The sequence below is a fragment of the Bacillus sanguinis genome, from assembly GCF_018332475.1.
In the GTDB taxonomy this organism is placed as follows: Bacteria; Bacillota; Bacilli; order Bacillales; family Bacillaceae_G; genus Bacillus_A; species Bacillus_A sanguinis.
In genome coordinates this window covers 1-43,337 of record NZ_BOQB01000204.1, presented here as the reverse complement: position 1 = coordinate 43,337, position 43,337 = coordinate 1, and the positions used below count along the sequence as shown (strand labels likewise).

The following is a 43,337-nucleotide window of genomic DNA, read 5'->3' as shown; positions in this document are numbered from 1 at the left end:
GAATGTCAATAGTTTTACAAGCCTCTATTCATTTCCACTATGATTTGTTCGATATTTTGTAACATCATCATAGTGTTTAATATGTTAGGATGTCTATAAGTATTTTTTACTATAACTATGACTTTTTCTGTTCTGTTTCTAAAAAAATAGATTTACACTTTAAAATTCCCCATTGTACGTATATGAATACTTTATATTATGACCTTTAGAAAGCATACTCTGAATGGTTCATTATACTACAATAGTTATGAAAATATAATAAATAACATAAGTTAAATAAATTGTATAAAGAAGGTGTAACAATGAAAAATAAAATTAATTTACAAATGCAAAATATAAGCTTTGTTTTAATAATTGCTTTAGCAGTATGGTTAAAAACATATCTTATTACAAGATTCAGTTTTGATTTAAAAATTGAGTCTTCTACACAAGAGCTTATTTTATTTATTAGCCCACTCGCTACATCATTAGCTTTTGTCGGATTAGCATTATTTGCAACCGGTGAAAAGCGAAATTATATAGCGCTATGTATTAATTTTTTATTAACAATCGTACTTGTTGGAAATGTAATGTTTTATGATTTTTATAGCGATTTCGTTACGTTACCAGTACTTGGGCAAACATCAAACTTTGGTCAATTAGGCGGAAGTATTTTAGAAATATTGAACTATAAAATTATACTCGCTTTCGTAGACATTATTTTCTTCTTTATTTTGTTAAAGAAGAAGGCACTAGTCTTCCAAACAGGACGTGTAACTCATCCGGCACGCTTGTTATATTTTCTTTTAACGATCGGTGTTTTTTTTGCAAATCTACATCTTGCAGAAAAAGAACGACCTGAACTATTAACGAGATCATTTGACCGAGTCATGCTTGTTAAAAATTTAGGGCTATACACTCATCAAGTATATGATTTAACACTGCAAGTAAAAGCAGGATCACAAAAAGCACTTGCCGATAGTAGTAAATTACAAGAAACGGAAAACTACGTAAAGGCAAACCAAAGTGAGCCAAACCCTAATATGTTTGGTACAGCAAAAGGAAAAAACGTAATTGTCGTTACTCTTGAATCCTTGCAAACCTTCTTAATAGGCGCATCAGTTAACGGTCAAGAAGTTACGCCATTCTTGAATGAATTCATAAATGAAAGCTATTACTTTGATAACTTTTTCCACCAAACTGGGCAAGGAAAAACATCCGATTCTGAATTTCTAATCGATACGTCGTTGTATCCATTAAATCGAGGAGCTGTATTTTTCACGCACGGTAACAATGATTATACTGCGACTCCGGAAATTTTACGTCAGCAAGGCTATTTCACTTCTGTATTCCATGCGAATAACGCAACATTTTGGAATCGTAATATCATGTACTCTGCTCTTGGTTATGATCGTTACTATAACGAACTTGATTACAAAATTACGCCCGAAACACATTTAAATTGGGGATTAAAAGATATTGAATACTTCGATCAATCAGTAGATATATTAAAAACTGTTGATCAACCATTTTACGCTCGTTTCCTTACGTTAACGAACCATTATCCATTTACTTATGATGAAGATACAAAATTCATTGAACCATATAACTCTGGTAATGGCGTATTTGATCGTTATATCGTAACAGCACGTTACTTAGACGAATCCATTAAAAAATTTATTGAGCGTTTAAAAGCCGAAGGAATATATGATGATTCTATTATTGTGTTGTATGGTGATCATTATGGTATTTCTGAAAAACATAATCGTGCAATGGCACAGTTTTTAGAAAAAGATCAAATAACAGAATTTGATACTTTAAATTTACAACGCACACCTTTATATATTCATATGCCTGGACAAACAAAAGGTCAAACGATTTCAAAGCCTACGGGACAAATCGATATGAAACCTACGATTCTAAATTTATTAGGAATTGATACTACAAACGATATCCGTTTTGGTCATGATATGTTTTCAGATGAATATACCGGTTTTGTCGTTTTACGTGATGGTAGCTTTATTACAGACAAGTATGCATATACAAACAATACTTTCTATGACCGCATAACTGGTGAAATTGTAGATTTACCAAAAAAAGAAGCACAAGCACTCATTAACCGTGCACAAAATGAATTACGAATGTCTGACAAAATTATTGAAGGCGATTTATTACGTTTCTCAGAAAGTAATAAAATGAAAACTGGCGAAGTACAAACTAAAATTAAAGAAACTGAAAAATAATTTAAATACGAAAAGGGAGCAACTCATTACAGTTGCTCCCTTTTACTCTCTTATAACATATAATGCAATGTCATATAAAAACCTCATATATTTTACTTTTACTCTACGCTTGTTTCTAAAGTTACATCTGTATAGGTATGATCATCACCAATATTTAAAATTACTTCACATTGACGTAATCTCAATTCAAAGAGCTTGATAGAATCATGGTAGATTTCAGGATTTGATTTCATTTTATGTAACATCTTTTGTTTTTCTTGTATTTCTACATGAGTGTTTTCTACAGCTTGTTTCAAGGAGTTAAATGGATTCCTAAAGAATATATGAATGTCCCTCTCTTGCGTGTTTTCAAATAGCTCAAATTGCAAGAAAAATTTCTTCATAATAGAAGTTGTTACCTCAGTATAATCTTCATTTTCTACATACTGTTTATATTTGTTATATAGCATACCTTTGTTTTTAGGAAGAACTCCAAATAATTTACCAGCACTTTTCAGTAAAAATTGTGCTGGTGTAAATCGACGTAAAATATTTACTTCATCCATTTGTATTCTAGTCGTCATTCTGTCAGCATCTCTGCGCCAGTCATCAAGCACTTTAAAATCACATGCTAACTGGATTCGATTTTCTCCAAATAAAGAATTAAGTCCTTCACTCAGTTCTTCAAGATATGATTGACTTTGAAGGAGCTCATTATTAGAAGTTTCAATCCAATTTTGCATAGAAAGAGCAAGTTTAGGTAATACCGTTTGTTCTAAGTATTTATGCACCCTCTCATTCATTGCTTTATTTAGTTCCGTATCCATGTGCCCAAAATCACTTTCTTCACTAATTAAATCCGAACAACTCTGTAATATCTTCGGAATATTTCCAGTAAGATCGTTCGTAATTTCCGTTTTCATGGTGCGATATGACTGTGTAATAAAATGAATTTTTTCCTTCTCAAAAGCAGTAAGATTATTAATACTACCATTTAGTTTCACTAGCATATCTTCATTCCAATTAATCGCATCCACTAAATTATTTTCTTTCTCAACGCGTTTATCCAAAAGATATGTAATTGTTTTTCGAATGAAGAACAATAGCTTTTCAGTACGTTCTACATCTATATTTTTATGTTTAAAGTTAAAATGAATAAACTCAGTTAATTCATTTAATTGTTGACTACTTGTATATAGCGAAGAGTAAGGGAAAATTCTCGCTTGCGGGAAATATGTGTTTATTCTCTCTTGCGTATCATATAATACTCTTTTCACTTCTGCTTCACTATATATGTTATCGATTTTATTTAATAAGAAATGAATTTGTAAATTTGGTGTATGTTCTTGAATGCTTAGTAGAATGTCACGTTCTTTGTCAGTAAAAGGTGAATCCGCATTCAATACGAATAGTAGTTCGTCTGCAGAGTTTAAATATTCGAATATCTCATCTCTAGTGTCGTTATTCCTATTAAAGCCAGGTGTAACTACAAATGTAAGTTTATTTTCACTTAAAAATTTGCATGGTAATTTAAATTCAACACATGCCCTATCTCTATATGTTTGATGATGTTGAGACATCATATTATGGTAATCAGAGATATCTTCCGTTGTTGTAATTGCAGAGTCTGTTATGGCGTTAATTTCTGTATGAACATCATCTTTTAAAACTACTACATTTGAAATTGATTTTTCTACTATATTTTCTCCTAATATAGAGTTAATAAATGTAGTTTTTCCGTTCCCTGAAGTTCCTGTTACTAAAATGCGGTTTGTGCTTAAATCTGCGAGTTCGCCAACTAACCATCTAAATCGGTGACCCATTTCTATATTATGCTCTTGTGCCCACTCTGTAATAGATTCAAATAGATGCAAACTATACTCTAAGCCATTCACATGATTAATAGAATATAACAACAGGTTTTCCGCATGTTTTATATTTGCTGAATCTATTTTAGAAGGGAAAATCTCATCCCATGCCATTACAGCTGCTGATGGGAATACAGCATAAGATGGATTGACTACCTTTAACCAATTTGTTAACAAGTTTGGAATGATGTCGTGCAATTGTTTAAGCATATATTGACCTTGAATTAATTCAAAGTACGTTTCTTCATAAAGAGAAGAAATTTTGTCCCATATATCGGAAGAATGTATTTCAATATGTAAGAAAAATTCATTTATTGTGTTAAGCCATAATAAGTAATTTTGTTCATTTTTATAACTGTTCCAAAGTGATGAAACCATTTGCGTAAATTGTACTTGATCTACATTATTTAATGTAACTAATACTTCATAGAAATAATCTGGTGCAATATGTTTAGTCAATCTTTTATCGATATATCCTTTTAAAACCTCAAACCACGGATAAGATTCTGTTCGAATTAACTCATTCACAGCAAGCTCTACTGCACTATCAAAATCTTGCTGCTCCTCATAAAAGGAACGGGCAATTTTTGTGACATTTGGATAATCCGGATTTAAAGAAACTGCTTCTTTAATAACAGCGAAAGCAGAGTCAACATTATTTTGCTCTATGTAAAGAGAAAGTAATTGTAGTCTAATTTCTGTCATCAATATTATATTATCAGTAGTAATAGAAGTATAAACATTTTCAGCAACTTGTAATTGATTAAGCTCGAAATAAGCATCCGCAATATTTTTTTGTGCCCATGGTGCTAATTCATTATTAACTTTCTCCCATTTAAAAATAGCTGCTTCAAAATCTTGATGCTGATAATAAAATTCACCTTGTGCAAAACGAATGTAAGATCCATCAGAAATCTCATTTCTTTCTTCGTTTACATAAACTTCTCCAAGCACGTCAAGAGGTGGTTTTGTTCCATTCTCCATTAGAAATGTTTCATAATACATCTTTTTTATTAATTGTTTTTCTACTCTCATCTTTTCCCCCACTATATCTTGAAAATACATTTTTAAGATATGTCAATACTTTTTGTATGTATGCTTTTTATCTTAACAAAGAATATCTTTCGGAAAATTTCATTTTCCTTTCATTTTTCAAGTAAGATTGAATTTTTATGAGAAAAGTTTCAGTTTTTTTTCAATTTCCTTTCAGTTATGAAACAGCATTAAATGTTCCTAATAACCTAATAACACTATAATCTCCCGCATTATATTATCAGGAAAACCCTATATAAACCATATTATAAAAACAATTTATAACGAATATATATGCAATATTCTCTTCACGAATAAATGAAATAAATCATGATCATATATTTCTCACATTGTTTTCCTTTGAAATATTTCAGTAGGTACGTAATTAAATTCCATTAACCTCTATAAATAACTAGTCCAAAAAAAATCTATATGCATATCATGTTATAGTAAAGAATTCAGGAAATCCTAAAAGGAGGCATTTTCATGTTTGAAGATAAATCTAAAATAAACTATCCATATGAATTTACTGAAACTACAACAATCCCGCTAAAAAACCCCATCAATAAAAATTTCAAAAACGGTTCTGGTACACATACTTTCCCAATAAAAAAACACTATAAAGAACAGGTGTTATATACGGAAAAAATTAATAATAATAAAAATAAATAAGCGTATAGTTATGTTTTTAGTAATGTATAAATATTTTTATACAATTCATGTACTTTTAAAAAGTGCTGATATACAGCGCTTTTTTATACATAGATAATAGAAGAACAAAAAAGTATGGATATTTTCCACACTTTTTTGTTCTTTACTATTTATAAATGGAGTACGTCCATGTTTATTTCACCTAATAGTACTTTAATGGGCCTTCTAGAAGTCATTGGATTGAATTTATATCCCTTCCAATCCCTACTTTTTATAGGCATTATTGCTCTATTATATATATTTAAAAATTTACCAAACGTTGTTTCAAGGCTACTTAGTTCTCATAAAATATTTTTTGTTTCCGTTGGAATGGATAGGTTTTAATCTCATCTGTATCTAAATTTTCATGAAATAAATGAATGGCTATAATTTGTCTACAATCGTAGGTGTGATAATAATATGTTCCGGACTCCATACACATTACGCTTGTATAAATGGTATTATCTAATACACCTTCTTCTGTTATTACTCCGCCTTTAGGAACCTCGCAATTTGATAAGATATGAAATAGGGCCGATACTCCCTCTTCTTCACTATCTATACCTTGAATGTTTTGTTTGCCATATGCAGCCCGCACAAACCTTGATGGCGGGGTGAAATCCCCTGGAAGTCCCATTGAACCTGAGCCCTGACCAAAAGCACTTAATGATAAGTTACTCCACTCAATTGGCGCGAATGGCTGCGATTTAAGGCCTATATATTGTCTTAAATTTTGTAAATGCCAATTAAACTCCGGACTATTCGTCATCACTCCTAGTGGGTTATCATACAATTTTAATCCTTCACTTGTCGGCTCCATTACAATGCAATCTCCCCATTTATCCGCTAAAATCCAATGTAGTGGTGGCGTAAGTCCTAAATCCGGTAACGGTATATCCAAAAAGGTAAGGCTATCTACAGATTTCTGTAACTCTTTGACAGAATTGAATTGTGTCAGACTCCAAGTTACAAAATCAAATGGAGCCAAATTCGTTTTGTTGTCATCTATGCTTTGACTATAAGTAGCGAATCCTGGAAAATAGAGTGTTGCACATGTCATACCAGCTTCATTTACTCCGTCCGCCATAATGATCCTTCCTTGATGATTAATACCCATTCCGACCGTAGCATGTTTCGTATCAATGATTTCACCCGTTATATTATTCCACTGGTAATGTCGAGGAATGATTATTACTTCTTGATTCATATCTAATGTGAAGTCCATCGTTCTTGCAAAAAGATGCTGACCGTTTTTTGTCTGTAATGTCAAACTCGTACACATAAAAAACACCCCATTTTATGGTTTTATCTACAATTTACATAATTCCGATAAGTCTGTAAATTAAAAATCTCTTTCCTTACAAAAAAATGAGAAAGCACATATAAATTAAAAATATGAAACTATGGATTCACATAATTTTTCTATACTTGGCTAGGATGAAGAATTTTTTTAAAAAGCTCTTAAACTACATGCAAACAAAAAAAGAAGCGACTTATTTCATCGCTTCTTTTTTATGAAATCATATCAAAAATGACAGTATCCCTACATAACCCTCTTAAACATCTTCTCCAACTCATAAGTAGAATGGTGCACAAGAATCGGTCTTCCGTGCGGACATGTGTATGGGTTTGTTGTTGTACGTAGTTCTTCCAGTAAAGCAAATATTTGATCGTTCGTTAAATATTGATTTGCTTTAATGGACGCTTTACAGCTCATCATAATGGCTGCTTCTTCACGTAATTTTTTAATATCAACTTTTTTTAGTTTGACGACTTGCTCCATCATTTCGTCGATAATTTCTGTTTCTTGCCCTTTCGGGAACCACGTTGGATGCGAGCGGACGATAAAGGATTGATGGCCGAATTGCTCCAAGAATAGTCCAACTTTTTTCAGTTCTTCTAGTTGCTCCTCGACACGTAAAAATTCAGTAAGAGACAAGTCAATACGGTACGGTACAAGTAGTTCTTGTACTTCTTGCGCTACCCTTCCTACTTTATCACGGAAGTATTCATAATTAATACGTTCCTGTGCGGCATGTTGGTCAATCATATATAAGCCGTTATCATTTTGAGCAAAAATATATGTTCCATGCATTTGTCCAATTGGATAAAGTGGTGGCAAGTCATTACCGTTCATTTCAATCTCTTCTATTTCCTGAACTTCTTCTTCCAATTCCTCTAATTCAAAATCTTCATCGTTACTGTTCCACAATTTCTCTTCTCGAATCGGTTCTTCCATTATCGATTTAGTAGATGGTTGCCAACTTTGTTCTTCTCTTACGAGTGACTGTGGCGGTTGCCATTCTTGCTTCGGCGGTTGCCACAGTTGTGCTGGCTGTTTCACAGCCAGTGGCTCTTCTCGTTTTTCATCCATGCCCGTCGGTAAAACGATGTCCGGCATAGATGGTTCTTTCGGTTTCGCATGCTCAAACTGGAACTGTTCTTGCACACTTTCATCTTTTTCTTTTTTCTTTGTTGTTACACCTGCATCTGGGATGAGCTGTATTTTTTTAAATGCTGCTTGCAATGTTTCTTCGATAAGCTTTAGCAATTCTTGTTCTTTACTAAAACGAACTTCTAATTTCGCAGGATGTACATTAACGTCAACAAGCATTGGATCCATTTCAATCGATAAGAAGCCGATTGGGTATCGTCCGACTGGCAATAATGTATGGTATCCTTGCTGAATAGCTTTCATTAATACGAAATTCCGAACGTAACGGCCATTTACGATCGTTGACATATAATTACGAGATGCTCTCGTTACTTCTGGTAATGTTACATAACCTTTAATGGTAAAATCTAAAGATTCAGCTTCAATTGGAATAAGCTTCTTCGCAACTTGAATGCTGTAAATCGATGCAAGTACTTGTCTTACATCACCATTTCCTGATGTGTGAAGCAATTTCTTTTCATTATGAAACAGCTTTAAAGATACTTCTGGATGTGACATTGCAATACGATACACGATATCTGTAATATTCCCAAGCTCTGTATGAATAGTTTTCATATATTTAAGACGCGCTGGTGTATTAAAGAATAAGTTTTGTACCGTAATATCTGTTCCTTTTCGGCTCGCCGTTTTTTCCTGCTTTATAATGTCTCCACCTTTAATCATAAGGTGTGTACCAGGTGCATCACCTGTGCTAGTGATTAATTCTAATTCACTAACTGAGGCAATACTCGGCAATGCCTCACCGCGGAAACCGAGTGTTCTTATGCGAAACAAATCATTTTCATCTTTAATTTTGCTCGTCGCATGTCGTTCAAAAGCGACGATACAATCTTCTTCTGGAATGCCATCCCCATTATCAATGATGCGAATTTTTGATAAACCAGCTTCTTCTAAGTGGATTTCAATAGATGTACTATTCGCATCGATAGAATTTTCCACAAGTTCTTTTACGACTGAGGCAGGGCGCTCTACTACTTCCCCTGCCGCAATTAAGTTAGAGAGTTGGTCATCGAGTTTGCGAATTTTCCCCATCTACTTACTCATCCTTTCTTTAACTTTTTCTGTAAGCGATACAGCTCGTTCATCGCTTCTAAAGGTGTCATATCAAGTAAATCAATTTTTTTAATTTGCGTCAGCACTGCCGTTTCTTTTGCATCTAGAACGGGCTTGTCTTGTTTTTTCGAAGACTGTTCTCCGCCAAAGAATGATAGTTGTGATTCTTCTTCAGTCTCTACTTTCGTTTCTTGTATCTCTGCTGGTTCTTCTTTTACAACTACAGGCTCTGGAATTACTTCTTGCGCTTTCACTTCTACACGCTTTGGAATAATAATTTCTTCCTGTCCCTCAAGCTGTGCTAACACTTCTTTCGCACGAGCGATTAAGCTATCTGGAAGCTCCGCAAGTTGCGCAACGTGAATTCCGTAACTTTTATCAGCTGCACCGTCTTGAATTTTATGAAGGAATACTACTTTTCCGTTCTCTTCAATAGCTGAAACGTGTACATTCTTCAGTTGATCTAAACTTTCTTCTAGCACCGTCAATTCATGATAATGCGTAGAGAATAACGTTTTCGCACCAATTTGGTCATGAATATGTTCAATAATTGCTTGTGCAAGGGCCATACCATCATACGTAGATGTACCGCGTCCAATTTCATCAAATAAAATTAAACTTCTTTCTGATGCGTTTGCAATGGCATTTTTCGCTTCTAGCATTTCGACCATAAATGTACTTTGACCTGAAATTAAATCATCCGCTGCACCAATTCTCGTAAAGATTTGATCAAATACAGGTAATACTGCTTCAGTTGCTGGTACGAAACAACCGATTTGCGACATAACAGTTACAAGTGCTAATTGTCTCATATACGTACTTTTACCCGACATGTTCGGTCCTGTAATTAAAAAGACATCCATCTTCTCTGGCATAATACAGTCATTCGGTACATACAATTTCCCGTTCAATACTTTTTCAACGACAGGATGACGACCATCTTTAATAAAGATTTCACGCTTCGTTGTTAGTACAGGTTTTACAAACTGTTCTTCTTCACTAACTGTCGCGAAACTTTGCAGTACGTCTAATTCACTAATTACTTTCGCTAAATGTTGTAATTTCGGAATAAATACTTTTACTTCTTCACGAAGCGCTGTAAATAAATCGTATTCTAGTTGTACAATTTTTTCTTCTGCTTCTAAGATTAACGTTTCTTTTTCTTTTAGCTCATCTGTAATGAAACGTTCCGCATTAGCAAGCGTTTGTTTACGCTCATAGCGGCCTTCTGGTAATGCTGCAAGGTTCGCCTTCGTTACTTCAATGTAGTAACCGAAAATACGATTGTATCCGATTTTTAACGATTTAACTCCTGTAATATCACGCTCTCGTTTTTCAAGCTCAGCGATCCACGTTTTTCCGTTTTTACTAACGTAACGATATTGATCAAGCTTATCATTATAACCGTCTTTAATAATATCTCCATCTTTAATAGAAAGCGGTGGGTTTTCTTGAATACTTCTTCCTAGTAATTCAGTTAAGCTCTCACATGGATCTGCCCCTTGAATTAACCTTGCTGCATAAGCATTATCTAACAGACTAATCGCTTCTAAAATAGCTGGTACTTGAAGTAATGATCGTCTTAACTGTAATAAGTCCCGTGCATTCACATTACCAAATGCAACTTTCCCTGCTAAACGTTCTAGATCATATACTTCTTTTAACTTTTCTTTTAAATCTTCACGTAAGAAGTAATCATTTACAAACGTTTCAACCATTTCTAAACGCTCTTCAACTTTTTCTTTCTGAATAAGTGGACGTTCCATCCACTGTTTTAACATACGACCACCCATAGCTGTTTTCGTTTTATCTAATAGCCATAATAATGATCCTGTTTTTTCTTTCGTTCGAAGGGTTTCTGTCAGCTCTAAATTTCGCTTTGAATGCACATCAATTTTCATAAACTGGTTCGTATAATAAATTTCAACTGGTTGCAAGTGATCTAACGAACGTTTTTGTGTTCTTATGACATAGTTAAATAAGCGACCAATTGCTTTAATTAACTTTGCTTGTGAAACATTTTTCACAAGATGTTCTAACCCTTCTGGAATAGTTGTTGCATCTTCATACGAAATCGTCATTTTTAATGTTTCAGTTAATTTATTTAATTCATCTTTCGAAAATGTAGAATCTACAACAATTTCTTTTGAACCAGTTGCATACAATTCTAATAAAATATCTTCTACTGAGCCTGTTAACAACGTTACTGTATTTTGTCCAGTCGTTAAATCATTACAAGCTAAAGCATATGATCCATCTTCAAAATGTGTTAATGCTGCTAAGAAGTTATTTTCTTTCTCATCAATCGTACGCCCTTCCATCATCGTTCCTGGCGTAATGAGTTGTACGACTTCACGGCGCACTACACCTTTAGCTGTTTTTGGGTCTTCTACTTGCTCACAAACCGCTACTTTATAGCCTTTTTCAACAAGTTGTTCAATATAGTTTTTAGCCGCATGATGCGGTACACCGCACATCGGTATACGATCACTACTACCACCATCTCGGCTCGTTAATGTAATTTCAAGTTCATGAGCTGCTTTAATCGCATCTTCAAAGAACATTTCATAAAAATCACCTAATCGGAAAAATAAAAAGGCATCTTGATAGTCTGCCTTAACCTTTAAATATTGCTGTATCATAGGGGTATATTGAGTCATACTTTTCCTCCATAATTCTTACATAGTAATCAATTTTCATATATGTCACACTTCACGGACATCCATATCTCCTATTTCAGGAGTCTTTCTTCATTATAGCACATTTCATAAGGAGTCATGTTCATTCAAGCACTACTTATGTAAAGTAAAAAGCTAGGAAGAACTTCTCCCTAGCTTTCTATTACTCTTCTTCAGCATCAACGATAAAGTTCGGATCTAATTCTTCAAACTCATCATCTTCGATTTGGAAATCCTCGTCTGATTCTACACAACCTTCAGGGTTAACACTTACACAAATTTTCGTTTCTCCAACTACTTCTGTTACAAATTCACGTTCTACAGTTACAACAATTTTATTACCATTTGGTGATACAAGAGCTTCTAAACAATTTGGTGGCTGAATAACACGAGCAATAATTTCTAAATCATCACCAGAAAAGTTTTTATCACGATACCCAATACTTACTTCATCCGTGTAGTTCACACGTTCTGTTACAACTTCTGTCTTTGTATTACCATCAAATGAATACCAAGTGTTCACATCATAGAAACCTTCAATTTCTACATGCTTTCCATTCTTTCTTGCTTCGTACGAGTGGTTAATTACCCAGCACCCTAAAATACTTGTTGGCTCATTATTCGATTCACATGTATGCGTTGACTTTGTATACTTACGTCCTTTTCCAACCACTGCTTTTGTAATAATCTCTCTAAATTCGGACATTCGTAACCCTCCTCAATCACTATTCACTTAATCATATGCGTGACAATAGCGGAATGTGTCATTCTTTTTTCGAGAAGAACTTACGTTTAACCCACTAAAAAAAGAGATGTCAATTCGACATCTCTTTAACAACCACAATTCCCTTTTTTACTTTCTACCTCTGCGCCCGTTTCACCCTTCAATACATCGCCATTAGTTGAAATTAATATTTCATCTGTAACGTTGTTAGAAATCGTACTGGCAACTAACTGTAGTAAGTCATTTACATATGTTTGTGAAGATTTAAATTCTTGTACAACTGGGATACTATCTATTTTATCTTGCAGGGCATCAATTTCAGCTTCTACTTTTTTCAAAGCTTCCCATTTCCCGTAATGCTGCAAGTTTACTGCTTGCTTTTGCAGTGCTTTAATTTCATCAATTGCACGCTTTACATTTTCATTTTTATGAATTTGCGCCTCTGCTTTCTTAAAGAAATCGACTTCTTCTGTTTCAGAGATCATTTTTGCTAATTCTTTTGCTTGCTCAACAATTTCATCTTTCGTATATGCTTTCATCTATTATTCCACCTCAATCGGCTCTTCAACTAGTTCTCCGTTAAGAGACCAAGTTTTTGCGTCCGTTACTTTTACTTTCACAAGCTGACCAATTAAAGATTTTGGAGCAACGAAGTTTACAAGTTTATTCGTACGAGTATAACCTGCAAGTACTTCCGCGTTATTTTTACTTTCCCCATCAACTAGCACTTCTACAATTTGACCTTTATAACCATCATTCTTTTCAATTGCCAATTTATTTACTAATGCATTTAAGCGTTGTAGACGTTCTTTCTTTACTTCCATCGGTACATTATCTTTCATTTTTGCAGCTGGTGTACCTTCGCGCGGAGAATAAATAAAGGTAAAGGCAGTATCAAATCCTACTTCACGATATAACGACATCGTTTCTTCAAATTGCTCGTCTGTTTCATTTGGGAAACCGACGATAATATCAGTTGTGAATACCGCGTTTGGAATTGCTTCTTTAATTTTTCTTACAAGCTCTAAATAATGCTCGCGCGAATATTTCCGCGCCATAATTTTTAACATATCTGTGCTTCCAGATTGAACTGGTAAGTGAATATGTTCTACTAAGTTTCCACCTTTTCCAAGCACTTCAATTAAGTGATCATCGAAATCACGTGGATGGCTCGTTGTAAAACGAATACGGGCAATATCAACTTTACGGAGTTCGTCCATTAAATCGCCAAGACCGTATTCTATATCTTCAAAGTCTTTACCGTATGCATTTACGTTCTGCCCAAGTAACGTAATTTCTTTATAACCATTCGCAGCTAAATGACGGATCTCTTGGATAATGTCTTCTGGACGTCTGCTTCGCTCTTTTCCGCGTGTATAAGGTACGATACAATATGTACAGAACTTATCACAGCCATACATAATATTTACCCAAGCTTTAATATCACCACGGCGTACTTTCGGAAGGTTTTCAATTACATCTCCTTCTTTTGACCAAACTTCAACTACCGTCTCCTTTGAGAACATTGCATCTTTTAGAATGTACGGTAATCTATGAATATTATGTGTTCCAAACACCATATCTACATGCTGATTTTTTTGCATAATTTTATTTACAACAGATTCTTCTTGCGACATACAACCACATACACCAATTAAAAGGTCCGGATTTCTCCGTTTTAATGACTTTAAATGACCTAGTTCACCGAACACTTTATTTTCAGCATTTTCACGAATGGCACAAGTATTTAATAGTACTACATCTGCTTCTTCAGTTGAAAAAGTTGGTTCATATCCAAGTGCAGTGAAAATACCAGCCATTACTTCTGTATCATGCTCATTCATTTGACAACCATATGTACGAATATAAAACTTTCTTCCTGTACCAAATTCGCGAAACTCTTCAGGTAAGCCAAAATCCCGTTCAATTTTAACTTCTTCTTTCCCTCGTTTTTTCGCGTCTTTTAAGGAAGGTGGTTGGTATACACTTTCAAAGTATTTACTATAATCTTTCTCTTCTTTTTTCGTAGAGGAATTTGCTTGTTGACTTGCTAATCGTTGTTGCTCGTTCATCGGTAATCTCCTTTCACCCTTAACTATACACACTCTATAGTCCATTTTAATGCGCTTAGACTCACTTCAAAAATGGTTAGATAGCTTGAGAGATAACTTGTCCTTTGAAACTTGAGTAGTCAATCTAATCATTCATAAAAATGAAGTCTTCCCCACACACAAATAGACATTCCCTTTTAACATTTCTTTTTGTCCTACCCAAAAGCATATTGCTTTATTCCTATACACATTACCATAGTATGAAGTGTTTCGCCAATTTTTACAAAGAAGAAGGCTTATCCTATTATTACATTTCCTAGTTAATGAACATGCAATTTTCATACAACGATTTATATATTATTTTACCATTCTGAATTTTCTAAGTAAATAAGACTACCTTATATTTTTACTCATTAAAAAAGGTTGCCAAATGGCAACCTCCTCTTCTTACATTACATAAATTCAGCAACAAGCTCATCAAACATTTTCTGATCCATATTTAAATCAGATTGCACTAAAGGCTTCTCACTATAGCCTTTTACTAGTTCTTGGTATGAAGGTTGTGCTGTATTTTGATATATTAAACCTGTTACCAATCCGTTATTTTCCATTAACGTTTGCATAGCCATCATGCGATTCGACGGATCGTATCCCTCTACTGTACTTAGTTTTGTTAAATTCTCTTTAAACCAATCGTAAGTATTTACTTTATTGTAAGTAACACATGGGCTGAATACGTTAATTAATGAAAATCCTTTATGGTTAATACCAGCTTCAATAATTTGGGTTAATTCTTTTAAATCACTTGAAAAGCTTTGCGCCACAAATGTTGCACCAGCTGTTAAAGCCATTTCCATAACATTTAGTGACGGTTCAATTGAACCTTGTGGCGTACTTTTCGTTTTAAATCCAGCTTCACTACGTGGTGAAGTTTGCCCTTTTGTTAATCCGTAAATTTGGTTATCCATTACGATGTACGTAATGTCAATGTTACGACGAATAGAATGGATTGTATGTCCCATACCAATCGCAAATCCATCACCGTCACCACCTGATGCGATAACTGTTAAATCACGGTTTGCCATTTTTACACCTTGTGCAATTGGAAGGGCACGACCATGAATACTATGCACACCATATGAATTAATATAACCTGAAATACGACCTGAACAGCCGATACCAGAAATAACAGCAAGTTCATCTGGATTTAAGCCAACGTTAGCTGCCGCACGTTGAATTGCAGCTTGCACCGAGAAGTCTCCGCAACCTGGGCACCAGTTTGGTTTTACACTGTTACGAAAGTCCTTAAATGTTGCCATTTAATACAACCCCTTTTTTGCATTCGTTGTAAATCTCTTTCGGCAAGAATGGGTTCCCATCATATTTTAAAAGACTAGAAATTTTCTCGCCGTTACCAAGATTCATTTTCATAATGTTAGCAAGCTGACCTGTTGCGTTGTTTTCTACCACTACAACACGCTTCGCATTTTTCACAAGTGGATCGATTTCAGCTGTTGGGAACGGGTGAATTAAACGCACATGAGCATGGTTTACTTTCATACCCTCTTGTTCTAAACGCTCCATTGCTTCTTCGATTGCACCACGAGTTGAGTTAAACCCAACAAGCAATACGTCCGCTTCTTCATGCTTAACATTTTTATAGACAGGGGTATTAAACTTCAAGTTCTCCATTTTACGGAAACGTTTGTCCATTTGATCTTTACGGTTTATTGCTGATTCAGATGGTTTACCAGTTTCATCATGTTCTACACCTGTAACATGGTGAACACCATTTTTCATACCAGGTAAAACACGTGGTGAAACGCCATCTTCTGTTACTTCATAACGCTTGAAGTATGCTTTATTTTCACGTTCTGGTAATTCCGCTTCTAAATCCAACTTACCGCGACGAATTTCCACTTTATCTAACGTAAGCGGTTCTACCGTTTGTTTTCCTAAAGAAAGTTGTAAATCAGTTAAGAAAATAACAGGTACTTGATATTCTTCAGCTAAGTTAAACGCTTCTACAATATCATAGAAAGCTTCTTCAACTGTACTTGGCGCCATTACGATTTTTGGAATCTCACCGTGCGTACCGTAAATCATCGCCATTAAATCCGACTGCTCTTGTTTCGTTGGTAATCCTGTACTTGGACCACCACGTTGTGTATCAACAATTACTAATGGTGTCTCTGTAATACCCGCTAAACCAATCGCTTCCATCATTAAAGATAGACCTGGACCAGCAGATGCAGTTAATGTACGAACACCAGCATAGTTTGCACCGATTGCCATTGTACAAGCTGCAATTTCATCCTCAGTTTGGATTACTGTCCCGCCAACTTTTGGCAATTTTTTAATTAAGTATTCCATAATTTCAGATGCAGGTGTAATTGGATATGCAGACATAAAGCGAGCACCACCAGCTACCGCACCAAATGCGATTGCATCGTTTCCAATCATAAACATGCGTTTCTTACCATCAGCTTTTTCAAGCTGCATCATGTTTACTTTCTCACCTAGCAATTCTTTCATATATTGAGAGCCACGTTTAATTGCGTCCATATTCTTTTGAACAACTTGCTCTCCTTTACGACCAAAGATCTCTTCAACAACATCTAAATAAGCTGTTTCATCTAATCCTAATACCGCGCTTGATGCCCCAACAGCAACCATGTTTTTCATTAATGATGTGCCTAATTCTGAAGCAATATCTGTAAACGGTATCACATATAGATTTACATCTGTATTATCAGGTATTGTTGGATTAAATTTCGCATCCGCAACTACAATTCCACCTGGACGTAGTTCGTGGAAGTTAAAATCAATAGTTTCTTGATCAAAAGCAATTAAAATATCTAAATCATCTGAGATCGCACGTACTTCTGTTGTACTTACGCGAATTTTATTATTTGTATGGCCGCCTTTAATACGTGATGAGAAGTGGCGGTAACCGTATAGGTAATATCCTAATCGGTTTAATGCAATACAGAAGATTTCTCCTGTACTTTCAATTCCTTCACCTTGTTGGCCTCCAACTTTCCATGAAAGTTGACTAATCATCTCCTACACCCCTTTTGGCTGCATTCATTGTAGTGTATTTTTTTACAGTAATAGTTTAGCATTTTTTATACAAATAAACTACAACGGACGCAAATTATGCCTCTTCTGATTTCCCTGAATCTTTAGTATAAAGCTATTTTGTTTTTCATTCTAGTATTAGGTCTTAAAAAAAGCAATAATATCAAATGAATTAATTCTAATTTTTCTGGATTTTTAAAACAAAAATCTTAAAAGCCGATATGTTCAACAAAATTATCATATAAAAATCGCTCTACAGTAGATGTAGCATAGTGTTTACAAAGCTCATTCATTACATTTTCATAATCTCGATACGCTGATACATTTACAACTGTTTCTACTATCCCATCAAAATCCGAACCAAACCCTATATTGTTCTCTCCACCTAATGAACAAATATATTCGATATGTCTCATTATATCTGCTACATTTGCTTGCTTTTCATTTGTTAGGAACTGTGGTACAAAAGTGACACCGATCATGCCATTTCGCTTTATAAGAGCTTTAAGTTGTTCATCGTTTAAATTACGTGGGTGCTGACAAAGTTTCATACAATTTGAGTGGGAAGCAATAGGATTTTTTGCAATTTCTATCACATCCCAAAAACTTCTTTCATTCAAATGAGACACATCAGTCCATACATGTAACGCATTCAGTTCTTGTACAACATGTTTACCAGAAGTCGTTAAACCTGCCCCACGTGTCTCTAGCGCACCATCAGCTAATAGATTGGCATAATTCCATGTTAGTCCAAAAGAACGTACTCCTAGGCGATACAACAACCGTAATTTCATTGCATCTTTTCCAATTGCTTCGCATCCTTCTAGTGTTAATATCGCTCCAATCTCGTCCTGTTTTAACATGTTAATATCATCTTTTGTCTGAATAAACTTCATACCTGGCAGGGATAAAATTTCATTATAAAAAATATCTACCATTTGCAATGCTACTTCAAATCGGTTTTCATATGCCACTGTTTCTGGCACATATATAGCAAAACATTGTATACTTCCTTTTCTTCTCTTTAACTGTTCAAATGTAATATGTAATTGCGGATCATGTTTAAAATCCTTTTTCCCTTGTGCACTCCATAACTGAAGAAGCACATCACAATGAGCATCAAAAATTTTCATTTTCATTCCTCCATTATAAAAACAACCTGTTTGCATACTGCAAACAGGTTGTTTAAAACTTAACGAGGTTCTACAATTAATTTTATTGCTGTACGTTCTTCCCCATCAATCATAATATCCGTAAACGCTGGGATACAAATCAGGTCCAAACCACTAGGCGCTACAAATCCTCTTGCAATTGCTACTGCCTTTACCGCTTGGTTCAATGCACCTGCACCAATGGCTTGAATTTCTGCTGTTCCGCGTTCGCGAATAACACCTGCAAGTGCACCAGCTACAGAATTAGGGACCGACGTTGCTTTAACTTTTAATATTTCCATTCCGCGTTTCCTCCTCGTTTCTATAAAAAGTATTAGCAATTATTTCACTTTAACTTATATTCACGAGGAATGACACGTATTCCTGCTAAATTTCTGTAATTTTTCTAAAAAATTAAAAAATAATAACTTTTCTAATTTTTACCTTAAAATTACTCAAAAAATGGTTGATCATCATTAATTAAGATACGCTGAATTTTCTTAGCTTTTCCTGTATTAGGGTCCACATCAATTAGCACTGCACTTAATTGTGTTCTACCATTTGTCACTTCAAATCGTACTGGTAAGTTTGTTAAAAACTTCTTCAATACCGCTTCTCGATCCATACCTAAAATTCCATCGTACGGTCCTGTCATACCAACATCTGTGATATATGCCGTTCCACTTGGTAAAATACGATTATCTGCTGTCGGAACATGCGTATGTGTACCTACTACCGCTGTAGCACGACCATCTACATACCAACCTAACGCTTGTTTTTCACTTGTAGTTTCCGCATGGAAATCAACAAAGATAATATTCGTACGTTTTTTTGCAATGTTAATTAATTCATCCACTTTACGGAATGGACAATCGATTGGAGGAAGGAATGTACGTCCTTGTAAGTTAATAACTGCAACTTCTGTTCCATTACAATTTACAAAGATAAGCCCTTTTCCTGGAGTTCCTTCTGGGAAGTTAGCTGGTCTTGCAAGATATTTTGCATCATCAATAAATTCAAATACTTCACGGTTATCCCAAGCATGGTTTCCAAGTGTAACTGCTTGTGCTCCGCATTCTAAAAAGTTTCGATATATTTTTTCTGTGATTCCACGTCCACCTGCTGCATTTTCTCCATTAATAATGGTTACTGTAGGTGTATATTTTTTCTTTAATGCCGGTACGTATTGTTGAATCATACCTCTACCAGGAGATCCTACTACATCCCCAACAAATAATATTCTCATATGTCTTACCCTTCCTATGTACTACATTTTTTATTACTATAGCTTCAAGTGATTTTCTTACAATATATGTATTATAAGTTTGTTTCACTTGTATGCTAATTTCCTTTATTTTAACCAATTCCAACACAAAAAAATAAAGTGGTGTTTCACCACTTTATTTTGCGTATTCCACTGCACGTGTTTCACGAATAACAGTTACTTTAATATGTCCTGGATAGTCCAGTTCATTTTCAATACGTTTTCGAATATCACGAGCTAAACGATGAGCTTCTAAATCATCAATTGTATCTGGTTTTACCAGAATACGAACTTCTCTTCCTGCTTGAATCGCGAAAGATTTTTCTACGCCTTCATAAGACTCTGAAATCTCTTCTAACTTTTCAAGACGACGAATATAGTTCTCAAGTGTTTCACTACGAGCTCCAGGTCTTGCAGCTGATAATGCATCTGCTGCTGCAACTAAAACTGCAATGATAGAAGTTGGTTCTGTGTCCCCATGGTGAGATGCAATACTGTTTATAACTACAGGGTGCTCTTTATACTTCGTTGCGAGTTCGACACCAATTTCAACGTGGCTACCTTCTACTTCATGATCAATCGCTTTACCGATATCATGTAATAGACCAGCACGTCTTGCTAGTTTTTCATCCTCACCAAGCTCCGCTGCCATAAGTCCAGTTAAATATGCAACTTCCATAGAGTGTTTTAAGACGTTTTGTCCATAACTTGTACGGTATTTTAAACGACCTAAAATCTTAATTAAATCTGGATGTAATCCGTGAACACCCACTTCAAACGTTGTTTGCTCTCCGACTTCGCGAATATACTCGTCCACTTCACGTCTTGATTTTTCGACCATCTCTTCAATACGCGCTGGGTGAATACGTCCGTCCTGTACTAGTTTATCAAGAGCGATACGAGCTGTTTCACGACGAATTGGGTCGAATCCAGAAAGGATAACCGCTTCTGGTGTATCATCTATAATTAGGTCAATACCCGTTAACGTTTCTAACGTACGAATATTTCGACCTTCACGTCCGATAATACGTCCCTTCATTTCGTCATTTGGAAGATTTACAACCGAAACGGTTGTTTCAGCAACATGATCAGCTGCACATCTTTGCATTGCAAGAGATAAGATTTCTTTTGCTTTCTTATCCGCTTCTTCTTTCGCACGAACTTCACTTTCTTTTACCATCACGGCAATTTCATGAGAAACTTCACTTTCTACTTTACCAAGAATAATTGCTTTCGCTTGTTCGCGTGTCAGATTGGAAATGCGCTCTAATTCTGTTTGTTGCTTTTGAACTAACTCTCCCACTTTGCTTTCCAACTCTTCAATCTGTTGTTGTCTCGCTACAAGAGAATCCTCTTTCTTTTCTAACTGTTGCTCGCGTTTGTCGAGCGTTTCGTCTTTACGATCAAGGTTCTCTTCTTTTTGCATTAAACGATTTTCTTGTTTTTGTAATTCGCTTCTACGGTCACGAATTTCTAATTCAGCTTCTGTACGAAGTGTATGAATTTCATCCTTTGCTTCTAAAAGCGCTTCTTTCTTAAGTGCTTCAGCCTCACGATTCGCTTCGTCTAGAATACGTTTCGCTTCATTAGCTGCACCGTTAATCTTCGCTTCAGCAATAGACTTTCGAACAAAAAAGCCAACAACTGCACCGACTGTTGCAAGCAAAATGGAGATGAGTATCCAAACTGTACTACTCATGATTTCACCTCCCCTTGCTATGAATGAAAAAAGACTGTCGGCATGTACATTGAATACCAACATACAGCAAAGACCGTCGTCCCACTTTTTTAAGGGACTTTCTTCATTTCACAATTAAAATGTCATATTATTATTTCGGCAAGATTTAAGTCTTACTCCGAATATTACTTCTCTTCTTGAGAAGAGTGTTTCGTATATAAGAAAAAATATACATTCTCATTGTATCTATCGCAATTTTCATTGTCAAGCGTTGTCTACTTTTACTTTCTTTACCTTCAGGCCTAATTCATATATGAATGTAAAAAGCAGATAGCATATTATCCTGGAAAACCTTAGTAAATTCCAGTTTATTCATATAAAACATGCATATATTCCTCTTTATACATAGCCTTTTAAGCAGATTAAATATTTTCCCTTCAACGATATACAACGCTTTCATAATAATTAAAAATAAAAGACACGGGACCGTGTCTTTTATTTTTTAATCTTGAAGAGTTGAATCTTCCGTGTCTTCCACACCAGAGTCTTCACCAATTCCGTGATGGTCACGAACGAAGAAAGCAATTTCCTCTCTTAAATCCGTATTCTCTTTTAGGAATTGCTTCGAATTTTCACGACCTTGCCCTAAACGCTCTTCATTATAAGAGTACCAAGCACCACTCTTTTGAACGATATCAAGCTCAGAAGCCATATCTAAGATTTCACCTTCTCTTGAAATACCTTCTCCGTACATAATATCAACTTCAGCAACACGGAATGGTGGTGCCACTTTATTTTTAACTACTTTTACTTTCGTTTTATTACCAACGATGTCATTACCTTGCTTTAATTGCTCCGCACGACGTACTTCAAGACGGACAGTTGAATAGAATTTCAACGCGCGACCACCTGGAGTTGTTTCTGGGTTCCCGAACATAACCCCAACTTTTTCACGAATTTGGTTAATAAAGATTGCGATTGTTTTCGATTTATTAATTGCACCTGAAAGTTTACGAAGTGCTTGAGACATTAAACGAGCTTGTAAACCTACGTGTGAGTCACCCATGTCTCCTTCGATCTCAGCTTTCGGTACAAGAGCTGCTACAGAGTCAATTACGATAATATCAACCGCGCCACTTCGTACAAGTGCTTCTGCGATTTCTAAACCTTGCTCCCCTGTATCAGGTTGTGATAATAGTAATTCATCTATGTTAACGCCTAATTTTTGTGCATATACAGGATCCATCGCATGCTCCGCATCAATGAACGCTGCTTGTCCGCCTTGACGCTGTACTTCAGCGATTGCGTGTAATGAAACTGTTGTTTTACCTGAACTTTCTGGTCCATAAATTTCGATAATACGGCCACGTGGGTATCCGCCTACCCCTAGTGCCACATCAAGTGCTAAAGAACCACTTGAAATTGTAGAAACTCTACGCTCCGCTTGTTCTCCTAATTTCATAATTGAACCTTTACCGAATTGCTTCTCTATTTGTTTTAACGCCATATCTAACGCTGCTTGACGATCACTCATTCAAAATTCCTCCTTAACTGAATTGCTAATCTTATTATACCTATTTTTAATTCAATTTGCCAACAAAAATCGAACATTTATTCGTTTTTTTTATTTTCCATTAAACAAAGCTGAATTTTAACGTAAAAAAAAAGCTAGAAGAGACTCATATCTCTTCTAGCTTTTTATACAAATGATAAAATCCATATTTCACCGAACGTTCCCTAATTTGTTGACGACTTCCACTTAAATTAAGAGGAAAGACTACAGTTGGTTCATCCTTAATCGCTAATCCAACGAATACTGTTCCCGGCTCCTTATGCTCTGAAGCATCCGGTCCTGCTACCCCAGTGAAACTAATTCCGATATCCGCTTTTAATAAGCCCTTAACATTTTCAGCAAGATAACGAGCACATTCTTTACTAACTGCACCGTCAGTAGATAACACTCCTTCAGGAACATGCAAAACATGTTGCTTCACATCATTATGATAACAAATCACACCGCCTTTAAATACTGAAGACACACCAGCGCTTTCTGTTACTTGATTGCCGAAGAGACCACCGGTTAAACTTTCTGCACATGCTAAAGTTAATCCTTTTTTCTTCAATAACTCTATTGCCTTTTCATGCAGAAACTCTTGATCATACCCGTAAAAAAATTCTCCTACTCTTTCTAAAACCAAATCTTCCATATGCTGGATGAGTTTCGCCGCTTCATCAGCATTTTGATGTTTGGCAGTTAAACGTAGTGTCACTTCTCCATCATTCGCAAGGGGGGCGATTGTCGGGTTCGTTTGTCCATCAATTAAATCTTGCACTTTCACTTCTAATTGAGACTCTCCAATCCCGAAGAATCGAAGCACACGAGAATAAATGTTTTCTCCTGTTGTAAAGTTACGTAAAAAAGGCTCTACATAACTTATATACATCGGCTTCATCTCTTTCGGTGGTCCTGGTAATAAAATATAAACTTTCCCGTTCTTATTTAACCCCATACCAGGTGCCATACCATGATCATTCGCAAATACAGTTGCTCCATTCAAAACGAGCGCCTGCTTTTTATTATTCTCTGTGAACTCGCGACCTGTACGCTTAAAATAATCGCTTATCGATGCTAATGCCTTTTCATCATACACAAGCTCTTCACCCAAACAAGAAGATATCGTTTCTTTCGTCAAATCATCTTTTGTCGGGCCTAATCCACCTGTGAAAATAAGCATGTCAGCACGTTCTTCCGCAACTTCAATCGCCTGCTGTAATCGCTTGTTATTATCTCCAACTACAGTATGGTAGTACACATTAATTCCAATTGAAGCTAACTTTTCAGATAAAAACTGGGCATTTGTATTTGCAATTTGTCCAAGTAATAATTCAGTTCCAACCGCAATAATTTCAGCATTCATCCCAATTCCCCCATAAACTTCTATTTTGAGTTTACAAAAGCAGCTCTATTTTTCCAAAAATAATCCCACCCTGAAATCACAGTAAAGAATAATGCAATCCATATAAAGATATCAGCAACTGGGATATGGATTAAATTTAAAGGTACATCGTGTAATAAATACGCTGCAATCGCAATAATTTGTGTCCACGTCTTAATTTTTCCTAACTGATTTGCTGCCACTACTTCTCCTGTTCCAGCAAGTACAAGACGTAAACCTGTTACTGCAAACTCACGGCTTATAATTACAATAACAATCCAAGCAGGTACGTATTGCATCTCAACTAACGTGATAAGTGCTGCTGAAACAAGTAATTTATCAGCTAACGGGTCAAGAAACTTCCCTAAATTCGTTACAAGATTATACTTTCTTGCGTAATATCCATCAATCCAATCTGTAGCCGAAGCAACAATAAAAATAAGTGCCCCCACTAAATGTTGAATTGGTAAATCAACATCACCAATTGTGTATGAGCCCCAATCAAATGGTGCTAACATAATTACCATAAAAATTGGAATTAAGAAGATTCTAGATATTGTAATTTTATTTGGTAAATTCACAGCTATTCCTCCATCATATCAAAAACATTTGTTCATTGAAAAAAGTCATCGAAGCGATGACTGTTATTGTGCTGGTTGCTCTATCCCTTGGTTTTTTATCACCAATCTTTGGTGAAGTTCTTTTTCTGGATCCAACGGATAAGCGACCACTTGGCCATTCAGTTTAACTTCAACATTCGTTGCATTTCCAATATTAAGTCGCACTTCTTTTACTGTTGATACATCATGTTTTTCTATTTGGCCCTCTTGTACTGTAGTGTTTAGAATTTCATTCCCCGCGTCATCTTTAACATCTACATAACTCGCACCTTTACCCGATAATTCCAGTTCTAATGTTTTATTGTTATGAATTTCCAAAGTAGATACTTTACCAGTTGTACCAACTACTTTCACTTCTTGTTGTCCAGTCGGCTGTGCTGGTTGTTCCTCTTTCTTCGGTTCTTCTTTCTTTGGTTCTTCTTTCTTTGGTTCCTCTTTTTTCGGCTCTTCCGCTTTCACTTCATCTTTCTTTGTATCTAACGGAGAGTTTTCCGCTTTTTTAACTTCAATTTTCTCACTTTGAGCATTCGGAACTTTCTCATCACCTTTTCCAGTTAACGCTTGGAAAACAAACCAAATTACCACTCCAAATGCGATTACTAACAGCGCAATCAAGATTTTCGGCATATGATCTGCAATTGGCCATGATGAAGATTTTTGCATTGTTTCTTGCGTTTTTTGTCCTGTTGACACTTGCGGAACGTCACGTTTTTCAGATTGTGGTATCGTACTCTGATATTCTACAAGTAGTTCCTCTCCATTTAATCCAACCGCATCTGCGTATTGTTTAATGAATGCGCGCGCATAAAAAGCTCCTGGCAATACATCATAATTGCCTTCCTCAATCGCTACTAAATGGCGTTTTTGAATTTTTGTAATCTCATGCAGCTGATCAATAGACAAGCCTTTCGTTCCTCTTGCTTCTTTCAGCTTTTGTCCTAATTCTGTCACTACTAACACCTCAATATTTCTTTAAAAGTCAAACATAGAGAAATTATTTTGCGTACCTTGCTCAATTTCATCTACTAAATTATATTGAATTTCTTCATCATAATCGTTACGCAACTCGATAATATAATCAAAATCATCCAATGTGTATTCTGACTGACTCACAAATACGTCAGGATGTTCCACAACTTTCGTTGCAGGCAACCTCATAATTTCACGAACAAGCTGCCAATGCCTTTCGTTAGCACGCTTTGTTGACACGATTCCATCTAAGATGAAAATATTGTCGTCGCTATACTCATCCTCAATCAATTGACTACGAACAGTTTGCTTAATAAGAGTAGATGATACAAATAACCATCTTTTATTTGCACAAACACTTGCGGCAACAATGGATTCTGTTTTTCCGACACGAGGCATTCCTCGTATCCCGATTAGTTTATGACCTTCTTTTTTCATTATTTCAGCCATAAAGTCTACAAGTAATCCTAATTCATCACGCACAAAACGAAATGTTTTCTTATCATCTGCATCTCGTTGTATGTACCTACCATGTCTAACCGCTAGCTTATCTCTTAGCTTTGGCGGACGATATTTCGTTACCGTTATGTTATCCATCGTATTTAAAATTGATTCAAGTCTAGAGATTTGCTCTTGATTATCACACATAAGAAGTAATCCACGTCGTGCATTATCTACACCATTAATTGTGACAATATTAATGCCGAGCATACCGATTAACGAAGAAACGTCACCAAGCAAGCCAGGTCGGTTTTTATGTATTTCATATTCAAAATACCATTCAATCATCCAAGATCACTCCCCTTGCTTACTTTACACCTACGTACTATATTATATGATTTCACCTTAATAGGGAAGCTAAATGTATAATCTATCCCGCGTTATTATTATACAAAAAAAATAGAGAGGAGAATCTCCTCTCTATTTTTTACTTATGTTGTACAAACTTTACCATTAAGTTTGCAATTGTATGTTGCTCTTGTTCATCAGCAACCTTCCAAAGCTCAGACAATAATTTCTCTTGATCGTTGCGCGCTTCTACTTCATTTGCTAAATAATCACCAACACGAAATGCCATATCTGATACAGCACCACTATTAAGCCCTTTTCCTTCTGCTTGTTCTAAACGTTCTCCTAAAAAGCTCTTCCACTGATCAAAATTATCTAAAACTGACATGTTTAAGCACCTCACTATTTAGTAATAGAATCATGCTTAATTTGTACAGTTTTTTATTTTTTATGTAAGAATTTTTTAGCAATGCCAACCACCATTCACTCCGATAATTTGTCCAGTTATGTAAGATGCACCTGGCGATACGAGGAATGACACTGTTTTCGCTACTTCTTCTGGTAGTCCCAACCTGCCTAACGGAATCTCTTCAGCAATTTCATTCTTATCCTCTTCTGAAAATACATGTAACATTTCTGTTTCAATTGCACCTGGTGCCACCGCGTTAACTCTTAATCCACTTAATGAAACTTCTTTTGCTAAAGCTTTCACATATGAATTTTGTGCACCTTTTACCATTGAGTAAAGCACTTCACATGATGCGCCAATTTGGCCCCATATAGACGAAACAAGTATAATATTACCACTTCTCCGCTGAATCATAGATGGCAGTGCCATTGATAATAGTTTATAGATGCTCTTCACTTGAAGTTCTACCATATCATTCAATTCATCATTCGTTACATCTGTTACGAGGCCAAATATACTCTTCCCAGCTGCATATACGATAACATCAAGAGGCTGTTCAATTTGTTCCCACAATTGCTCTGCTCCATCAGCAGAAGCTAAATTGGCTTGAACGGGAATCACTTCACCCCATTCTTTCTGCAACTCATTCACTTTCTCTTCACCGTTATTATAATGCACATATACTGTATATCCATCTTGAATTAATTGTTTTGAAATAGCAGAGCCAATCCCTCCGCTTCCTCCAGTTACTAATGCATACTTTTTCATATAATTCCTCTCTTATCTCAACAAAATCTTTTTCCTACAAATAAATAATACCCTCATCTTACAATTTATCAATGATAAGATGAGGGTATTATTATGAAACCTTTTATTTTTTCGGTAAAACTTGACAAACACTCATTTTCTCTTCTGATAATAATAATTTGGCTACATCTTGTAAATCTTGAACAGTTAGGCTTTCTAATACGGTCAATGCTTCAAACAGACTAGATTCATTAAACGCATATCGTGTAAATTGATTTGCAATATATTCCGGCGAATTCAACGAGCGTAAAAAGCCACCTATTTTCTTTTTCTTTACTCGTTCTAATGCCGCCTCATCTAATTGATCATAATTTGTGTTTAATAAAATACCTTTCAAACGCTCTTCCAGCTCATCAGGTTGCTTCGTATCGCCACCAACCATTGCAAAACCGAAGTTATTCTCTTCCGTATAATCATACGAGAACGAATCATCAATAAGCCCTTCATTATATAAAGATTCGTAATGAACGGAGCTTTTCCCAAATAAATAATCTAAAAGTAGCGTGAGCGCAATTTCTTGTTTTAAAAGGGCTTCCCCTTTTTCTTTTAAACTTGTTGCTTTAATACCGACTAAACATTTAGGTGTTTGTACAGGCATTGAAATAATTTTCTTCTTTTCATTTACCTCATCTGGCTCTTCTTCAAATGAACGTACAATTTCCGGCTGGTTTTTATAATCTTTTTTCGCTTGATTTTCACGTACTAAATCCATTGTTTTCTCTGGATCAATTGCGCCCACAACAAATAACAACATATTGCTCGGATGATAAAACGTTTCATAACATTCATATAATAGGTCTTTCGTAATTTTACTAATAGACTCGATGGTCCCTGCAATATCAATTTTAATTGGGTGCTTTACAAACAAGCTATCAATTAAACCAAAGTATAAGCGCCAATCTGGATTATCTTGATACATTTGAATTTCTTGCCCGATAATCCCCTTCTCTTTCTCAACTGTTTTTTCAGAGAAGTAAGGCTCTTGTACGAAGTTTAACAATGTATTTAAATTTTGTTCTACATTTGATGTACATGAAAAAAGGTAAGCTGTTCTTGTGAAAGATGTGAAAGCATTTGCCGATGCACCTTGTTTACTAAACAATTGGAAAGCATCGTGATCTTCTTTTTCAAATAATTTGTGCTCAAGAAAATGAGCAATCCCATCAGGCACACGAATCATTTCTTCTTTACCTAATGGTACGAATGTATTATCCACAGAACCATATTTTGTCGTAAACGTTGCAAATGTTTTATTAAATCCTTGCTTTGGTAAAATATATACATCTAATCCATTAGGAAGTTTTTCATAATAGAGTGTCTCTTTTAATTGCTCATAAACAATTTTCTCCATTTATTCTCCCTCCGTTCCTTGTAAAAAGTAAATTGTATCTAGTTCAATATTTTTAGCAACTTTCACAATTTCTTCTTTCGTTACACTTTCAATTCCTGTAAGCCATTCTTCAACCGGACGCGTACGATCTGAAATAATGCCATGATACAGCATTTCCACAAATCCGCGCGGTGTATCAATCGCTTCTAATATTTGATTTTGAATGACACTTTTCGTTTGATGCATCTCTTCTTCAGAAAAATCACCATTTTGCATCGCCAACATTTGTTCTTTAATAATCTCAACAGCTTTTTCATAATTTTTCGCTTCAATTCCTGACATGACAAACAATAAGCCTTTATGACTTTCAAAGCGGGATGCTGCATAGTACGCTAAACTATTTTTTTCACGAACATTCACGAATAACTTTGAATGAGAAAATCCTCCAAACAACCCATTGAACAGTTGCAGTGCAAAATAATCTTCGTCTTTATACGTAATAAACGTACGATAACCGATGTGTAATTTACTTTGTTTTAATTCTTGTTTTTCAACAACTTCTTTTTCTTCATTGTTTCTCTTATGAAGAAGTACATTTCTCTCTCTCTCAGGACGCGCTGAAATAGAAAAATACTTACTTACAAGATCAACTGCGTTTTCTGAAATATCACCAATAATGTATAGATCCATTTCATCTTCCGCTAACACTTTTTGATAATATTGATACAAACTTTCATTTGTAATAGAAGAAACACTCTCTTTTTTCCCATTTGCACTTAAACGATACGGTTCTACTTTGCACATTTCTTCAATTAAACGCTCGTTTGCATAGCGCATTTTATCATCATACGTAGCTTCAATTCGTTGTAAGAGCGCTCTCTTTTCACTTTCTACGATGGAAGGTAGAAAACCATTCCCCTCTGTTGCTGGATGTAAAACGATATCCGATAACATAGAAAGCGCTTTTTCAAATAACGGTGGTGCATCATGTAAATATACTTCATTTGCAATGTCTACATAAATAGAGATAACATGGTCCTCTCCTTTTTTACTTACATCTACTGCTAAAGAAGATCCATATAATTCTTCTAAATATTGACGAAGACGAATTACAGAAGGAAGCTTTTCTGTCGCACTTTGCAATACGTATGGCAATAGAGCACGCTCTGTCACCGTCTCCTCATTTAAAGGTGCCTTAAAACGAAATACAAAAGTATTTGTTTTATATTTATCAGTTGGAATAATATGTACTCGCAAACCACCTAACTCATGTAACTGTTGTTCCATTAGTTTCATTTATAGCCCTCCTTTACGTATATAGGAATATTCCTCTTCAATATACAGTTTTTAGAAATGAAAAATCAACTTTTCTTCCTCACTATACTTACATTAGGCTCTTTCTAAAAACTTTCATTTGTAAGGAACATCGTAAAATTCTGTATTAAATATAGTCTATGTAAAAAAGCCCGCACTAATGTGCGAGCTTTTTTATACTTATCTTTTTCCTTTTTCATAAGGAGTTCCTAATGCTTTCGGAGCTTCAGAACGACCTACAAAACCAACAAGTGCTAATATTGTGAATACATACGGTAATATCGTTAAGAATACACTTGGAATTTCTTTTAGTACCGGAATTGTACCACCAGTTATTCCTAATGATTGAGCAAACCCGAAGAACAGAGCCGCTCCAAGAGCACCGAGTGGATTCCATTTACCGAAAATCATAGCTGCTAGCGCTAAGAAACCTTGTCCCGTAATTGTAGCACCTGAGAAGTTACCAGAAATCGACATAGCGAAGACCGCTCCACCTACTCCTGCAAACATTCCAGATATAGCTACTGCAATATAACGCATTTTATATACGTTAATACCCATCGTATCTGCTGCCATTGGATGTTCACCAACCGCACGTAGACGAAGACCGAACGGTGTTTTAAAAATAACATACCAAACGACAAACGCTAAAATAATAGCAATATATGATGTTAACGGTACATTTGAGAAAAAGATTTTTCCAATTACCGGAATATCCGAAAGACCCGGAACATCGATTTTTTCAATGCGGTATTGAATGAAATCAGTTTGTCCTTTGCCAAAGATTTTCTTAATCGCAAATACTGTTAAACCAAGAGCTAGGAAGTTAATCGCTACCCCGCTCACCACTTGATCTGCACGGAATGTAATAGATGCTACTGCGTGAAGAAGTGCAAATAAGCCACTACCAATCGCTGCAAATAATAGCGCGATCCAAGGTGTCATCGATCCCCACGTATCACCCATTAATAACGTTGTAACAATACCGATAAATGCACCAAATAACATTAAACCTTCTAACGCTATATTTACAACTCCAGAACGTTCACTGAACACTCCACCTAACGCCGTAAAAATAAGTGGCGCTGCCGTATATAACGTACCCGTCACAAGAATGGCTAAAATATCTAAAAAGCTCATTTATTTTCCCTCCTTGCTCATGCGTGTAAGTGCCCAGCGTAAAACATAACTGCACGCAACAAAGAAAATAATACATGCAATAATAACGTTAATTAACTCAGAAGGTACATCTGCTTCAAAATTCATTTGTGGAGCTGCACTTTTCAAACCACCAAACAGTAAAGCTGCTAATAATATACCAAATGGATTATTTCCTCCTAGAAGCGCTACGGCAATCCCATCAAATCCGATACCAGTAAACGAAGACATCGCTGTCATGTTTTGGAATGTACCAAGCCCTTCCATAGCACCACCAATCCCTGCAAATGCACCCGCAATCGTCATAGATAGTACAACATTTCGAGAAACTTTCATCCCCGCATACTGAGAAGCATGTTGATTAAATCCAACAGATTTCAATTCGTATCCCAATGTCGTTCTGTCCAATAAGAACCACATAATAATTGCTACTAATATCGCTACGACAATCCCCCAGTGCAAACGAGAACCATCTGTTAAAGAAGATAACCATTCAGAAGATAAAGAAGCACTAGATTTTATATCATATGACTTCTCATTCGCCTCATGTAAAAAGCGCTTAATTAAATCATACGTCACGTAAAGTGCAATATAATTCATCATAATCGTTACGATTACTTCATTTACTTTAAATTTCCCTTTCAAATATCCCGGGATAAATCCCCATAGCCCACCAGCTATTGCCGCTACTAAAATTGACAACGGAATATGTAAAATTGCCGGTAATGATACTGCATATCCAAACCAAACAGCAGCAAGCCACCCGACTAATAACTGCCCTTCTACTCCGATGTTAAAAAGGCCTGTACGAAATGCAAATGCTACAGAAAGTCCTGCTAATACAAGCGGAATCATCGTACGTAATGTTTCACCAATTGCTTGTGGATTTCCAACCATTCCTTCCCAAAGCGCTGCATATCCAACAATTGGATCATATCCGCTAAATAACATTACAATGGCACCAACAAGTAAACCAAAAATAACGGATAATACAGGAACTAAGATATTAATTGTTCGCTCCGTTAAAAATTTTTTAGCCATTTGTATTCACCTTCTCTTTCTCCGTTCCGCCAGCCATCAACAAACCAAGCTGTTGTTCATTTGTTTCTTTCGCATCCACAATTGCTACAATTTCCCCTTCATATATAACAGCAACTCGATCACTTACATTTAAAATTTCATCCAGTTCTAGCGATAGAAGCAATACTGCTTTCCCCTTATCTCTTTGCTCAATTAATTTTTTATGAATAAATTCAATCGCACCTACATCTAAACCACGTGTTGGTTGTGCTGCAATTAATAAGTCTGGATTACGATCTACTTCACGTGCGATAATTGCCTTCTGCTGGTTTCCACCAGATAGTGCACGAGTTAATGTGTGTTCACCAGGCGTACGAACATCAAACTGTTCAATCAGTGCTTTTGCTTTTTGCGTGATTTGACTAAAGTTTAAAATCCCTTTCTTTGAAAATGGATTTTTATAGTATGTTTGTAAAACAATATTGTCCCGAACAGAAAAATCGAGAACAAGCCCGTGTTTATGACGGTCTTCAGGAATATGACCAATCCCTTCTTCTGTTATTCTTCGAACAGGCCAATTCGTTATTTCTTTTCCTTTAATTGCAATAGAACCTGACTCAACTTTTCGTAAACCAGTAATTGCCTCTATTAATTCACTTTGTCCATTTCCATCAATCCCTGCAATACCAACGATTTCTCCTGCACGAACAGTTAAGTCAAGGCCTTTTACAGCAGGTAATCGGCGTGCATCATGAACGACAATATTCGAAACAGATAGAACCTCTTCTTTTGGTTTAGCCTCTATTTTTTCTGTTTTAAAATTCACTTGACGTCCGACCATTAATTCTGCAAGTTTATGTTCATTCATTTCCGCAACGTCAACTGTACCAATTCCTTTACCTTTACGAATAATTGTGCAACGATCGCAAACTTCCATAATTTCTTTCAATTTATGTGTAATAAGAACGATAGATTTTCCTTCTTGCACAAGCTTTTTCATAATTTGAATCAACTCGTGAATTTCTTGAGGAGTTAACACCGCAGTTGGTTCATCGAATATTAAAATCTCCGCACCACGATAAAGCGTTTTTAATATTTCAACCCTTTGCTGCATCCCAACCGAAATATCTTCAATCTTTGCATTTGGATCAACTGCTAAACCGTACTGTTCAGATAATTGTTTAATTTCTTTCGCAGCCTCTTCAACAGCAATTCTTCCTTTTTTCTTCGGCTCATTTCCAAGAATAATATTCTCTGTAACTGTAAAATTATGAACAAGCATAAAATGCTGATGGACCATCCCAATACCAAGGTCATTTGCTATATTCGGATTTGTAATTTTTACAGGTTTTCCTTTAATCTTAATTTCTCCCTGTTCTGGTTGATACAAACCGAACAGTACATTCATTAATGTTGATTTCCCTGCACCATTTTCTCCAAGTAAAGCGTGTATCTCTCCCTGTTTTACTTGCAGCGTAATATCATCATTCGCTACAATGCCTGGGAATACTTTTGTAATATTGTTCATCTCAATTACGTATTCCATTTTGTTCCTCCTTCTAGCAGGGAACACTCCCCAATTGCAGTCTATTAAAGGTATTTTTATATATACAAAGGTTAGTTCTAAGAACTAACCTTTGCTATTTCTCTATTATTATTTCTTTAGAGAAGCTTCATATGTTTTATATTCTTCGTCAGTTGCAGGTACTTTAATTTCACCGTCAGTGATTTTCTTCTCAAACTCTTCTACTTTTGTTAAGATTTCTGGATTTACTTTTTTCACATTGTCAGTAGTTTTCGCAATACCAATACCGTCATCTTTTAATCCAAACTCTTCTACTTTACCACCTTTTAATTTACCATCTTTCGCTTCTTGTGCTACTTTTGCTACTGCAATATCAACACGTTTTACCATAGAAGTTAACGTTACGTTTTCAGGCATACCTTCTTGATTTTGGTCACGGTCAACACCGATTACCCAAACGTTTTCACCTTTTTTCTTACGATTTTTCGCTTCTGTGAATACACCGTTACCAGTTGCACCTGAAGCATGATAAATTACGTCAACTCCACCACCGTACATTGCTGAAGCTAATACAGATCCTTTTTCTGGTTTATCAAATGCATCTGCATATTGCGCTACAATTTCGATATTTGGATTTACTGCTTTTGCACCAGCTTTGAAACCTGATTCAAACTTTGTAATTAATGGACTCTTCACGCCGCCAACAAATCCAACTTTATTTGATTTTGTCGTCATGGCTGCTACAGCACCAACTAAGAATGAACCTTCATGGTCTTTAAATGTAATACTTGTTACATTCGGCTCTTTCACAACAGTATCTACAATAGCAAATTGCTCTTTCGGATATTGTTTTGCAACCTTTTCAATCGAGTCTTGCATTAAAAATCCAATTCCGAATGTTGTGTTATAATGATCTTTCGCAAATTTTGTTAAGTTTGGAATATAGTCTGCATCTTTACTCGATTGAAGATAACGATATCCTTCATTTTTCTTTAAATCGTTGTCTTTACCGAATTTCGTTAAACCTTCCCAAGCTGATTGGTTAAATGATTTGTCATCAACGCCCCCAACATCTGTAACCATACCAACTTTAAACTCTTTTTTGTCGCTACTCGCTTTATCCGAGTTACCACATGCTCCTAAAACCGCACTTGCTGCTAATGTTAATGATAATAAAAGACCTGTTTTTTTCTTCATACTAGAAACCCCTCCTGAAATGATATATATATCTTTATTCTTACGCTGCTGTCCCTAACTTCTTGCTGTCACCTCCCTAAAAAGGAACTTACCTACATACGTTTTCTTAATACGTGGAAGCTAAACTTATCAGCTCTAAAGTAATTGATAGAATATAAGATCGGCTCATCATTTTGATCATAGTGCATTTGTTTTAAAACTAGCAGTGCCGTTTCTGGTTCACATTCTAAAATCGGTGAGATTTTCGGGTGATAGCCAATTGGCTCAATGTGCGCAACCGCGTATGTGATACGTTTGTGCGTATTGTTATGTATCACTGTAAGCAATGATTCTTCGTTGTATCCCGATAAATCCGGTAAGATTTCTTTTGCAAGTTTATCAATACAATATACAACAGGTTCCCCATCTGCTGTACGCACACGTTCAATCATTACTGCATTAAAACCATCTTCACTATTAAACTTCTCTTTTTCTTCTTCTGTTAAGCTTGTTGTAGATGATGATAAAAAGATAGTTCCCGGTGTTTTCCCCACACTAGAAATCATATCTGTAATACTAGAAAGTTGTTCAATCCCAGAAGAAAATAACGGCTTTGCATTTACAAATGTTCCTACACCATGTCTACGAATGACAACATTTTCTTCTTCTAAAATACGCAGTGCTTCCCTTAAAGTCGCCCTACTTACACCAAGTTCTTTTGCTAAATCAAACTCTGATGGTAACTTCTGTCTTTCTTTGTAAGCTCCATCTTTAATTTTTTCTTTGATGTGATCAATCACCCGTAAATATAGGTGACGACTATCGGATTTTACTGACATAAGACTCCCCCGCATTTCAATTATTCGACCTCTGATGTAAGACTTCTTTTCTCTTTTTTCAACTTACAACATAATAAAAATTGCTAAATACTAAAAATAAGCATAATTGTCGAATAAATATTAATAATTTTTTAAAATGAAATTTTCACTCTTTACTGCATAAAAAAAACTTTGCACCATAAACATTCCTCATATCGAGAAAAAGTTCGGCACAAAGATCTCTTACATCCTTTGTTACACACTTTTCCCCTCATAGTCTAGCAATTCATGGTTGCCAGGTAGAAACTTATGGACCTTATCTCCAAGATTATATGAGGCAGTGATTCTTTTCGAAGTAATCTTACCACTTGCTCCCATACGTGTCAACAAAATTTAACATTTTTCTACATTAAATATCGAACGTTCACAAAAAACCACACAAAAGTATTCGTATTCTAAAGAACCACCTTAAATGTAAGCCCTTTCTTTATCGCTGAATATAGTATATAACAAAACCAGCATATAAAAAAGCCTAATTGTAAAAACAATTAGGCTTTTTTTATGAACTTTTTTCTTGCACATCATTAATGAGCACTTCTCGTGGTTTACTACCTTCATACGGACCTACGACACCATTCATTTCCATTGCATCAATTAAACGGGCAGCTCTCGTATACCCTACTCTAAATCTACGTTGTAGCATAGAAACAGATGCTGTTTGCATTTCCACTACGAGCTGAACCGCTTCATCGTATAATTCATCTTCTACTTCCTGCTTCGTATCAGGGACGTCTTGTGGAATCATATCTTCTTGATATTGCGCTTTTTGCTGACCAATAACATATTCTACAACTCTCTCAACTTCATCATCTGATAAAAACGCTCCTTGCACACGTACAGGCTTCGATGCACCAATTGGTATAAACAGCATATCTCCACGGCCTAGTAGTTTCTCTGCACCACCACCGTCAAGAATTGTACGAGAATCTGTTTGAGAAGATACAGCGAATGCAATACGTGATGGAATATTCGCTTTAATAACTCCCGTAATAACATCAACTGATGGACGTTGTGTTGCGATAATCAAATGAATACCAGCCGCACGAGCCATTTGCGCTAAACGCATAATTGCATCCTCTACATCCGATGAAGCAACCATCATTAAATCTGCTAACTCGTCCACAATTACGACAATATAAGGTAATTCTGGTTGTTTCGCTTCTGATTGACTATTATGCTCTTTTATATAGTCATTATATCCTTCAATATTTCGCGTGCCACTATGAGCAAATAACTCATAACGGCGCTCCATTTCACTCACAACTTTTTTCAATGCTTGTGATGCTTTTTTCGGATCAGTTACAACTGGTGTTAATAAATGAGGAACTCCGTTATATACATTTAACTCTACCATTTTCGGATCAATCATCATTAATTTTACTTCATGTGGTTTTGCGCGCATTAAAATACTAACAATAATACCATTAATACATACACTTTTCCCGCTACCCGTTGCACCGGCTACTAGTAAATGGGGCATTTTATTTAAACGCGCTAATACAGCTTCACCTGTAATATCTCGTCCAAGACCAATTAACAGCTTCTCTTCTGGATGATTATTAGCCTTAGAATCAAGAACTTCTCTAAGCGTTACCATAGAAACTTCTGAGTTCGGAACTTCAATCCCTACAGCTGATTTCCCGGGAATTGGCGCTTCAATACGTATGTCTTTCGCAGCTAAAGCAAGTGCTAAATCATCACTTAAACTAACGATTTTGCTCACCTTTACTCCCATATCAGGATATACTTCATATTTTGTAACTGCAGGACCTCTATGTACTTTCGTTACTTTCGCTTTCACTCCAAAGCTTTGGAATGTACGTTCTAATTTACGAGCATTCTCATAAATTTCTGCATTTTCATTTGTAACTTGCTTATTCTTTGGAAATTTCAATATATCAAGTGCAGGAAGCTTATAATCTTTGTTTTCTACATTTGAAAATTGCATAGGAGGAGCTTGTGTTTCTCCCTCTAGCGATTCAACGATTTTTTCTCCACGCTTTTTCTTCGGCTCTTCAATTGGCGGAGCCTCTTCAATAAATGGTGAAGTGATTAACTCTTCTTCCTCTGCTTCAATTCGTTTATCCTCTTCTTCATTTACTGGATAATTCTCAGTAAAATTTGAAATAATCGGAGGATCAATTGAGATTTCTTCCATCGGCTCAACAATTTCTTCTTGTTCTGCAGCACGTTTGCTCCTTGTGCTTCTTGTTGTTTTTTTCTTTTCTGTTTGTTCAGCCTTCCTTTTGGATCTCCAATCTTTATAATCACCTTGCACTACTTCAAATTGACTTCTAAGGATTCTTCCTACAGGGGCAAGTACTTCCCCAATATGCTTATTTGTTATACAAAGTATGCCGAGAATCACTAAAATAATTCCAATAATATAAGCTCCTACTTCATCAAATAAGAAGTAACACGTCGCGAACATAAGCGCACCAAACATACCACCGCCTAAATGCACGCTATCTGGACCCTTTTTCATTTCAAGGAAGAAGTTATCTTTCGTACTCACAATAACAGAAGTATTTTGCACTGCTCCATCTTTCGTAAGAAGGTTAAATAATGTAATATGACTAAACATTAATATCGCCAATACTATTAAATAAAAACCAATTAACCGTTTATTTAAAAGGTTCGGCCATCCACGTTTGATAACAAACGAAACCGATAAAGCTATTACACCTAACACACCAATTATGTACCACTCACCAAAGAAGAAGCGAAAAAATAACACAAACGATTTTCCTACAACACCTAGCTGTAAAATCGTAATGATTGAAAGTGCAAAAAGAGTTAAACCGACGATTTCATAATACAAAGTTGGCTTTATCGTGCGTCTTGCTTTTGCCTTCGTCCCTCTTTGCTTTTGTTTTGCCATTTCTTCACCTCGTGTTCTACATGAAAATAGGGATTCCTTAAAATAGCCCTATTTTCATGTCTGTTTTCTCTATTTTTTCAGGTCTTATATCTTCTATTTTTACACTTCTTGTAAATTGTTAAATAAACAGAAGAAAGCAGCCCTCTCATGGCTGCTCAACCGTCTTGTTTTTTATATTATACCATAGCTTCTAAACAAAATCCTTCTTTTTGCTAAAAGGTTATTTTCTGGCCAGGCTCAAACTCTAAGTAGTGAAACGGATCCGTACTTAACACACGTACAATAGAATAACACCCATGCTCTTCTTCAGAAACCATTAATTCAACACCGTTTATATTTATAACTTTTTGACTTTCACATTGCGAATAATCGGCTGGATATACAAGTTGCTCTGGCATAATTGTATATAGAATCATTGTAACATGGTCCCTTCTGTACTATCATCCCCGCGAGCATCTATTAATTCGTTCAATTTTCGAATCGCATTTCCAATACCACCGACATCATCTATAAGACCATATTTTACTGCATCTCCACCAATTACATTCGTCCCAATATCTCGCGTTAAATTCCCTTTCGCAAACATTAGCTCTTTAAAACGATCTTCCGTTACTTTCGAATGCTTCGTCACAAATCGTATAACTCTTTCTTGCATTTTATCTAAATACTCAAATGTTTGCGGCACACCTATAACAAGACCTGTTAAACGAATGGGATGAATTGTCATCGTCGCAGTTTCCGCAATAAATGAATAATCAGTAGAGACAGCAATTGGTACACCGATAGAATGTCCCCCGCCCAGAACAAGAGATACTGTTGGTTTCGAAAGTGAAGCTACCATCTCAGAAATCGCTAACCCTGCTTCAACATCACCACCAACTGTATTTAATATTAAAAGCAACCCTTCAATTTTTGGATTTTGTTCTATCGCAACAATTTGCGGAATGATATGCTCATATTTCGTTGTTTTATTTTGCGGCGGCAATTGGACATGACCTTCCACCTGTCCAATAATTGTTAAACAATGAATACGCGATTCATTCATTTGTGGTACATTCGTTTGTCCAAGCTGTTGAATTTTTTCCACTATTGAAGCTTCTTTTCCAGTTTCTTTCGGCTCAGCCTCTTTCTCTTCATTTGTATAATGATCACGTTCTGTCATATCGCATCCCCTTTCACTCGTATATCACTATTATTTCTTAAGTTATAAATTTCATTCGATAGAGTTTAAAAAGAAAAAAAGATCACCCGTAAAGGTGACCTTTTTTAAACTTCCATAATAATCGGTAAAATCATAGGTTTTCTCTTTGTCTCTTCGTACAAGAACTGCCCTAATAATTCACGAATATTTTGTTTTAGCATAGACCATTCAATTGAATATTCTTTAATTGATTGCTCAACAATCATACGTACAATCTCTGTAGAGCGGTCAATTAACGCTTCTGATTCACGTACATACACAAAACCACGTGAAATGATTTCTGGACCAGAAACAATTTTCTTTTCATCCTTACCAAGTGTTACAACAACTACTAATATTCCATCTTGAGATAACATTTTTCTATCGCGAAGAACGATATTACCAACGTCACCTACACCTAATCCATCAATTAATACATTGCCAGCTTGCACTTTACCAACTAAGTTCGCTTCATCGTCACCAAAACCAATTACATCGCCTTTTTCTACGATAAAGATATTTTCTCTTGCAATACCTACATCTTCAGCTAAGTATGCATGTGCTTTTTGCATACGGAACTCACCATGTACGGGTACAAAATACTTCGGTTTCATTAAATTTAACATTAACTTTAATTCTTCTTGGCTACCGTGACCTGAAACGTGAACTTTTCTTTCACCATAGTAAACAACCTCAGCTCCAGCTCTAAATAACAAGTCAATAATTTTCGATACAGATATTTCATTACCCGGAATTGGAGAAGCCGCAATAATAACCGTATCACCTTTACGAATTGAAATTTGTTTATGAGCTTGCTTCGCCATTCTAGAAAGGGCCGCCATTGGTTCACCTTGGCTACCTGTCGTTAAAATAGCTACCTTTTTCTCTGGGAAATTGTCTACTTCTTGTAGTGAAATAACCATACCTTCTGGAACATCTAAATAACCAAGACGTCTTGCGATATCTACTACTTTCACCATACTACGTCCTACAACTGCTACTTTTCGTCCTGTTTCAGCAGCTGCATCAAATACTTGTTGAATACGATGTACGTTCGACGCAAATGAAGCAACGATAATACGTCCTTCTGCGCCGTAGAACACTTTAGAAATTTCTACACCAACTTCTTTTTCAGAACCTGTATAGCCTGGACGCTCAGCATTTGTACTATCAGATAATAAGCACAGTACGCCTTCATTTCCGATTTGTGCCATTTTCCCAAGGTCTGCTCCACTATTTCCAATTGGAGTTTGATCGAATTTAAAGTCTCCTGTATATACGATCGCACCTTTTGATGTATGGAAACAAACACCAACAGAATCTGGAATACTATGTGTCGTTCCAAAGAATGACACCGTTGTAGTATTGAACTCTACTGTTGAATTTGAATCGATTGTTTTTAAGTCTACACGGCCTAACATACCCGCTTCGCCAAGTTTTTCTTGTATAAGTCCTACTGTTAATTTCGTTGCATACACTGGAATTGATAATTTACGAAGTACGTAAACAATACCACCAATATGATCTTCATGACCATGAGTAATAAATAAACCTTTTACTCGCTCTTGGTTTTCCACTAAATATGTAATATCAGGAATAACGATATCAATTCCAAACATTTCATCTCCCGGGAACATTAACCCTGCATCTACAATAAAGATTTCAGAATCAATTTCAACACAATACATGTTTTTCCCGATTTCACCTACTCCACCAAGAGCAAATACTTTAACAGACTCATTCTCTTTTCTCTTCATGTTGTTGCCTGGTTTAAAAATCTTTCAAACACTGATTTCACTAAAATTGCAGAGACACCAGGGGAAACTCTACAACCACCATATATTCACCGTCCAAGACGAATGTCCTTACCGTTATGCGATATCATGTCCTTGTTTATTTTTTAAACCAGGTTTCACCTCTCTTTCATTATATAAATCAAATATCTTATTCGATATGATATGAAAATGTAATCAAATTATAATTTTTACCAATTTTGCTAAGCATACCCGTACTAAGCTACTTAGCCATATTATACCTGATACAAGAAATAGAACACAAGTTAAATCGTGCGAAAGAAAAAGTAAAAGAACGGAATGACAACAAAAGCATCGAACGTATTTCCTTTATATTTAATCCGATTTTGTATTCCATATTTTTTTAAAGAAATGGCCATAAATACGCTAAATTAATTTCATAATATAGATTTTCAAGACTTATTTTTCTAGAATCGAACAAAAATACTTATAGAATGAAGTTTTTTTATGAATTACGTCATATTTGAAGGGATTTCTCTAAAAAACAAATTCGGTAGTTTATTATGTTTATACAAATATTTATTCTATAATTACTATGATTTTTGATTCATTTAATGGGGTACGATTATTTTCTTATACATGTCGTAATTTATACTGAAGAAGTG

Annotated in this window: 33 protein-coding genes and 1 riboswitch; of the genes, 2 read left to right on the top strand and 31 right to left on the bottom strand. The window is 35.6% G+C overall.

Annotation, left to right across the window (positions count from 1 at the left end; all coding sequences use genetic code 11):
* Positions 1 to 302: 302 nt before the first annotated feature.
* On the top strand, positions 303 to 2,222 hold the full coding sequence (locus KI369_RS20705; protein ID WP_212957224.1) for an LTA synthase family protein: 1,920 nt from the start codon (positions 303 to 305) through the stop codon (positions 2,220 to 2,222).
* Positions 2,223 to 2,320: 98 nt separating this feature from the next.
* On the opposite strand, the gene KI369_RS20700 is transcribed toward KI369_RS20705, so the two are convergent.
* Positions 2,321 to 5,134 carry a dynamin family protein gene (locus KI369_RS20700; protein ID WP_212957223.1) on the bottom strand — a complete coding sequence of 938 codons (2,814 nt, stop codon included), beginning with the start codon at positions 5,132 to 5,134 and terminating at the stop codon, positions 2,321 to 2,323.
* 453 nt (positions 5,135 to 5,587) lie between these two features.
* Between KI369_RS20700 and KI369_RS20695 the strand changes: the two genes are divergently transcribed.
* Positions 5,588 to 5,773, top strand: a complete 186-nt coding sequence (locus tag KI369_RS20695; RefSeq protein WP_000461128.1) for a hypothetical protein — start codon at positions 5,588 to 5,590, stop codon at positions 5,771 to 5,773.
* Positions 5,774 to 6,086: 313 nt separating this feature from the next.
* Here the strand turns inward: KI369_RS20695 and KI369_RS20690 are convergent, their stop codons facing one another.
* The 30 genes from KI369_RS20690 to KI369_RS20545 form a co-directional block, all read right to left on the bottom strand.
* A complete protein-coding gene (locus KI369_RS20690) occupies positions 6,087 to 7,073 on the bottom strand; it encodes a choloylglycine hydrolase family protein (protein WP_212957222.1) in 987 nt (328 codons plus the stop codon).
* A 261-nt stretch (positions 7,074 to 7,334) separates the two neighbouring features.
* On the bottom strand, positions 7,335 to 9,278 hold the full coding sequence (gene mutL, locus KI369_RS20685) for a DNA mismatch repair endonuclease MutL (RefSeq protein ID WP_212957221.1): 1,944 nt from the start codon (positions 9,276 to 9,278) through the stop codon (positions 7,335 to 7,337).
* 8 nt (positions 9,279 to 9,286) lie between these two features.
* Positions 9,287 to 11,959, bottom strand: coding sequence for a DNA mismatch repair protein MutS (gene mutS, locus KI369_RS20680; protein ID WP_212957220.1), 2,673 nt, complete (start codon positions 11,957 to 11,959; stop codon positions 9,287 to 9,289).
* A gap of 181 nt (positions 11,960 to 12,140) precedes the next feature.
* Positions 12,141 to 12,683 (bottom strand): outer spore coat protein CotE, encoded by a 543-nt coding sequence (cotE, locus tag KI369_RS20675; RefSeq protein WP_212957219.1) that lies wholly within the window; start codon positions 12,681 to 12,683, stop codon positions 12,141 to 12,143.
* A 125-nt stretch (positions 12,684 to 12,808) separates the two neighbouring features.
* Complete coding sequence (locus KI369_RS20670; protein ID WP_212957218.1) at positions 12,809 to 13,240, bottom strand: YlbF/YmcA family competence regulator; 432 nt, start codon at positions 13,238 to 13,240, stop codon at positions 12,809 to 12,811.
* A 3-nt stretch (positions 13,241 to 13,243) separates the two neighbouring features.
* On the bottom strand, positions 13,244 to 14,773 hold the full coding sequence (gene miaB, locus KI369_RS20665; protein ID WP_212957217.1) for a tRNA (N6-isopentenyl adenosine(37)-C2)-methylthiotransferase MiaB: 1,530 nt from the start codon (positions 14,771 to 14,773) through the stop codon (positions 13,244 to 13,246).
* Between the two features lie 431 nt (positions 14,774 to 15,204).
* Complete coding sequence (locus KI369_RS20660) at positions 15,205 to 16,071, bottom strand: 2-oxoacid:ferredoxin oxidoreductase subunit beta (RefSeq protein ID WP_000190154.1); 867 nt, start codon at positions 16,069 to 16,071, stop codon at positions 15,205 to 15,207.
* Complete coding sequence (locus KI369_RS20655) at positions 16,058 to 17,815, bottom strand: 2-oxoacid:acceptor oxidoreductase subunit alpha (RefSeq protein WP_000625413.1); 1,758 nt, start codon at positions 17,813 to 17,815, stop codon at positions 16,058 to 16,060. Before KI369_RS20655 ends, KI369_RS20660 begins: the two co-directional genes overlap by 14 nt.
* A 227-nt stretch (positions 17,816 to 18,042) precedes the next feature.
* Positions 18,043 to 18,966 (bottom strand): dipeptidase, encoded by a 924-nt coding sequence (locus KI369_RS20650; protein WP_212957216.1) that lies wholly within the window; start codon positions 18,964 to 18,966, stop codon positions 18,043 to 18,045.
* Between the two features lie 59 nt (positions 18,967 to 19,025).
* Positions 19,026 to 19,286, bottom strand: coding sequence for a stage V sporulation protein SpoVS (gene spoVS / locus KI369_RS20645; protein WP_000404341.1), 261 nt, complete (start codon positions 19,284 to 19,286; stop codon positions 19,026 to 19,028).
* A 149-nt stretch (positions 19,287 to 19,435) separates the two neighbouring features.
* Positions 19,436 to 20,230 carry a 2',3'-cyclic-nucleotide 2'-phosphodiesterase gene (ymdB, locus tag KI369_RS20640; RefSeq protein WP_144614469.1) on the bottom strand — a complete coding sequence of 265 codons (795 nt, stop codon included), beginning with the start codon at positions 20,228 to 20,230 and terminating at the stop codon, positions 19,436 to 19,438.
* 154 nt (positions 20,231 to 20,384) lie between these two features.
* The gene (gene rny / locus KI369_RS20635; RefSeq protein ID WP_000099774.1) at positions 20,385 to 21,947 is read right to left on the bottom strand and encodes a ribonuclease Y; all 1,563 of its coding nucleotides are present in this window, start codon (positions 21,945 to 21,947) and stop codon (positions 20,385 to 20,387) included.
* Between the two features lie 481 nt (positions 21,948 to 22,428).
* Positions 22,429 to 23,460 (bottom strand): recombinase RecA, encoded by a 1,032-nt coding sequence (recA, locus tag KI369_RS20630; RefSeq protein ID WP_060631948.1) that lies wholly within the window; start codon positions 23,458 to 23,460, stop codon positions 22,429 to 22,431.
* A 145-nt stretch (positions 23,461 to 23,605) separates the two neighbouring features.
* The gene (cinA, locus tag KI369_RS20625) at positions 23,606 to 24,844 is read right to left on the bottom strand and encodes a competence/damage-inducible protein A (RefSeq protein WP_212957215.1); all 1,239 of its coding nucleotides are present in this window, start codon (positions 24,842 to 24,844) and stop codon (positions 23,606 to 23,608) included.
* Between the two features lie 20 nt (positions 24,845 to 24,864).
* The gene (gene pgsA / locus KI369_RS20620; protein ID WP_073516063.1) at positions 24,865 to 25,443 is read right to left on the bottom strand and encodes a CDP-diacylglycerol--glycerol-3-phosphate 3-phosphatidyltransferase; all 579 of its coding nucleotides are present in this window, start codon (positions 25,441 to 25,443) and stop codon (positions 24,865 to 24,867) included.
* Positions 25,444 to 25,506: 63 nt separating this feature from the next.
* The gene (locus KI369_RS20615) at positions 25,507 to 26,433 is read right to left on the bottom strand and encodes a helix-turn-helix domain-containing protein (RefSeq protein WP_212957214.1); all 927 of its coding nucleotides are present in this window, start codon (positions 26,431 to 26,433) and stop codon (positions 25,507 to 25,509) included.
* Positions 26,434 to 26,454: 21 nt separating this feature from the next.
* On the bottom strand, positions 26,455 to 27,240 hold the full coding sequence (locus KI369_RS20610) for a DUF3388 domain-containing protein (RefSeq protein ID WP_000574107.1): 786 nt from the start codon (positions 27,238 to 27,240) through the stop codon (positions 26,455 to 26,457).
* 139 nt (positions 27,241 to 27,379) lie between these two features.
* Positions 27,380 to 27,628, bottom strand: a complete 249-nt coding sequence (locus tag KI369_RS20605) for a DUF3243 domain-containing protein (protein WP_029439572.1) — start codon at positions 27,626 to 27,628, stop codon at positions 27,380 to 27,382.
* A gap of 75 nt (positions 27,629 to 27,703) precedes the next feature.
* Positions 27,704 to 28,417 carry an elongation factor P 5-aminopentanone reductase gene (gene ymfI / locus KI369_RS20600; protein ID WP_212957213.1) on the bottom strand — a complete coding sequence of 238 codons (714 nt, stop codon included), beginning with the start codon at positions 28,415 to 28,417 and terminating at the stop codon, positions 27,704 to 27,706.
* A 103-nt stretch (positions 28,418 to 28,520) separates the two neighbouring features.
* Positions 28,521 to 29,807, bottom strand: a complete 1,287-nt coding sequence (yfmH, locus tag KI369_RS20595; protein WP_212957212.1) for an EF-P 5-aminopentanol modification-associated protein YfmH — start codon at positions 29,805 to 29,807, stop codon at positions 28,521 to 28,523.
* Positions 29,808 to 31,082 carry an EF-P 5-aminopentanol modification-associated protein YfmF gene (yfmF, locus tag KI369_RS20590; RefSeq protein ID WP_212957211.1) on the bottom strand — a complete coding sequence of 425 codons (1,275 nt, stop codon included), beginning with the start codon at positions 31,080 to 31,082 and terminating at the stop codon, positions 29,808 to 29,810.
* 198 nt (positions 31,083 to 31,280) lie between these two features.
* Positions 31,281 to 32,240 (bottom strand): ABC transporter permease, encoded by a 960-nt coding sequence (locus KI369_RS20585; RefSeq protein ID WP_166702048.1) that lies wholly within the window; start codon positions 32,238 to 32,240, stop codon positions 31,281 to 31,283.
* Positions 32,241 to 33,299, bottom strand: coding sequence for an ABC transporter permease (locus KI369_RS20580; protein WP_001074492.1), 1,059 nt, complete (start codon positions 33,297 to 33,299; stop codon positions 32,241 to 32,243).
* Complete coding sequence (locus KI369_RS20575) at positions 33,292 to 34,824, bottom strand: ABC transporter ATP-binding protein (RefSeq protein WP_212957210.1); 1,533 nt, start codon at positions 34,822 to 34,824, stop codon at positions 33,292 to 33,294. The genes KI369_RS20580 and KI369_RS20575 overlap by 8 nt, the downstream gene beginning before the upstream one ends.
* A 108-nt stretch (positions 34,825 to 34,932) precedes the next feature.
* Entirely contained in the window at positions 34,933 to 36,000 is a 1,068-nt protein-coding gene (locus KI369_RS20570) for a BMP family lipoprotein (protein ID WP_000730590.1), read from the bottom strand.
* A 92-nt stretch (positions 36,001 to 36,092) separates the two neighbouring features.
* The gene (locus KI369_RS20565; RefSeq protein ID WP_000114176.1) at positions 36,093 to 36,818 is read right to left on the bottom strand and encodes a GntR family transcriptional regulator; all 726 of its coding nucleotides are present in this window, start codon (positions 36,816 to 36,818) and stop codon (positions 36,093 to 36,095) included.
* Positions 36,819 to 37,051: 233 nt separating this feature from the next.
* Positions 37,052 to 37,153: riboswitch (purine riboswitch) on the bottom strand.
* 203 nt (positions 37,154 to 37,356) lie between these two features.
* Entirely contained in the window at positions 37,357 to 39,738 is a 2,382-nt protein-coding gene (locus KI369_RS20560; RefSeq protein ID WP_212957209.1) for a DNA translocase FtsK, read from the bottom strand.
* 212 nt (positions 39,739 to 39,950) lie between these two features.
* Positions 39,951 to 40,154, bottom strand: a complete 204-nt coding sequence (locus KI369_RS20555; protein ID WP_212957208.1) for a YlzJ-like family protein — start codon at positions 40,152 to 40,154, stop codon at positions 39,951 to 39,953.
* On the bottom strand, positions 40,151 to 40,900 hold the full coding sequence (gene tepA / locus KI369_RS20550) for a translocation-enhancing protein TepA (protein WP_166702043.1): 750 nt from the start codon (positions 40,898 to 40,900) through the stop codon (positions 40,151 to 40,153). Before tepA ends, KI369_RS20555 begins: the two co-directional genes overlap by 4 nt.
* Before the next feature lie 104 nt (positions 40,901 to 41,004).
* On the bottom strand, positions 41,005 to 42,675 hold the full coding sequence (locus tag KI369_RS20545; protein ID WP_000823086.1) for a ribonuclease J: 1,671 nt from the start codon (positions 42,673 to 42,675) through the stop codon (positions 41,005 to 41,007).
* Between the last annotated feature and the right edge of the window lie 662 nt (positions 42,676 to 43,337).

Bases quoted from the DNA above. Each gene is read 5' to 3' on its own strand.
- spoVS (WP_000404341.1), bottom strand. From the start codon at position 19,286: ATGGAAATATTAAAAGTTAAAGCAACGTCGGTCCCTAATTCTGTAGCT.
- mutS (WP_212957220.1), bottom strand. From the start codon at position 11,959: ATGACTCAATATACCCCTATGATACAGCAATATTTAAAGGTTAAGGCA.
- KI369_RS20655 (WP_000625413.1), bottom strand. From the start codon at position 17,815: ATGATTAGTCAACTTTCATGGAAAGTTGGAGGCCAACAAGGTGAAGGA.
- KI369_RS20650 (WP_212957216.1), bottom strand. From the start codon at position 18,966: ATGAAAATTTTTGATGCTCATTGTGATGTGCTTCTTCAGTTATGGAGT.
- KI369_RS20705 (WP_212957224.1), top strand. From the start codon at position 303: ATGAAAAATAAAATTAATTTACAAATGCAAAATATAAGCTTTGTTTTA.
- yfmF (WP_212957211.1), bottom strand. From the start codon at position 31,082: ATGAAACTAATGGAACAACAGTTACATGAGTTAGGTGGTTTGCGAGTA.
- KI369_RS20700 (WP_212957223.1), bottom strand. From the start codon at position 5,134: ATGTATTTTCAAGATATAGTGGGGGAAAAGATGAGAGTAGAAAAACAA.
- ymfI (WP_212957213.1), bottom strand. From the start codon at position 28,417: ATGAAAAAGTATGCATTAGTAACTGGAGGAAGCGGAGGGATTGGCTCT.
- ymdB (WP_144614469.1), bottom strand. From the start codon at position 20,230: ATGAGAATATTATTTGTTGGGGATGTAGTAGGATCTCCTGGTAGAGGT.
- KI369_RS20695 (WP_000461128.1), top strand. From the start codon at position 5,588: ATGTTTGAAGATAAATCTAAAATAAACTATCCATATGAATTTACTGAA.
- cinA (WP_212957215.1), bottom strand. From the start codon at position 24,844: ATGAATGCTGAAATTATTGCGGTTGGAACTGAATTATTACTTGGACAA.
- KI369_RS20555 (WP_212957208.1), bottom strand. From the start codon at position 40,154: ATGATTCTATATACAATTATGCCAGAGCAACTTGTATATCCAGCCGAT.
- KI369_RS20690 (WP_212957222.1), bottom strand. From the start codon at position 7,073: ATGTGTACGAGTTTGACATTACAGACAAAAAACGGTCAGCATCTTTTT.
- KI369_RS20570 (WP_000730590.1), bottom strand. From the start codon at position 36,000: ATGAAGAAAAAAACAGGTCTTTTATTATCATTAACATTAGCAGCAAGT.
- rny (WP_000099774.1), bottom strand. From the start codon at position 21,947: ATGAGTAGTACAGTTTGGATACTCATCTCCATTTTGCTTGCAACAGTC.
- tepA (WP_166702043.1), bottom strand. From the start codon at position 40,900: ATGACAGAACGTGATCATTATACAAATGAAGAGAAAGAGGCTGAGCCG.
- KI369_RS20580 (WP_001074492.1), bottom strand. From the start codon at position 33,299: ATGGCTAAAAAATTTTTAACGGAGCGAACAATTAATATCTTAGTTCCT.
- yfmH (WP_212957212.1), bottom strand. From the start codon at position 29,807: ATGGAGAAAATTGTTTATGAGCAATTAAAAGAGACACTCTATTATGAA.
- KI369_RS20560 (WP_212957209.1), bottom strand. From the start codon at position 39,738: ATGGCAAAACAAAAGCAAAGAGGGACGAAGGCAAAAGCAAGACGCACG.
- mutL (WP_212957221.1), bottom strand. From the start codon at position 9,278: ATGGGGAAAATTCGCAAACTCGATGACCAACTCTCTAACTTAATTGCG.
- cotE (WP_212957219.1), bottom strand. From the start codon at position 12,683: ATGTCCGAATTTAGAGAGATTATTACAAAAGCAGTGGTTGGAAAAGGA.
- KI369_RS20575 (WP_212957210.1), bottom strand. From the start codon at position 34,824: ATGGAATACGTAATTGAGATGAACAATATTACAAAAGTATTCCCAGGC.
- KI369_RS20610 (WP_000574107.1), bottom strand. From the start codon at position 27,240: ATGATTGAATGGTATTTTGAATATGAAATACATAAAAACCGACCTGGC.
- miaB (WP_212957217.1), bottom strand. From the start codon at position 14,773: ATGAACGAGCAACAACGATTAGCAAGTCAACAAGCAAATTCCTCTACG.
- KI369_RS20670 (WP_212957218.1), bottom strand. From the start codon at position 13,240: ATGAAAGCATATACGAAAGATGAAATTGTTGAGCAAGCAAAAGAATTA.
- KI369_RS20565 (WP_000114176.1), bottom strand. From the start codon at position 36,818: ATGTCAGTAAAATCCGATAGTCGTCACCTATATTTACGGGTGATTGAT.
- KI369_RS20545 (WP_000823086.1), bottom strand. From the start codon at position 42,675: ATGAAGAGAAAAGAGAATGAGTCTGTTAAAGTATTTGCTCTTGGTGGA.
- KI369_RS20605 (WP_029439572.1), bottom strand. From the start codon at position 27,628: ATGTCAGTTTTAGATAATTTTGATCAGTGGAAGAGCTTTTTAGGAGAA.
- KI369_RS20660 (WP_000190154.1), bottom strand. From the start codon at position 16,071: ATGGCAACATTTAAGGACTTTCGTAACAGTGTAAAACCAAACTGGTGC.
- recA (WP_060631948.1), bottom strand. From the start codon at position 23,460: ATGAGTGATCGTCAAGCAGCGTTAGATATGGCGTTAAAACAAATAGAG.
- KI369_RS20585 (WP_166702048.1), bottom strand. From the start codon at position 32,240: ATGAGCTTTTTAGATATTTTAGCCATTCTTGTGACGGGTACGTTATAT.